The organism is Colwellia sp. MEBiC06753 (genome assembly GCF_053470325.1).
Genome location: NZ_JBQMTM010000001.1, coordinates 115,344 through 173,014 on the forward strand (window position 1 = coordinate 115,344; position 57,671 = coordinate 173,014).

The following is a 57,671-nucleotide window of genomic DNA, read 5'->3' on the forward strand; positions in this document are numbered from 1 at the left end:
TAGTGGCTTTTTCAGTAACGATGTTAGCAGCTATGCCGGCAAAAGCAGAAACTAATCCTTTTGCTGTAGCCGATGTTGTTAGTGTGTCAGTTGATGCTAAAGGCGATAAGTGTGGCGAAGGAAAAGCCAAGGACAAAGGTAAGTGTGGCGAAGGCAAATGTGGTGAAGGAAAAGCCATGGCCAAAGGCAAGTGCGGCGAAGGTAAATGTGGTGAAGGAAAAGCTAAGGCCAAAGGTAAATGCGGCGAAGGCAAATGTGGTGAAGGAAAAGCCATGGCCAAAGGCAAGTGTGGCGAAGGTAAATGCGGTGAAGGAAAAGCTAAAGCTAAAGGCAAGTGTGGCGAAGGAAAAGCTAAGGCCAAAGGCAAATGCGGCGAAGGAAAGAAAAAATCAGCTGATAAATGTGGCGGCTAAGCTAAAAAATGAGCAAGCTTAAAAAGCTGGGTTTACCCAGCTTTTTGTCTATTTAATCGCTGGTATTCTCATTGATTCTGGCTAATAAAGTTTGATCTAGATCAAAATTTACTGGGCATATCTTACTCAATACTCTATAATGCGCCGCAAATTAATTAGTGTAGGAAGTATAAGATGTCTCACAATGAAAATTTCAAAGATAGCGCGTCAAAGCGTCATTTATTCTTAGCCGCATTGGCACTAGTTGCTATGCCGTTATTACCTATGTTAATGGGTTGGTACACTTACTTAGCGTAAGATAATTATGAATATTTTAGTGGTTGATGATAAGCAAAATGTGCTTTCCCACCTAGCAGAAATTCTTTCGGCAAATGGTGGCAACATCACCGAGGCAACGAATGGTCTTGATGGTTATGAAAAATATCAAAAAGGCACTTTTGATCTGCTTATTATCGACCACCTTATGCCGCTAATGAATGGCATACAATTACTAAAAAATATAAAACAACATGAAAATGACGCAACACCTATCATTTTTATGACGACTCAAGGTAAGTCAACATTACCTGAACTTATCGAACAGTCGCTTTGTGACTGGATTATTGATAAGCCAATTGATGACAATGAGATTATTTCTCTTGTTAATCAACTCCAAAACACAAATAGTCGCTTAGCCTCTCTATAAAATCGAGACAATTTCATTTATTCTTAGGCAATTGTTTTAAGAACTAAGTGTAAATATGACTGACTCAGATATTGCGCTACTAAAAAGCGCTGTTCATACCATCGAAGATTACCCAAAACCTGGCATATTATTTCGTGATGTCACTGGCATATTAGAAAATAATGCAGCGTTTGCGTTAACCATAGAAGCATTAAAGAAAAAATTTAGTAATCAAGGCTTTACCAAAATCGTTGGCACTGAAGCTCGAGGTTTTTTATTTGGTGCACCGTTAGCGTTAGCACTTGGTGTTGGCTTTGTTCCCGTGCGTAAACCTGGGAAGTTACCAAGAGATACTTTTTCACAAGATTACGAGCTTGAGTATGGGACAGATACGTTGGAAATTCACAAAGATGCCTTGGTTTCCGGGGATAAAGTCTTAATTGTTGACGACTTGTTAGCAACTGGCGGTACGATTGAAGCAACGTTAAAGCTGATTGAGCGAGTTGGTGCCGAAGCGACTGATGCTGCGTTTGTTATTTCACTACCCGATTTAGGCGGTGAAGCTAAGCTTAAAGCATTAGGGTTAGCTGTTACTACATTAATTGAATATGAAGGTGAATAACACAGCATGAGTTATCAAGTGTTGGCGCGGAAATGGCGTCCTAAAACATTTAATGAGTTAATGGGGCAGGAACACGTTGTATCTGTGCTTGTTAATGCCATTACGCAGCAACGCTTGCACCATGCTTACTTGTTTACTGGTACTCGCGGTGTAGGTAAAACGACAATTGCGAGAATATTTGCCAAAAGTTTAAATTGTGAGCAAGGGATTAGCGCTGAACCGTGCGGTCAATGTGACGTATGCCAAGATATTGATCAGGGGCGTTTTGTTGATTTATTGGAAATTGACGCAGCATCACGGACTAAAGTGGATGATACTCGAGAAATTCTTGATAATGTGCAGTACGCGCCAACACGTGGGCGATATAAGGTTTATCTAATAGATGAAGTGCATATGCTCTCTAGAAGTAGCTTTAATGCACTGTTAAAAACATTAGAAGAGCCACCAGCTCATGTAAAATTTATTCTGGCAACTACCGATCCTCAAAAGTTACCTATCACTGTACTTTCTCGTTGTCTTCAATTTCATCTTAAAGCGTTATCTGTCGCTCAAATAGCACAGCAATTAACAAAAATTTTAGCTGAAGAAAAAGTTACTTTTGAAGACGAAAGTATCAACATGCTGGCTAAAGCAGCTCGCGGTAGTATGCGAGATTCATTGAGCTTAACAGATCAGGCAATTGCTCAGGGGCAAGGACATATTAGCGTCGCTAACCTACAGCAAATGTTAGGTGGTGTTGATCAACATTGGGCATATAAAATTTTGATCTTACTTTTAAAGCAAGACTCCAATGGTTTAATGGAATTATCCAAAGAAATTGCCTCTTATGCCCCAAGTTATCAGCGTTTGTATGCCGAGCTTATTCAGTTATTACATCACGTTGCCTTATATCAAATTGTCCAAAATCACTTTGATTTGTCGCCTGAACATGCAAAGTTAACCGAAAAGTTTAGCCAAGCTATGTCAGCTGACGAAGTACAACTGTATTATCAATTAGCATTAAATGGCCGTAAGGATTTACCTTATGTCGGTGACGAGCAGGCGGCATTTGATATGACCTTGTTAAGGCTTTTGGCGTTTAAACCTGCTCAAAAGCCAGCTAAACAAGAGGTTGTTAGTTCAACTAGCGAACAATTATTTGAAGTTGACTTTAGTGACATAGCGTTGGCTGACTCACAAGTGACTTCGCCAGAGGTCGCCGAGGTAAAACTTCCACAATCTGAACTCGCTGCAGCGAAAAAAGATTTAACTGCCAGAGAAATTGAAAGTTCTGCGGTCGGTCAGGTTGATGCCGAAATTGACGAAAATACTGCTAACACAGATTGTAAAGGTTTTGAGTCGCAATTAAATGATGAAATGTTAGCGATTGAACAAGCAGCTGCTACCCAGTTCGTTCAGCAATCTACTGATCTAATTGATGAAAGTAGCACTGAAGCGTTAAGTGCTGTTGAACAAGGTGAGGATGTAAAACCAAGCACGGAGTTTCATTCTGATCATTTGGCTGAACAGCCTGCGGAAATGTCAGTTGATAAAAAGCCGAGTATAAGTGCGGCTGAAGATAATAAAAACGCTGCCACAACTGAACCAGACAACACCAATCATTTTGTGCCAAATACCAATATCCTTGATGTCGATGGTACGAGTAGTGAGGCCAGTACTTCAGCAAGTGCTAACGTAATTAGCTCCCCTGTAGAGTCAGCACTTGCGACACGTAATATGCTAAGAAGCCGCAAGAAAAAGCTGGAGAGTGCTGGAAAAAAGTCTAATGACGCAGAAGAGCGTCAACAAGTTAAAGCTGTTCAAGTTATTCCAGACGTACCAGCTATTGAAACCTTGCCTGAGCAAGGATTCTCGCCAGATGCGATTGATCCAGCCGTAATCAAAAAAGCCAATCAGGTTGATAAATGGGCGAATATGATTGATACCATGGCACTGAATGGTCGATTAAGAGTACTCGCGCAACATGCTATTATTGATCAGCAATCAACCGGTGAGCATTTAATTTTATTGCTCAATCAGTCTGCCAAACATTTAAAAACCGAAGTGGCAATGGAGCAGCTGCAAGCTTTTGTTGGCGAGTATTTCAATCAACCTGTGACTGTAGAGGTCAAGATTGTTGAACAAACAGCAGCAGATCCGATAAAAATACAAGGGCAAATTAACGAAAAACGTTATGAATACGCCAAAACAGTATTATCAGAAGATCCTGTAGTACAGTCGCTTCAGCAAATTTTTCAAGCGGAATTAGACGAATCTAGCATAATTGCTCGTTAGAGCACTTGAATTGTCAGTTGATTACGACTATCTTTGCGACAACTAGTTTTTGGAGAGTTATTATGATGAAAGGCGGTATGGGCAACTTAATGAAGCAAGCCCAACAAATGCAAGCAAAAATGCAAAAAGCACAAGAAGAATTAGCCAATATGGAAGTAGTTGGTGAGTCTGGTGCTGGTATGGTGAAAGTAACAATGACAGGCTCTCACAGTGTACGTCGTGTGGAAATTGATGAAAGCTTAATGGAAGACGACAAAGATATGATTGAAGATCTTGTTGCCGCAGCGTTCAATGATGCAGTAAGACGTGTTGAAGAAGCAAACAAAGAAAAAATGGGCGCACTAACAGGCGGTATGCAAATGCCTCCAGGTTTTAAAATGCCGTTTTAAATATTTAACTATTATTTTCCATGAAGTTAGCAGTTATTTTTGACAGTATTTATTAATTGGAAATAATATGGAAATTTTTGAACAAAGCTCAAGTGAATTACTTGAGCTTTTTAATTTGTGGGAAATTTTATATTTAAATCTTTAGTCAGTTGAAGAATATAATTTGGATTTTCGTTTTCAATCCATTTTGCATAAATTTTTTGAATTAACCCCCAGTTTGAGTGCCCCATTTGTTTTGCTAACCAAGCATGATTAGCACCTATCATTAACATTTGAGAAGCATAGGTATGCCTAAGCTGATATGGTGGGCGATATTCAAGCCCTGCTTCTTTTAGCCAACGAAACCATTGTTTAGGAGCCGTAGTTAGTTCTGGTCTTTTATAAGGCTCACCTCCGCGACTTAAAAATACACGACGACGTTTGACCCGTTCTATTTTGTGATTTTTATAAAATACAGTTTCTTCTCTTAATTCATTATTAAATGAATCGTTCATTTGTTCCCTGAAAATACTGATTACCTCAGGAAGTAATTCAACTTTTCTATGACCAGCTTCCGTTTTCGGTGGCTTAAGTTTACCTTGACGGTCAATATTATATTTAATACGCAAGTAACCTTTTTCTAAATTTACATCTTCCCAAGATAGCGCTTTTAATTCACCAGGCCTTAAACCTGTCCATGCTAAAATAAAAATCATTCTTTTCGTTTGGCTGATATGTACAGTATTTAGTAACTTGTTTAATTCCCGTTGCGTGAATGGGAGAATACATTCATCTTCCAAATTGATATCTTTAACAAGCTTTTTTACTTTTAAAAAAGGATCAGAAGTTATGACTTGATCATATAGGGCTTCATAAAAAATTTGCCTAAAAGTTTGAGAATATTCAATTACAGTTGATGCTGATCTAGTTTTTAGTGAATCAGATCTAATTTGATTTAATACTCTGTGGTCTATTGTACGAATGTCCTTATCGTATAATTTATAATGTTTTAACCAGTTATGATATTGGAGAAAAAGAACTGGACACGATGCCTGATTGTGTAGTGCGTCATGTGGTCAACGGCGGCACCTTTAACATCGAACCAAACGGTGTTGGCATGTTTGCCATTGAAAAAGAACTCGATGCTACCTTTGCAAATGGCTCAGTGAGCTTTATTGAATTAAAGCACAGTATTCGTTTTGGTGTGCCTAATGTTAGTGAGCTATTTTTGAGAACGCAGCAAGAGTTTGAGGCAGCGATTACTCAAGATAAATTATGTGTAGTCGATGGTAAGGATTTATAGCCCACACTATCGATTATCCACAAAAGGCAGCTATACCACTAGGTGCCCGTTCAACACGCTAAATGATTGTATCTTTTGGTCAGTACTTGAATCACAGAGGGTGAGGGCGATATGAAACCTTATTGTTATCGTGCATTTGATTTTAGAAATCGTTTTGAGGCGCCTTTTTCAACCGTTTTAGCCGCACTTAACGCTATCTACTCAGATGAAGCTTACCTACCTGAAATAGAAAGTTACATCGTGGCTTATTATGAAGATGGCCGGCAGTTACAGGTACCAGATTCATTTCATATAATTCGAAAACCACGTTTTGCGAACACTGATGAGGCGGCTAAGTGGCTTTTACAACGAAATACGATGATAGATGACAACGCTGAAGTTGATTATCGAGGATTAGCGTTTGGTATTGCGGTAGCCAATTATCAAGATCCGCTGGACAAACAAATTGATGATGCAATGTCATTTTTTGATGCTGAACTTGATAGAGAGACGCCATTAATAGAAATAGCTAAAAGCATCGAAAAATGGTTAACGAATTATTGCACAGTCTTAAAATAGCAACCTGACATCTAAATATAGCGACTAATATTTAGACTTATTTGAATGTTATCCTGCTAACTTTGGTTGTGTTTTCATATGTAGAAAAATCTCGGCTAATTGTTGTTGATTAATGTTTTGATCAATCATTGGATATAATATGTTTTCTTCTTTCATATTATGGCTTGAAAGTAAGGTTTCTAGCTCTAAAATTTCCGGTAAATCCTGAGGTGTAGTGTCGTTAAGTCTATGTTCTATGTCATTTAATAAACGTTTGATAACCATATGTTCGGAGCACATAACATTTGTTGGCCCTTTACTCATAGGGGCTAATTTTTCGATTAGCGGAAATAAAATATTTTCCTCCTGATCAATGTGCTTTATTAGGTCATTTTTAAATACAGTAAAAAATTTACTACTTTGAGCTTTGTCTAAAAGTAGCCATGATTTAAAAGCAGCAAATAGATAGTCGAGGCGCTTATGATCAGTAGAAAAAAATTGATTGATTAATGACATTAACTTTTCCAAATTTTGAACTAAATGTTGATTAAAGGTAACGATTTAGATTTAAGAATTCCATTGTGCTAGTGGGGTAGTTGATAACCCAATAGTGGTACTAACAAATGGGCATTTTAGTTGTTCTTGGCTTTGATAAAATGTCAAAACAATATAGTTATTTAGGTACTAATAATGAGTAAAATTTACAAAGAATTGTTAGATATGGCAAATAATCAGACTGAGCCACAAAGGTTGTTATTTTTATTTGCTCAACCGGAAGGAAATAACCCTAAGAAAAGTAAAAAGCACCAAAAGGGGCATTTAGAACCTGTAATGTGCGTTGATAAATTACCTGCTGAGGTTGAAAGTTTTGAAAAATTAGTAGCTGAAGCGGATAGTATCGAAAAAAACTGGCAGTTTGTATTTATTTCAGGATTAAGTGGTCAAAATAATCAAGCACCAACGCCAGAAGAAGCGGAACCTTATTTAAATAGAATGACAAGCGATTTAATGACAGGACAAAACATAGCGAGATATCTAGTACTAGATAGAGAGGGGAAACCCATTGAAATGATGGTTAATTGATGAAGTTACCGAGTATCGTTGCATCACTTTGGCTTGTTCTTTTAACATTTCCAGTATTAGGAGAACCCTTATCTGTTGCCGTTGCTAGTAATTTTTATGCTAGTGCGGTGAAATTGGCAGATGGATTTGAGCAACAGACTGGTCATCAAATAAAAATTGTTACTGGCTCTAGCGGGGTGTTGTATGCCCAAATAATAAAAGGGGCGCCGTTTGATGTTTTTTTGTCAGCAGATAAGCAAAGACCTGTATTACTATTTGAACAAGACAGAGCGAGTAAAAGTCGAGCTTATGTTCTCGGAAAACTTGCTTTGTGGCTTCCAAATGAGCCGCGCGTTTTCGGCGGTAGTGAGCGCCACTTTAATGGGAATGTTTTACTTAAATATCAAGGCAAGCTTGCTATTGCTAATGCAAAGTTAGCGCCTTATGGCAAAGCAGCAGAGCAGGTGTTAGATGCATTATCACTAAAAGATACATTTGTTGATCGTATCATCACTGGGAATAATGTTAATCAAACCTTTCATTATGTCGACTCAAACAATATTAACGCAGGCTTTGTTCCTGAATCGTTACTTATTTTAGCTGCACAGAAAGCGAGTAACAAAATAGTAAATAAATATCAGAAATTTTGGTCCGTACCTGAGCACTTGCATCAACCGATAGAACAACATGTTGTCGTATTGAAACGTAGCAAGCAACCGATATTAGCTAGGCAATTTGTTGACTTTTTATTGTCAATGCCAACACAAAAAAAATTGATGAACTGGGGGTATTTAAGTCCTATTAATAAGCAACCAAATTTAAAATAGAACCATTCTTACCATTAACTACCTTTAAAAAGTGCAATCACTACAACTAGCATTAACACCCAAGCCCCACAGAGCATTAGCCAAAACCATACCTTATTCTGTTCTTCTTTAGCTTCTGGCACATCCAGTAAAAAAACAGGGTTAGGCTGAGTTAAATCATTTAAAAAGGAATCCAGCGTTAAATAGCGTTTTTCTGGCGATATTTGTACGCCTTTTTCTAATGCTCGATCGAACCAAATAGGAATGACGGGATTGTAGTAACTGGCGCAAATATAACGCAGTCTGTCGTAATCAAATGCCGTTCGGCATTCTTCTACGGCATCTCCGTAGGGCAATTTACCAGTAAACATTTCATAAGTGATGGTGGCAAGTGCGTATAAGTCACCTTGAATGCCAGTATTTTTTCCGAGCAAATATTGAGGATCGGAATAGGTTGCGGTGCCGAGTGCACCATCATGTTCAATGGGATTAAATAGCTCTGCAGTACCGGCAACAAAGGTTGAACCAAAATCGACAATTTTGATGGCTAATTTATCGTTAATCATGATATTAGCGGGTTTTAAATCTTGGTGAATGGTTTCTTTATCATGAAAACCAGCAAGGCCTTGAGCTATTTGTTTAACAATATTAATCGCAACTTTAGGCTGGGGCAGCGCATTGTGTTGCATCCACTTATCAAGACCAATGCCGTCAACATACTCCATCAAATAATATAAGCAAGTGCGCGGCCTTGTTTGCTCAAGTACTTTTACTATTTTATCGTTGTTTAATCGCTTACCAATCCATTCTTCCTGAATAAAGCGATCAATATAATGAATATCGTCAGTAAAATTTAGTGACGGAGTTTTCATAACAACTTGTTCGCCAGAGCTGGCATCGCGCACTAAATAAAGCTGCGAGCGACTACTGGCGAATAGCTCCTTTTCAACAACAAAACCATCAAGCTTCATGCCCGGCTCTAATGGTGGTGGAAAGGGCAGCCGAGTTAGTTTGGTATTAAAGTCATCGAGGCTTTCGTTGGCGATACTATTAATTTGAGCGACTACACACGAGAGGTTGTCGTCACTGCCGTTGTTTAATGCTAGCTCAACGAGTTGCTGGGCTTTTCCCTGTTGTGAGCTTGCGCTTGATAACAAAGCGATTAACGCTTGTTCATCAACAAATTCATGAACACCATCAGAGGTCAGAACAAGTTGATCATTAGGCTCTAAGGCTATTTTTCCATAATCAACGTGCAGGTTGTTGTCCATGCCCAGCGCGCGGGTTAAATAGCTTTTACCTTCAGCGATAAAGGCACAATGATCACGAGTTAACTGCTTTAATTCCCCTTGCCTTAATAAATAGATTCGGCTGTCGCCAATATGGAAAAAATGTGCGGTTTGTGATTTAAATACCAGCCCAACAAACGTACAAAGATAGCCTTTTTGTTCAGAGCTAAATTCATGGCTTTTTTTGTAAAGCGATAGATTAGTGGCCGACAGTACTTTTTCTCCACAATGGGCGACAGACCAAGTGTCAGGCGATAAATAATAGTCTTCAATAAAGCGATCTACCGCAGTTGAGCTAGCTTGTTGACCAGCTTCAGCGGTGCTGACACCATCAGCCAGTGCACAGCAAATGCCTTTGCTCGATTTTTTGGCTGGCTCTAATGGAATATGAACGGCAACGGCATCTTCATTAACCGGTTTAATCCCCGCCAATGTATAACTGCCGATGGTTGCACTTAATTGACTAGAAATATCATTCATCAGTGTCTTTATTACTCTGTATGTATAATTTTTACTGCATTAATTGAAAAGCCCAAAAGCGAGTTAATATGGCGCCAATACTCATTTCAATATTAACTCGCTTATTTTGGGGGTACTTGATATTAACTTACATCAATCATGTGAACAGAGCCATCTTCCATAACTTCAGCTATTTGGCCGCGCGGCTCATCTAAGCACATCGCAAAGAAGAATATTACTAATGCTGAAGCGCCAATCACCATAAAGAACGTGCTGTAATCAACGAACGATAACACGGTTAAATAAGTAACCGCACCAACATTACCATAGGCACCAGCCATACCAGCAATTTGCCCGGTCATTCTGCGCTTAACTAAAGGAACGATGGCAAATACCGCACCTTCACCTGCCTGCACGAAGAAAGAGCAGCACATAGTGGCAATTACCGCTAATGGAATATACCAAGCGCCAGTGATTTGGCTAAGCACAAAGTAGCCAATTGCTAAGCCGCCAATCAATAACATCAGGGTTTTACGGCGGCCAATAGTGTCTGATAAATGGCCACCTGTTGGGCGAGCGACTAAGTTCATAAAGGCAAAACCTGAGGCAAGTAGGCCAGCTTTCACTGGATCGAGCCCTTCAAAAGTTTCCAAGAAAAATAGTGGCAGCATTGAAACTACCGCAAGCTCAGAACCAAAAGTGACAAAGTATGAAATATCTAAGATGGCAACATTTTTAAAGTTGTATTTTTCCAGCTCAGGTACGCCTTTCGTTAAATTTTCTTTATTGACTGACCAAATTTGACTGAACTGAATTAGCATAAGTACCGCAAGTATTACCCAAGCAATGTACATGGTTTGCTCAGAGAATAGGGTGACGCCAGCAGGTGATAGTTTCCAAGCCAATACGCCAAGTGCAAGGTACATAGGTATATTCATTGCTAAGTAGAAAATAAAATCTTTCCAGCTGGTCACTTCCAAGCCACCTGCTTTTTTCGGTTTGAAATAAGTAGAGCCTTTTGGCGTGTTTCGCGCTTGAGAGTAGTAAAAGATACTATAGAGGCCAATTAAAATACCTGTGCTACCAATAGCGTAACGCCAGCCATCTTCACCGCCAAATATTAAGGCTAAGGTTGGTAATGTCATCGCTGCGGCAGCAGAGCCAAAGTTACCCCAGCCACCGTAAATACCTTCAGCAACACCGACTTGTTTGGCTGGAAACCATTCTCCTACCATACGAATGCCAATAACAAAACCGGCTCCGGTAAAACCAAGTAGAAAACGGAATAGTGCTAGGCGCTCATAACTGTCGGCAAAGGCAAAGCCTAAGCAAGTAAATGCCGAAATAAACAATAGGCAACTGTAGGTTATTCGAGGCCCGTATTTATCAACCAGCATGCCGATAACAATTCGCGCCGGAATAGTTAATGCAACATTTAAGATCATTAGGGCTTTTATTTGCGGCGTAGTTAAATCAAAAGCTTCTTTGATAAAAGCCAGCATAGGTGCGTGGCTAAACCACACCACAAAAGTAAGGAAGAATGCAAACCAAGTGATATGCAATGTTTTAATTTTTGGGTCGCCAAAATTTAGCAACCGCATTTTTCCATCAGCTTCAGACATATTACGTCTCCCATAAGTGTTATTTAGCAGTGCCATTTTTTGGCCTGCTGACTTTGTTCTCATGGGGTTATCATTCACTTTTGTACAAAGAAAATATTGACTTAAATCAAGTTTCATCATGGCAACTCTAAAGCGGAAATCACGGGCTACCTACTAGGTGTAAGGAAGAACTTTTCGGGGCTGCCTGAAAAATGGCGGCCAACTACCCAAATGGTGGTAGTACTTAAAAATTAAAGAATACGAGAGGAAACTAAGAGGTATTGCAATTTTATGGTTTGTCTTGAAAGATAGCTTGGTATTACTTGTTATCAATTAATGAAAACTTACGCAATTATGCAAACCCATCACAGTAAAGCCAACATAGCCTTAATTTTAGCCACACTTACGTTTGCGGCTAATTTTTCGGTTTGGGTGTTGTACGCGGTATTAGGTATTCAATTAAAAGCAGAGTTGGCATTATCAGCAACTGAATTTGGTTTGTTACTTGCTGCGCCTATGTTTACCGGCGCTATTCTTCGTTTGCCTGTTGGCTTCTTAGTGGAAAAATACTCGGCTAAAAAAGTATTTTTGTTGCAAATGGGCATTATTATTCCACCGCTTATTCTGCTGAAATCAGCAAGCAGCTATGCAGATTATTTAATTATAGGTGCGTTAATTGGCGTTTCAGGGGTTTCGTTCACTATCGGTATTCGCTATGTGGTTGACTGGTTTGAATCGAAACATCAAGGCACTGCCATGGGCGTGTTCGGCGCCGGTAATGCTGGGGCGGCAATTACTTTAATAATTACGCCTTATATAATTGAACATATCGGTATTGGTATGATCGGCCCGCTGTACGCGGGAGGCATGTTATTTATTATCTTATTGTTTGCCTTTGTTGCCCCAGAAACGCCTAAATATTTAAAAGCCGTTAAACCGATTGACTGGCAAGCACATATCAAACCGCTTACCGAGCTTAAAGTTTGGCTTTTTGGCCTGTATTACTTCTTTGTTTTTGGTTGTTTTTTAGCGTTAACCTTATGGTTACCCCAATACTATGTGGTGGCCTATGATCTGAATTTACAGCAGGCGATGGCACTGACTTTGTTATTTGTTGCTAGTTCAAGTTTAGTTCGAGCCGCAGGCGGTTGGTTTGCTGATCGATACGGCGCGCAAAAGGTAAACTGGGGCGTATTCTGGGTTTGTCTGGTTTGCTTGTTTTTCTTGAGTTATCCGCCAACTACTATGGTTATTCAGGGCGTAGAAAAAAACGTCAATATACATATTGAGATCAATGTTTGGGTATTTACCTTTTTAATTTTTACCATAGGTATTGCCCAAGGGTTTGGCCGTGCCAGCGTTTATAAAGCAATTTATCAACATTACCCTAAACAAATGGGTAGTGTTGGTGGCGCGGTTGCTATGGTTGGTGCTTTTGGCGGTTGTATTTTACCTATTTTATTTGGTCTGTCAGTTGATTTTATTGGCGTTTATACCGCCTGTTTTATGTTGCTATATGGCGTGCTTGCCGCCTGCATGTTATTGACTTATTACGCAAATCAGCAAGAGCAGTACCGTCAGCGTGTCGAACACGCCATTGAGACCAATTTTTTAGAACGCGATTGAGATAGTATTCATGTTAAATATTACTGATGTAGCACAAGAGCAAAAAATCCCAGCATTCTTTCGTTTAGGGTTTCGTCCTTTTTTCCTTTCCGCTGCGATATTTTCGTTGGTGGCCTTACTAACTTGGATTGGCTTTTTAGTGTATCAAGTTGATTTATCACCTTATGGTGGCAGCTATTGGTGGCATGGCCATGAAATGATTTTTGGATTTGTGGTGCCAATTATTGTTGGCTTCTTGTTAACTGCGGTACAAACTTGGACTGGTGTTTCAGGCGTCAGAGGCATAAAGCTAGCCGTGTTATTTGCGATTTGGCTAGCTGCGCGCTTTACATTGTTATTAAATCCTGACTGGTTGCCACAAGTCGTCATTGCTGTTATTGATTGGTTATTTTTACCGGTTTCTGCATTTATGTTGGCATGGCCGATTGTCAAAGTAAGACAGTGGCGTAATTTGTTTTTTGTGCCAGTATTACTGGCATTGGCATTGATGAATTTACTGAGTCATTTAGCCGTTTTATCAGTTATTTCCTATCCAGTTGCTATTCAGCACGCTAACTATGGCGCCATTATGCTAATTACTATGGTAATGATAGTGATGGGCGGGCGAGTGATTCCTTTTTTTACTGCCAATGCTACCAAGATTCCACGAAAACCAGCGCTGGCATGGCTTGAGCTACTGACCTTAGTCAGTGCATGGCTGGTAACGCTGATGTTTATATTAGGGGTAAATTTTATTACCAGCTTAGAACTGTCTGTTGGTTTGCTGGCAATATTCGCCGGTGGTGCAAACTTACTACGCTGCAGCCGTTGGCGCTTTTTCTCGACCTTATCTAATTCCTTGCTTTGGTCGTTACATGTCGCTTACTTATTTATCCCAATTAGCTTTATTTTACTTGGCTTACATCTGGCGTTTGGCTTTTTATCGTTAAGTACAGTGCTACATGGCTTGACGGTTGGCGCAATGGCTAACCTGATTTTAGCTATGATCGCCCGAGTATCCCTTGGTCATACTGGACGCAAGCTTGAAGTAAATCCAGCGATTTCATTGGCCTTTTTGTTAATCGCTATTGGTGCGATAGTTCGCTTGGTTGGTACTGGTTTTTTTGCTCAGTACAGCACCATTATTTGGCAATTTACCGCAGCAATGTGGCTAATTGCGTTTGGTATTTTTTGTTGGGTATACTGGCCAGTGCTAACACAGCCACGTGTGGATGGTAGACCGGGTTAATTAAAGCTGAGTGATTACCCTGACTATAGATATGATTGACTATAAGACATTATAAGGTACTGCACACAGGACATTCATTTAACTTAGGTAATGTAAAAGTTTGAATGTTCATATCAAAGGCATCAATCATTAATAGTTTGCCAGCAAGTGGTTGCCCAATATTAGCCAGTAATTTAATTGCTTCAATTGCTTGCATTGAACCTATCATACCTACTAGCGGTGACAGCACGCCTGCTTCAACACAGCTGAGCGATTGTTCACCAAATTGTTGACTAAAACAGTGGTAGCAAGGGCTTGTCGGCTGCATATCAAATACCGATACTTGTCCTTCCATTCTAATAGCGGCACCGCTAACTAAAGGTATTTGGTGGTCAAAACAGTATTGATTTATCTCATTACGGGTTCGTTTGTTATCACAGCAATCAAGGACTAAATGATGTTGCTTGATTTCTTTCGCAAGCGCTTGGCCTGATAATCGTTGCTCTATGGTATTAATCTTAACTTCACTATTAATCTGGCTAAGGGTATATTTTGCTGATTGACATTTATTGATGCCGATATCTTGTTCACCGTGCAGTACTTGACGTTGAAGATTGGTTCTATCAACAGCATCATCATCAACCAAGGTAAATTCACCAATGCCAGATGCCACTAAATACTGACTGACAGCACAACCTAAACCACCAACGCCAATAATCAACACCTTGCTATTCCACAGCTTTTCTTGTCCATCAATATCCATGCTTTTTAACATAATATGGCGGCTGTAACGCATCAATTGTGATCGGGTTAACTCTTTTGGCTGAGTAGACAACATAATAATCCCATTAATATTCCAGCAAAATGCCACTATAAACTATTTGGTTTAGTCATCAATTTCACATTAGGAATAAGTCTATACTCCTAAGTAGGTAATGCCTTTAAAACTTCGAGGTAGCACTGCAATAAACATGATTTACATCAAGGTTTTCATCGGCTAACCGCGTATTGTATGAGAAATAATATAGTGAGCTTGAAGGGTAATACTAATTGAGCTGACAACATAAATGCTCTAATGGGAGATAACATGAAAACCTCAAAAATTTTAACCGCTAAAGTAAGTTTAATTACAATTGCCACCGTGTTGGCGTTTCCATCTCAGGCTAGTTTTCTAGAAAACGTCGCTACGGCGATAACTGATTCTAAGACTAATGTTAACCTGCGATACCGATTAGAAAGTGTTGATGAAGACAATAAAAGCGAAGATGCCTTAGCTTCAACACTTAAAAGCCGTTTAACTTGGCAAACCGCAACCGTTAATAATGTTACGGTGCAAGTTGAAGTAGATAATGTTACGGCAATCGCTGTTGATGATTACAACTCAACCACCAATGGTAAAACCCAATACCCAGTTGTTGCCGATCCAGAAGGTACCGATCTTAATCAGGTCAATATTAAATACAGCGCTGATAACCTTACCATTATTGGCGGTCGCCAACGTATTAATCATAATAATCAACGTTTTGTTGGTGGTGTTGCATGGCGTCAAAATGAACAAACCTTTGATGCAGCGCGCGTTATTTATAAAGCATCAGATGCTTTTTCATTTGATTACAGTTATGTCGCTAATATTAATCGTATTTTTGGTCCAAATGATGGCGCACAACCAGCGGATTGGCATGGCAACTTTCACTTTGCCAATGCTAAATGGGCGGTGAATAGCGATCACAAATTAGCTGTATTTGGTTATTTGTTAGATAACGATGTTGCTGCTACAACGTCAAGCAATACTTTTGGTGTTGATTATCTTGGCAATTTTGGCCCGATAACCGCTAATTTAAGTTATGCCACGCAAACTGATGCGGGCGACAATCCTAATGATTACAGTGCCGATTATTATAAGGCAGAACTTGCCGGTAAGTTAGGCGCAGTCAAACTGACCGCAGGTTTTGAAGTGCTAGGCGGTGATAATGGCGTTGGTTTTAGCACGCCACTGGCAACCTTACATAAATTCCAAGGTTTTGCGGATAAATTCTTAGGCACGCCAGGTAATGGTATTGAAGATACTTATATCTCGGCTGCAACTACGTTATCTGGTGTCAAACTGATGGCAGCTTATCATAACTTTGATGCTAACGAAGGTAGTGCCAGCTACGGCAGTGAAATTGATTTAGTGGCTGATTATAAATTTAATCAACATATGAGTGGATTATTAAAATTAGCGGCCTACGATGCTGATGATTTGGGCGCAGATACCACAAAACTTTGGGCAATGATGACCTTTGCTTTTTAATGCAAAGACTTTAGAACGGGGCGTCTACCCAATTGGTGGTAGGCGCCTATTCCTTTTGCTAAATAGTTAAATTTCAACCGTTCAGTTAAGCTGATTGAAATTTAAAACTCCTAGCATTGTTGCCTAAGCGCAAGTATGGCGACCATGCCGTAATCAAAATTTGATTACCGGGTGATTAGAGAAATTTAATTGCTTCCCGTATTTGGAAAGGTGTTTTTAGTGAACTAGAACTATTCGTATCCGCGAACATTTCACTCTACACCTGCCAATAAATTATTTGCCACCGAGCAATCAAGGTAGGGCTATGCTAACCGATAATTTTGGTCGTCAATTTCAATACCTCAGGCTGTCGATTACCGACGTTTGCAATTTTAGTTGTAACTACTGTTTGCCTGATGGTTACGACTGCAATCAAGATCGTAATTTTTTAACCCTGAAAGAATTAGAGACCTTAATCGCCGCTTTTGCGCAATTAGGGATGAAAAAAATTCGCTTAACCGGTGGTGAGCCAGGGCTAAGAAAAGATCTCACTGAAATTATCGCGTTATGTCGACAAACAGACGGCATTGAAAAAGTCGCATTAACAACCAATGGTTTTAACCTTGAAGATAAAGCACAAGCGTGGATAAATGCCGGGCTGGATGCAATCAATATTAGCGCCGACAGTATTGACGCACGCTTGTTCTCGGCGATTACTGGCCATAATAAGCTAGCCAAAGTATTACGAGGTATTGAACAGGCAGAGCAATTAGGTATTAACACCATTAAGCTCAATGCCGTGCTACTCAAGCAATTTAACTTACATCAGTTAACCGATTATCTTAATTGGGTTGCAACCCGCAAGGTAACTATTCGCTTTATTGAATTAATGAAAACCGGTGATAACCAAACGTTTTTTCAACAAAATCATGTGTCAGGTGAAGCGATTAAAGCCCAATTGTTGGCCTCTGGCTGGCAACAAAAAATTAAACATAAACTGGATGGCCCAGCACAAGAGTTCTATCACTCAAACTCAATTGGTCGTGTTGGCTTAGTCATGCCTTATAGCAAAGACTTTTGTGACAGTTGCAATCGTCTGCGTATGTCTGCCACTGGCAAACTGCATTTATGCCTATTTGCTGAAGCAGGGCAAGATATTAGGCCTTGGCTGACGGCTGGTGATGTTAATGGCACTAAGCAAGCTATATGTCATGCTTTACAAGATAAAGTAGCAACTCACCAGTTACATCAAGGTTTTGTTGGTGGCACTCAACATTTGGCGATGCTTGGAGGGTAATATGCAATTGCCAGAACATATTAACTTATTGGGAGTGGTGCTAGCTGGCGGTTATTCTAGCCGAATGGGCTTCGACAAGGCACAGTTGTTACTGCAAGGTAAACCAATGTTAGAGCGCACCGCTGATTTACTGAAAAGCGTTGGTGCTGCGCCAGTTATCATTTGTCGTAATGAAAAGGGCTATTTAATGGATAAATACCCTAATTCTGGCCCGGTAGCGGCCATTTATACGGCGCTGGATTATTTACTTTCAAACCCATTGAAATATCTAGCGCCCAACAAGCTCAATGCTATATTGATTCTACCTGTTGACATGCCATTGCTAAATCAATCGACATTGCAAGAGTTGGTGCTGTGCGGCAGTGAAATGCACTGCGCACTGCATTTTAAAGATCAGCCACTGCCATTATTTTTACCAATTAATGACGAAGCTAGGGAATGCGCAAAGCTTATCGCCCACAGCAATAAACGTTCAGTTAAACGCTTTGTTAACAGCATTGGCTGTGCCAGCATTACGACCGACTGCCAAGATATGCTTATCAACACCAATGACCCACTACAATGGCAGCAAGCAATTGAACGATTTAACCATTAGGAACAATTATATGTCACACCATCAATTACCTTTTACCCCATTAAATATTGCAGTGCTTACTGTTTCAGATACCCGAGATGAACAAACCGATACTTCGGGAGCTTATTTTGTCAATGCTGTGATCGAAAGTGAGCATCACATGGTAGCCAAAGAAATTGTCAAAGATGATATCTATCAAATCCGTGCGCTGGTTTCAAAGTGGGTTGCCAGTGATAACGTGCAAGCAGTATTGATCACCGGCGGTACAGGCTTTACTGAAAGAGATTCGACACCAGAGGCAGTTAGCCCGCTATTTGATAAACAAGTTGAAGGTTTTGGTGAGCTGTTTAGACAAGTCTCTTTTAACGAAATCGGCACCTCAACATTGCAATCACGCGCTGTAGCTGGTGTGGCAAATGGTACAGTTATTTTTTGTGTGCCTGGCTCAACAGGGGCGTGTCGAACGGCGTGGCAACATATTATTAAGCAGCAATTAGATGCCAGTCATAAGCCGTGTAATTTTGTGCCACATTTGAAAATGTCTCAGCAGCAGTGTGAAACCAGAGGTTAATAATGCTTACCCATATTAATGAACGCGGTCAGGCCACAATGGTTGATGTTACTGACAAACAACCCACGGTACGAACGGCAACCGCAGAAGGTTATATTTCAATGTTTGCTGATACTTTGCAAGCGGTAAAAAATTGCCAGCACAAAAAAGGTGATGTGATTGCCACCGCTAGAATAGCAGGCATTCAAGCAGCAAAAAAATGTGCGGACTTGATCCCCTTATGTCATCCGTTGGCGTTATCAAAAGTTGATGTAAGCTTTGCGCTAGATGAAAAAAACAACCGTATTAAAGTGACTAGTTTTTGCAAACTTAGCGGTCAAACGGGTGTTGAAATGGAGGCGCTGACAGCGGTGTCAGTGGCGTTGTTAACTTTATTTGATATGTGCAAAGCTATGGATCCGATGATGGAAATTTCGGAAATTAAAGTGCTGGATAAAAGTGGCGGTAAATCGGGGTTTTGGGATCGAGACAGCAACATTAAGGAGAACGAGATATGATCACGGTAAAATTTTTTGGTCAATTAAGAGAGCTATTAAGTTGTCACCAAAGAGTGGTGGAGCTACCTGAAAAACAGCAAGTGGCTGACTTGTTACAAGTGCTGATTCAAGACAGCGATAAATGGCAAGATCATTTACAGTCCGGCAAGGTATTGGTGGCAGTTAATCATACTATGTCGTCAATGGAGCAACAGCTTCATTATGGTGATGAAGTCGCGTTCTTTCCTCCGGTCACTGGAGGCTAATATGATCAGTGTGCAAACTGATGATTTTGATATGGCGAAAGAATATCAGCAATTACGCCAAGATAGCGAAAGCGAAGGCGCGGTTGTTACCTTTACCGGCTTAGTCAGAGATATGAATCAAGGTAGTCAAATAACCCGTTTAACCCTTGAGCATTATCCGGGGATGACGGAAAAATCATTAGCTGACATTGTCATGCGCGCAAAGCAACGTTGGCCGCTAGGGCGGGTTAGGGTGATTCATCGGGTTGGTGAGCTTGCCCTTGCTGATCAAATTGTTTTTGTTGGCGTAACCAGCAAGCATCGCGAAGCGGCGTTTGAAGCTTGCCAGTTTATTATGGATTATTTGAAAAATCAGGCACCATTTTGGAAGAAAGAAACAACCTCAAAAGGTGACACTTGGGTAGCGTTTAATAAAAAAGATCAACTGGCGATAAGTCGTTGGTTGTAAGGCCTTGCTAATTTTGATTGTAAGAATATTACACAAAAGTATGGATGTTAGCTTCGTTTTCTAAAAAATATAACGTCTGCGCATAGGCGCGAGCTTGCGAGCATCCTTATTGACGCGTTTGTTATGACTAAAACTCGAAATCTGCTTCCGGACTTTTCGTAATACTATTTTCTACTGAATGAACAAGATTGCTTGCCATAAATGCCAAAGATCGTATCGACACCTTTGTTAGATCAACCCTGTTTCCATCTTTATCAAGGCCAGCTCGATGTACGCAGTGGTGCCTTATATTAACTGCTTCGAACAGCCAGGTAATATCACCAAAGTCGCAGTTAAGTACCTCTTTAAACATAGGCTTAACTTTTGCGAGATCATGAAAAATTAGATCCCTCAGGTATGAGGCTACTGTGAGCTTTAGGTTTTCATGTTTTTCATATATTTCTTTCAGAGTGAACTTCATTTTGGAAAAAACTGGATCACTCTCCACCAGCTTCCTAATTAAATCTTCAGAATTCGTAACTTTATGGATAAATGTTGAGGCCAAATAAGATTCAACCGCTGCCACAATATGGCCGTGGAGCATAACCAACAGGCTGAATTGACTCTCGTTGCTTGCGTGCATCTCAACTAGCTCTATAACGCTTTGAATTTGGATATCAAACTTCCCAACTTGGGATTGAGTGTATATATACCACTCTAGCTCTTCTTGTTGATACCACTCTTCTTCTTGGCGCCTATGTGCCTCACAGTGATCTTCATATGCCTGAACGGCTTCATCCCATTCCTCTGAGCCTTCTTCTCCAGCATCATCACCGTAGTTTTCTTCAATCCATTCGTACATCGGCTCCAATTCTTGTTGCCGCATCCATTCCTCTTTTGCTCTACCCATAATATTTTCCTTGAGGGGCTCACGGGGCATTTAAGTCATAACAATTTTATATCGCCCCAATGAGCATTTTCCTGACAATAGGAGAAGCTCTATCTGCTTGTGTTTTTATACACTATATTTTCAAAGGGAAAATCAAGAAAACTTTCTTTCCGTTTTTAAATTGTATTGCTGATTTTATGCTAACTACCGACAAGCAATGTCATTGCTCAGTGATATAGGCCGCCTGTTAGCTGTTTGTACTTAGCGGCCTATTATTAACGATCAAAAATTAACTGCAATTCTTAGTTGCTAATAATATGATCAAATAATTGAATATTAACAATTTCTCCGGCATCACAGCCTTGGTGTTCTTCTGCTAACACCAAATAGCAATTGGCTTTACTTATTGACGATAAAATACCTGAGCCTTGATGCGCTAGTGGGGTAACGGTAAGTTGGCCTTGAGCATTGGTTGAGGCAATACCGCGTTGAAAGTCCATACGGCCAGCGCGTTTTTTCACTTTAGCGGTGGTTATTGCCGGAATAAGTATTGGCTCTGAAAAGTCTGTTCCCATCATTTTTTTCAGCGCTTGTACCGCGAGCAAATGAAAGGTTACCGTTGCTGACACTGGGTTGCCCGGCAGGCCAAAGAATACGCTATTAGGTAATTGGCCAAAGGCAAACGGTTTTCCTGGTTTTATCGCGATTTTCCAAAAATCAATATGACCTAATTCTGCTAACACATCCTTGGTGTAATCGGCATCGCCCACGGAAACACCGCCTGAGCTAATTACCGCATCCGCTAAGTCATCAGCTTCAATAAATGTTTGCTTAATTTTATCGTAGTCATCAGCAATAATACCAAAATCAATCACCTCAATGTTCATGCGTTCTAACATGGCAATAATGACATGGCGGTTACTTTCGTAAATATCGCCCAAAGCTAATGGTTGGCCTGCTGATTTAAGTTCGTCTCCGGTTGAAAATACCGCAACTTTTGGGCGACGTTTTACGTCAACTTCTGCTATGCCAAGTGATGCCAACAGCCCGATATCTGCGGCACTAAATAAATGGCCTGACTCAAATACTGTTTGGTCAATGGCGATATCTTCACCGGCATTGCGGATATGGTTTCCTAATGGCAATGCCTGATTAAGGGTAACTTGGGTTTCTGAAACCGTAATATTTTCCTGCATTTCTATGGTATTAGCGCTTTGTGGTACTACAGCTCCAGTCATAATTCTAATGCATTGGCCTAAGGTAAGTTCACCGGTAAACGGCTTGCCCGCCATCGCGGTGCCAACAAGTTCAAATGTTTGGCCAGCAGCTATGCTATCAGTGTGGCTAAAGTCAGCATGAAAGGCATAGCCATCCATCGCGGAATTATTGTGTGCAGGTACATTGATAGGTGAAACAATTTGGCTTGCGTTAACCCGTTGCAGACAAGCGCTAATGGCAATGGGCTCAGTTTCTTGAACAGGGTTAATCTTTTCTAGTAATTTAGCTTTTGCTTGTGCCAGCGGCATTAAGCCGGGCGCACTACAACAGTCGACCATGTTGACTCTCTATTTGTTTGTTGACGATTGACTAAGCTTTGGTTTGGTAATTTACCATCCATACTGCTGCTTCAACGCGTGATTTTAAATTGAGTTTTTTCAGTAAATGTTTTACATGTACTTTAACTGTACCGTCAGAAATATCGAGCTCTCGGGCAATTAATTTATTACTTAAGCCTTTAGCAATGAGTTTAAGAATTTCGTATTCACGGCTGGTTAAGGAGGAAAGTACATTAGAACCGGCTTTTTCCGGTTTACGCAACGCGGTAGCAAGCACTTGGGTGAGCTTTTCGCTGATCACCATTTTACCTAACGTTGCTTCTTTGATTTTTTCAATTAAATCATCCGGTTCCATATCTTTTAACAGGTAGCCGTCGGCACCGCTTCGAATCGCTTCAAGCACATCTTCATCATTGTCAGATACGGTTAACATTAATATACGAGAAGAAACACCTTGTAAGCGCAGGGCGCGTAGTGTTTCTAATCCGTCCATTCCTTGCATATTAAGGTCTAAGGTAATTAAATCAGGATCACAGTCATCAACAATCGCTAAAGCTTCAGCGCCAGAGCTTGCTTCACCGACAATTTCCAGATCATCTTCTAATTCAATCAATTGGCGTAATCCTTTTCTTAGCAACGGATGATCATCAACCATCATAATGGATACTGCTTGTTCTGTGCTCATAAGCCTTCCTCTGTTTGCCGTGCGCTTGTGCATTTATATGTTAATTGGAATGATAAATAGCTTGGCACATCATATATTTGATATACATCAATTTTATCCATTTAGGCGCCGTACTGCACCTGTATCTTAGTTGGTAGTAAAAACTATTACTTTAGTGGTAGTAGCTTGCTTGATGCAATTTCTTTTCAGCCATTATTATTCGCGGTGTTAAGCTAAGTTTTAACTATTTACTCTTGGTTACAATTGGCAAAAATCCTTCGTTTTTCTGCCAATGTATCTACCCATTCTTGCCAATTGTTGTCTAGGTTGACTTATTTCATAGTGGCGTCGTTCATAAATAAAAATTGGAGAGAACCATGGCTGACTTACAGAAATGGGATCCGGAAGACGAGAGCTTTTGGGAGTCTCAAGGTAAGAAAATTGCAAACCGAAATCTTTGGATTTCAATACCTAGTTTGTTATGCGGATTCGCCGTATGGCTTTACTGGGGGATCATTACCGTACAAATGTTAAATTTAGGTTTTCCATTTGCTAAGTCTGAATTGTTCACCTTAATGGCGATATCAGGGTTAACTGGCGCAACCTTGCGAATACCAAGTAGCTTTTTTATTCGCTTATGTGGAGGTAGAAATACGATTTTCTTTACAACGGCATTGCTGATGATCCCTGCATTTGGTGCTGGCGTTGCTCTACAAGATCAAAATACGCCGTTATGGGTGTTTCAAGTGTTAGCATTTTTATCTGGCTTTGGTGGCGGTAATTTTGCGTCATCTATGTCAAATATCAGCTTCTTTTTCCCTAAAAAACAACAAGGCTATGCTTTAGGTATGAATGCCGGTTTAGGGAATTTTGGCGTAACTACCATGCAAATTCTGGTGCCATTGTTTATGACCTTTGGTGTGTTTGGCGGCGATCCAATGACGCTAGTTAATACCAGCGGCACCTTAATAGGTAAAATTCCCGCGGGCTCAGATACTTGGATACACAATGCTGGCTACATTTGGTTAGTGTTTCTAATTCCTTTAGCTTTTGCAGGCTGGTTTGGTATGAACAATATCAAAACATCTGAAGTTTCTCCTGATATTGGCAATCCTATTACCTCTTGGTTTTTAATCACTGTGATGTTGCTAATTGGCTTCTTAACCGCAGGTGTTGGCTTATGGTTATTACTTCCTGAAGCGGCGAATGGTTCAGGTTTTGGTGTGCCCAAAGAGCTCGTTTTAGTATTGGTTATCGTTGCAACGGTATTTTTGCTTAAACAATTACCTGGTCAAATTAAGCACAGCTTAAATCGTCAATATAAAATATTTGATAACAAACATACTTGGGTGATGAGTGTTATTTATACCATGACATTCGGTTCATTTATTGGCTTTGCAGCGTCTTTCCCTCTGTCTATTAAAGTTATTTTCGGTTATCAACACATCTTAGTTGATGGCGTAATGACTCATGATACGATTAATCCAAATGGACCAAGCGCATTAATGTATGCGTGGATGGGACCATTTATTGGCGCCTTGATTCGTCCAGTCGGCGGTTGGATCTCTGACAAAGTGGGGGGGGCATTAGTTACACAAATTTGTGCAGTGGTGATGGTTGCTAGTGCGTTGGGTGTTGCGTACTTTATGCAGGCGGCTTATCAGTCAGCGACACCAGAAGAATTCTTTATTCCATTTTTCATCTTATTTTTAATTTTATTTGCTGCCACAGGTATTGGCAATGGCTCAACATTCCGCACCATTGCTATGGTGTTTCCAAAAGAACAAGCAGGCCCTGTATTAGGTTGGACTTCTGCAGTAGCTGCCTACGGTGCTTTCTATATTCCTAAAGTATTGGGCGAACAAATTAAAGCAACAACACCTGAAGTGGCATTGATAGGATTTGCGATCTTTTACGCGGTTTGTGTCTTCGTGAATTACTGGTTCTACTTACGCAAAAATGGCGAGTTTTATAACCCGTAACGTTAGTGAACTTTCATAACTACATAAGTATGAGTAGTTAAATATGAGTTTTTAAATAGCTGACCAACCCTGCTATTTGCCCGAGTCTCTAGCGACGCTCGGGCTTTTTTATGTACAGGATGTACGGTATGCCGCGGGCGCATGGATGCGCAGGAGCGGCGATGTTCAGGATGAAGGATCGAAAAACCGCGCTACGACATTGCAGGAGCAATTATCGAGGACATCAAAGAGTTACGATAAGCGTTTAAGATGCTTTTGATAATAAATAGCTTGGCCTGAAAATGACTTCAACAACCGCGCCGCCTTCAGCGGCATTTTGAATCGAAACATGGCCTTTTAAGTGCTGGCTGCGCTCTTGCATAATTGCTAAGCCATAATGGTTCAGCTTTGAAGGATCGTCCGGAATCCCCACACCATTGTCTTTAATTTGCAGGTGAATATTTTTTTCATTATCGGCAAATGCGGCGATCGTTACTAACGTACCATTTGAGTGGTGGAGTGCGTTTTGCGTTGCTTCTCGAGCAATTTGCATTAAATGAATTTCTTCGTTTGGTGACAGTGGAATACTTTCAATATGGTAATCAAGCTCAAACGTCATTTTGCCATTAGCTCGTTCATTAAGTGAGTTGACCGTGTCGATAAAGGTTTGCTGTAATCCAGCAACGTCAATTTTCAGCCTAAAGGTCGTGAGTAACTCGCGCAGTTGCATATATGCAGAGCCAAGTCCGGTTTTTAATTCGCCGATTACTTCTTCAATTATTTCTTCAGATGCGTCTTTCTGGCGAAGTTTTTGTAACCGCGTCACTTGGAATTTTAAATAGGACAGGGCTTGTGCCAGTGAGTCATGCAGCTCACGTGCAATCACATTACGTTCTTTTAGTAAGGTGAGGCGGCGACTTTGTTCATTTTGCTGACGAATATGCAAGCCGTTAGCTATTAGCGTGGTGATCGAGGTAAATAATTGATGTTGCCAAGCTTCAAGAGGTTTATTGCTTTCTAAATTACACACTAATACGCCGTAGCTAATATCGCCCTTTTTAATGGGATAACGCATAACCATTTTTTCATTGTCGGTGATACAAGTGCTGTTATCAATGGATAAGCAGCTATGGCAGTCTTTTTCAACACAGTGTTCGGGGAGTGTTTTTTGCTCGGTAATAATATGTTCATAAGGCTCTTGACTGTTGTTGGTGGTTAAACATAAATCAAGATCTGGTTTTTGCGTGACCTTAGCTAACGTCTGAGCGACCGCGCTAAAGTCGATAGTATCGCTGGGCTCGTTGATAAGTTGTGAGGTTTGATAAAGTAATTCCAGCGTTTCATTACTGCGGCTAAGCTCACTGGTTTTTTGTTTAACCCGGCGCTCTAAATCACCATAAGACAGCGACAAGGCGTTTGTCATCTTATTCATGGTTTCAGCCAGTAAACCAAGCTCGTCATTCTGCTTAATATTGGTGTAAGTGGTGTAGTCACCAGCAATTATTTTTTTAGCCGAGGTGGTTAGTTCCGATAAAGGCTTTTCTATCCTGCGGCTAATTTGGAACATAGTAAATGCCGCTAATAAAATGGTGATCATTAACGAAATGCCAAGGATCATTCGAATATGAAAAATCCGTTGTTCCGCACGATGTTGATACAAACGAACCAATCCATCTAATCGCGAGGTAAACTCTTCAATAGTTGCGTTTAGCGCTAATAATTTAGTCTCATTAAGTTGTTCCGGCTGAGCAGATAAGTCAAGCAAGAGCGGTTGTAGTGTACCTTTCCATGATTGGCGAATATTGTTTAACGTTTGCTTTATTGGCGTAATATCGTGTGACGCAGCATTGCCGCCCATAATTGCGGCATTAATGGTTTGATTAAATTTATCAATATCTTGTTGTATTTTTTCTTGTTGCAAGAGCACTGATGAAGACTTGATCTGTGGCAGTAATTCAATGTGGGATAAAATTTTGTAACTTTGTTTTCGCAATGAACCGGCATCGTTAATGATTAAGGCATCGTGATCTGCCATTTCACTGATAAATACTGAACTGAACATACTTAAAATGGAAATGGCACTGATTAAGAACATCATTGATCCAATACGGAATACGATGGAATTAAACAGTCTGTCTAACATGCTATTTTTCATACGTTACCTTGTTCATTAATTACCTTACTCTTAATTGCTTTAGTGGGGATACCTACAAAAACCGATTTTTCGCTGCAAACTCGCATATTTTTGTCTGTGCTACTGGCAACGCCTTATTCTACCGAAAAAGCGCGAATAACCTTTATACCCATAAGGTGGTAGATACGTAATAGTATGAATTTTAGCATTTTTTAAAACTTGACCTAGATCAATTTTCCTTTAGTCGACTGCTCTATGATGACTCCAAACTATAAAATGCTTGGAGAATAATATGAGTCGTTTTTTGGATAGATTACGCTTTTTTAAGCCTAAATCTGAAAGCTTCTCAGGTGACCATGGTGTCACTACAGAAGAAGATCGTGGCTGGGAAGACGGCTATCGCCGTCGTTGGCAGCATGACAAAATTGTTCGTTCAACTCATGGCGTAAACTGTACCGGCTCTTGTAGTTGGAAAATTTACGTTAAAGATGGGTTAGTGACATGGGAAACACAACAAACGGATTATCCACGTACTCGCCCTGATTTACCTAATCATGAGCCTCGTGGTTGCCCTCGTGGGGCGTCATATTCTTGGTATATCTACAGTGCTAACCGCCTTAAATATCCTAAAGTTCGTAAAAAATTAATTAAACTTTGGCGCGAAGCTAAAGCGCAACACAATGATCCTGTTGTCGCATGGCAGTCGATTGTTGAAGATAAAGCAAAAGCCCAGTCCTACAAGCAGCAACGCGGTTTAGGTGGTTTTGTACGTGCAGATTGGCAAGAAGTTAATGAAATTATTGCGGCCGCCAATATCTACACCACCAAAACCTATGGCCCTGATCGTGTTAGCGGTTTCTCACCAATTCCAGCAATGTCTATGGTGTCTTATGCAGCGGGTGCTCGTTACTTATCATTAATTGGTGGTAACTGCTTAAGCTTTTATGACTGGTACTGTGATTTACCGCCAGCATCGCCACAAATTTGGGGTGAGCAAACTGATGTACCTGAGTCTGCTGATTGGTATAATTCAAATTATATTATTGCTTGGGGCTCTAACGTTCCCCAAACTCGTACGCCTGATGCTCACTTCTTAACGGAAGTGCGCTATAAAGGTACAAAAGTTGTTTCTATCACCTCTGATTACTCTGAGCTGTCAAAACTTACTGATCAATGGTTAGCTCCGAAGCAAGGTACTGATGCCGCATTAGCCATGGCATTTGGTCACGTTATTCTCAAGGAATATCACACCACAGGTAAAAGCGAATACTTTAATGAATATGTGCGCTCTACCACCGATTTCCCAATGCTGGTGTTACTTGACGAGAAAGACGGCAAGCTTATTCAAGGGCGTTTCCTACGTGCGTCTGATTTAGCCGATAACTTAGGCCAAGATAATAACCCTGAGTGGAAAACTATTGCCGTAAATGAATCCAATGGTGAACTGATTTCGCCAAACGGTGCGGTGGGTTATCGCTGGGGTGAAGATGGCCGTAAGCGCGGTAAGTGGAATATCGAACAACGTGATGGCAAAACCGGCGATGAAGTCACCTTACAATTAAGTTTGAAACAAGGTCACGATCAAATTGTTGATGTCGCATTCCCATACTTTGCTACCGAAGCGAATGCCCATGAACATAGCTATTTCGATCACACTGAGCACAGCGACATTATTAATCGCAAAGTGCCTGCGAAGAAAATCACTTTAGCCGATGGTACTGAAACATTCGTGACTACAGTGTTTGACTTAACCTTAGCCAACTATGGTGTTGATAACGGTTATGACTGCGAAAATTGCGCAACTTCATACGATCAAGACTTGCCTTATACTCCTAAGTGGCAGGAAAAAATTACTGGTTGTCGCCCAGAAGATGTCATCAAAGTCGCGAAAGAGTTTGCCGATAATGCTGACAAAACGCGTGGCCGCTCTATGGTAATTGTTGGTGCCGCACTAAACCACTGGTACCACATGGATATGAACTATCGTGGTTTGATCAACATGCTAATGATGTGTGGTTGTATCGGTCAATCAGGTGGTGGCTGGGCACATTATGTGGGTCAAGAAAAACTACGTCCACAAACGGGCTGGCAGCCGCTGGCATTTGGCCTTGACTGGCAACGTCCGCCTCGTCATATGAATGGTACTTCGTTCTTCTACAATCACTCTAGCCAATGGCGTTATGAAAAATTGGCGATGGATGAAGTGGTTTCACCATTAGCAGATAAAGCAAAATGGTCGGGCTCGATAATCGACTTTAACGCGCGCGCTGAGCGTATGGGCTGGTTACCTTCAGCACCGCAGTTGGGGATGAACCCGTTGGAATTGTGTAAAGCGGCAGAGGCTGATGGCAAATCGCCGAAAGATTACGCGGTTGAGCAGTTAAAATCTGGCGACTTAAAGTTTGCCTGTGAAGAGCCTGATAATCCTCAAAACTTCCCACGAAATATGTTTATCTGGCGTTCAAACCTATTAGGTTCATCAGGTAAAGGTCATGAGTATATGCTGAGACATTTACTTGGCACCAAACATGGCTTGATGGGCAAAGACTTAGGTGAAGCAGGTGATAAAAAACCTGAAGATGTGAAATTTGAAGACCAAGGCGCCGAAGGCAAAGTTGACTTATTTGTTACCCTTGATTTTCGTATGTCTACCACCTGTATGTATTCGGACATCGTGTTACCAACGGCAACTTGGTACGAAAAAGACGATATGAATACCTCAGATATGCATCCGTTTATTCACCCGTTATCTAAAGCGGTAGATCCGGTGTGGGAAGCACGCAGTGACTGGGATATTTTCAAGGGTATTGCCAAGAAGTTCTCTGAATTAACCACTGGGCCAGATGGCACAAGCCACTTAGGTAAAGAAAAAGACCTAGTAACAGTGCCGATTTTACATGACACGCCAGCTGAAATTGCCCAACCGTTTGGTGTTAAGTCTTGGTGGAAAGGCGAGTGTGATTTAATTCCAGGTAAAACTGCACCAAATATGGTGGAAGTTGAGCGTGATTACCCGAATACCTATGCCCGCTTTACCTCATTGGGGCCATTAATGGATAAATTAGGTAATGGCGGCAAAGGCATTAATTGGGATACACAAGAAGAAGTTGATTTCTTAGGAAAGCTAAACAGGGTGCATCATCAAGGAGCTAATGAAGGCCGACCTAAAATTGATTCAGCTATAGATGCTTGTGAAGTTATTTTATCGCTAGCTCCAGAAACTAACGGTACGGTAGCGGTAAAAGCGTGGGATGCGCTAGGCAAAATTACTGGTCGCGATCACACTCATTTAGCTAAGCCGAAACAAGAAGAGAAAATTCGCTTTAGAGATATTCAAGCGCAGCCGCGTAAGATCATTTCATCGCCTACTTGGTCAGGCTTAGAAGATGAGCATGTCTCTTACAACGCGGGTTATACCAACGTTCATGAACTCATTCCTTGGCGTACCATTACTGGTCGTCAGCAATTCTATCAAGATCATGAATGGATGAGAGACTTTGGTGAAACCATGTGTTTGTACAAGCCACCAATTAACTTAAAAACCGTTCAGCCATTGATGAACAAAAAGCCAAACGGCAATACGGAAATTGCGCTGAACTGGATTACGCCACATCAAAAATGGGGGATTCACTCAACGTACTCAGACAACTTACTGATGCTGACATTATCACGTGGTGGACCAATTGTTTGGATCTCAGAAGTTGACGCCGAAAAAGCAGGCATTGTTGATAACGACTGGATTGAAGTATTCAACGTTAATGGTGCTATTGCTGCACGTGCCGTTGTTTCACAACGGGTACCAGAAGGTATGAGTATGATGTATCACGCACAGGAGCGTATTGTTAACGTGCCTGGCGCTGAAACTACCCAAACTCGTGGTGGTATTCATAACTCAGTAACCCGCGCCGTGATGAAACCTACCCATATGATTGGTGGATATGCCCAACAATCTTACGGCTTTAACTACTACGGCACCGTTGGTTGTAACCGCGACGAGTTCGTCATTGTTCGTAAAATGGCAAAAGTTGATTGGTTAGATGATGAAGCCACTCATGGCGGCAAAGACCAATCTAATGAAGAACTTAACGAGTTTAAGCAGTAGGAGAGCCGAGATGAAAGTAAGAGCGCAAATAGGAATGGTGCTGAACTTAGACAAATGTATCGGTTGTCACACTTGTTCAGTTACTTGTAAAAACGTTTGGACCTCAAGAGAAGGGGTTGAATACGCTTGGTTTAACAATGTTGAATCTAAGCCAGGTGTTGGTTACCCGAAAGAGTGGGAAAACCAAGATAAATGGAATGGTGGTTGGGTGCGTAACTCAGCAGGCAAATTAGAGCCGAAACAAGGTAATAAGCGCCGTATTTTAGCGAATATCTTTGCTAACCCTGATTTACCTGAAATCGATGACTACTATGAACCATTTGACTTTGACTACCAGCATTTACACAAAGCGGGTGAGTCAAAACATCAACCGGTTGCTCGTCCTCGCTCGTTGATTTCGGGTCAACGTATGGAAAAAATTAACTGGGGGCCTAACTGGGAAGAAATTCTGGGTACCGAGTTTAAACACCGTAAAGCCGATAAAAACTTTGATCATGTTCAAGCAGACATGTATGGCGAGTTTGAAAAAACCTTTATGATGTATCTGCCACGTTTATGTGAGCATTGCTTAAACCCAGCATGTGTTGCTAGTTGTCCAAGTGGCGCTATCTACAAGCGTGAAGAAGATGGCATTGTCCTCATTGACCAAGATAAGTGTCGCGGCTGGAGAATGTGTGTTTCTGGCTGTCCTTATAAAAAGATTTACTACAACTGGAAAACTGGAAAATCGGAAAAATGTATTTTCTGTTATCCACGTATTGAATCAGGTCAACCAACGGTATGTTCTGAAACGTGTGTTGGTCGTATTCGTTACCTTGGCGTTATGCTTTATGATGCTGATCGCATTGAAGAAGCAGCGTCAGTTGCTAATGAACAAGACTTGTATCAAGCACAATGTGACATCTTCTTAGATCCTAACGATGAAGCAGTTCAGGCGGCTGCGCGTAAAGAAGGCATTCCGCAGGCCTGGCTTGACGCCGCAGTGCAGTCGCCGGTTTATAAAATGGCGATGGACTGGAAGGTTGCATTACCATTACACCCTGAGTATCGCACTTTACCTATGGTGTGGTATGTGCCGCCATTAAGCCCCGTACAAACCGCGATTGAGTCAGGTCATGTCGGTCAAAACGGCGTGATTCCAGATTTGAAATCACTGCGTATTCCGATGAAGTATTTAGCGAACTTGCTAACCGCTGGTGATGAAAAACCAGTCATCGAGGCACTTGAAAGAATGTTGGCCATGCGCGCGTACAAACGTTCACAGCAGGTTGACAAAGTTGAAGACTTAGCAGTGCTTGAGCAAGTTGGGCTGAATAAGTATCAAGTGGAAGAGATGTACCACACTATGGCTATTGCAAACTATGAAGATAGGTTTGTTATTCCTACCAGTCATAAAGTACACACTGAAAATGCTTACGATGAAAAATCAGGTTGTGGCTTTAGCTTTGGCAATGGTTGTGCAACCGGCTCTACTGGCACCAATTTATTTGGTGGTAAAAATCAAACCGAGCGTCAGGTGATCCCTGTCAGCATCGTAGATCCAAACGAGTAGGAGGCATCATGGAAATTTTAACAATAATTTCACGGTTAATTGATTACCCAACCCAAGAGCTGGTAGCGGCGTCAGAAGATGTTGTCCAAGCGATTGCTAATGACAATCACTTAACCGCAAGTGATAAGCACAAATTAATCAAGTTCTTTGATGATAGATGCGCGATGGATATTTTGGACTGGCAATCAGACTATGATGCGTTATTTGAACGCGGTCGTTCGTTATCTTTGCTGTTATTTGAACATGTGCACGGCGAAAGCCGTGACCGTGGTCAGGCAATGATTGATTTAATTGCTCAGTATAAAGACGCTGGTTTAGAAATTGGTTTGCGAGAGCTGCCTGATTACATTCCGCTGTTTTTAGAGTTCTTATCTACCCAAGGCATGGAAAACGCTCAGGCTTGGTTACAAGATGTTGCCCATATTTTAGCAGTATTAAAAGTACGTTTAGCGCAACGCGACAGTGATTATGAAGACTTATTTGAAGCTTTAGTAAACTTATCGGGCGCTAAGGTTGATTATGACGATTTATGGGATCAGGTCAAAGGTGAAAAACGAGACGATACCAAAGAAGCGATCGACAAAGTCTGGGAAGAAGAGATGGTTAAGTTTGGTCCTGACAGCAGCAATGATGCTTGCGGCAGCGCAACCAATCGCCCATCTCAAAGCCAACGGCGAGATCAACAAGTTCCTATTCAAATGATGGATGCAGTGGTTGCCGAAACATTAGCAAAAGATGCGATGCAAACTTCAACTGTCTCTGGAGGTCACTAATCATGGATTACTTAAATACCTTACTATTTGGTTTATATCCTTATATTGCAATGACTGTGTTTATTGTTGGTTGCATGTTGCGATATGACCGAGAGCAATACACCTGGAAAACAGGTTCAAGCCAAATGTTAGAAAGCAAGGGCATTAAAAAAGGCTCTATGGCGTTTCACATCGGTATTATCGCGGTATTAGCTGGCCACTTTGTTGGTTTGCTAACGCCTCACCAAGTGTGGGATGTGTTAGGTGTAACCCCTGCAACTAAACAACTCATCGCAATGGGCGCGGGTGGCTTCTTTGGCCTAGTGTGTTTATACGGCATTGTTATTTTACTTAACCGCCGATTAAACAACCCACGTGTGCGTGCGACAAGTACAACTATGGACATCCTGATTCTGGTGCTTATTTTTGTGCAGCTGGTGTTAGGTTTAATCAGTATCTTCTTTTCACTGGGTCATTTAGATGGTAGTGAAATGCTGAAAATGATGAGCTGGGCGCAAAATATTGTCACCTTTGACATGACGCAGGCTGCGGCATCACTTAGCACGGTTGGACTTATTTACAAACTGCATATCTTTCTGGGGATGACCTTGTTTGTATTATTTCCATTTAGTCGCTTAGTGCATATTTGGAGCGTGCCAGTGAAATATTTCACTCGTAACTATCAGGTAGTTCGCGCGAAATAATCTTCGAACTCGAACTTTACGCGGCATTGCTGTCGAGTTTTAGCCCAATCACATATTTTAATATGCTCATGGTCTAAAACTCTCTGCAGCTTTGCCTAAAGTCCGATTTCTGTGATTAAAGAGGGAAAGGAAAGCAATTGACGAATAACCTATCGCTATCTTACTCAATGTTAATTTTTACCTAGTGATTTATTCACCTGTTGATGTGTTGGAAAAAAGCCATCAAGTCGCTAATTAAAAGTTAATACCAACGCCTCACAGCAGGCTAAGGAAGAACCATGGAAATTATCAATGCCGCTCCTATTGCTGAGCATCAACACCATCATGCTTGTGACGGTCATCACGGTGAAATTGACAATCCGGCGATTAATCATGGCGATTTTTCTGAAGTAGAAGATGAATTACAAGCAGCCAAACGGGTCAACGATATTCCGTCAGAAGTACCGGAAATCACCGTTAATGGCAAGCTAATTACTGAACAAAGTGTATTGGCGGAAATGCAATATCACCCAGCGTCATCCAAACGCCAAAGCATGGTTAAAGCGGCGGAATATTTAATTATTGGCGAACTAATTAAACAAAAAGCACAGGAACTTAATGTGCCATTTAATGAAATCGCATTAGATACACAATCAGAATATGAGTTGATTAACCAGCTTATCGAGCTTGAATATGCCTCACCGGTTGCGTCAACCGCCGAATGTGAACGTTTTTATCAGCAAAATAAGCAAAAGTTTACCACGTCTCCTTTGCTGGAAGTACGCCATATCTTATTAGCAGCTGCGCCTGATGATACTAACGAGCGTATGCGATTAAAAGATGTCGCCGATGATATGATTCAAACGTTAACGAATTCACCTACGAGCTTTAATGAATTAGTGGCTAGCCATTCCGCTTGCCCGTCAAAAGCCATGAACGGTAATCTTGGTCAAATTAGCCAAGGACAAACCGTGCCCGAGTTTGAGCGTCAACTATTTAAAGCTGAGCAGGGGCTTATTCAATATCCTATTGAATCTCGCTACGGCTTTCATATTGTGATTATCGATCGAAAAGTGGCAGGCGTGCCCTTACCGTTTGAGTATGTGAAAGACAAAGTCATGACTTACTTAAATGACAAAGTGCAGCGTAAAAATATTGCGCAATATATTCAACAATTGATTCAAGACGCCGACATCTCTGGTTTCAATTTTGATTATGACGGTTCTCCGTTAGTGCAATAGGAGCGTTATTAGCGCAGCAGTAGATAAAAAGTAACTAAGTAATAAGTAACTAAGTCAAAAGTAACAAAGCAAAAGAGAAGTCACTAACGATGTGTGATGTAACGCAGTTATTAACCAATAATATTCAATGGGCGAAATCTTGCAAAGACAGCGATGGCGAATTTTTTCATCGCCTAGCCGCACAGCAACACCCGGAATATTTATGGATAGGTTGCTCAGATTCTCGGGTGCCAGCCAATGAAATTGTTGGCTTGGCTCCCGGTGAATTATTTGTCCACCGTAATATTGCTAATGCGGTTCAACTTACTGATTTTAATTGCCTTTCGGTAATTCAATATGCTGTGGAAGTGTTGAAAGTGAAACATATTATTGTTTGTGGTCATTACGGGTGTGGTGGTGTACAAGCAGCAATGGGCAATGAGGAGCACGGCATAGTTGATAACTGGCTAGGGCAAATTAAAGATATTTATGTCAAGCATCTTGAAGAAATTGATTTACTGCGTTTTCGCGAGCAAAAAATTAATCGGTTATGCGAGCTTAATGTTATAGAGCAGGTGAAAAATTTAGCCCGAACTAAAGTGGTTCAACATGCGTGGCAACGGCAGCAGCCGCTATCAATTCATGGTTGGATATATTCAATTTGCGATGGTCAAATTAAGAACTTGGACGTTTCCGCAGAGGATATGTCATATATCGAAAGTCCTTACCATTTAACCCCAACAAATAGTGACGCTCGGCCAAAAATTGAAACCAACTCGCGGTGTGAAATTTAACAGATAGTAGCGTATGGCTGACAATCCATTTACAGCCAAGTGGTCAGCACAAGGACATACATTGTGTTTAGGCCATTGGCAAATAACGTATCAAGGTTTGCCTATTGTGCTTCCGCAAAAATATGCCGATAACGATATGGGTACTTATGGCAATTTCAGTTATTGCTTTCCTGACGATGATGATTTTATCGAAGGTGAGCCATTTGAACTTTGGATAACATCAAATGCCGAGTGGCTGCTTGATGTCTTTGAGCAACACCAAATACCAACTGAACCACAATATTTTGAATGGTTTTATCAGGCGGTTAATGCTAAAGATTGGCGTTGTAGTAGCTGTGGCGGCTGCATGTAGCTCACTTGATGTATGCAAGCGCCAGGCTGCAAAAACAGGCAAATAAAAACTTATTGTAAAGCACGGATAAAGGAGTGCAAATGAACACCATCCACCACCAAATCACACATGTAATCGATGTTACTTTGCGAAGTCTTGGCTTTAAAACACTAAGTGCGCAGTTTGCTTTTTCCTATGCCTTGATTTTTGTTTTTGCGTTAACAGGTTCTATTACTATGTTTTTATCATTGGGTAACTCGGCTGAAACTATTAACTTAGCGGGTAAGCAACGAATGTTGAGCCAAAAACTAGGTAAAGAAACCTTGCTAGTTAAGCAAGGAGCGCTCTCTGAACAAAGTATGCGAGAAACTGTAGGCTTATTTGAATCAGCATTGCAAAAGTTAGTTAATGGTGACGAAGCACTAGGAATTGAACAAGTTACTGAGCCTGAAATTGTTAACCAGCTTAATAAAGTTAATCATTCTTGGCAGTTATATAAAACGGCAATTGATAACTATATTGCTCAGGAAAATAGCGCATTAACAGATTTAAATAATTTGTCAGTAACAGTATTGCAAGAAATGAATATTGCTGTGGGTATGATGGCTGACAGCGCCAATGCTCAAATTAAAGACATTCAGTACATTACATTTTTTACTACGGTGATGATACTGGTGCTGGTGGTGCTAGGCCGGATCTTTGGCTTATCTGAATTAATGGATAATTTAAAACTCATTCAGCTTAGTTTGATTGATGTGAGTAATGGTGATTTTTCCCATAAAATAGCGCAAGACTCGTCGTTAAAAGACAACGAAATTGGCGATATTATCAATGCATATAACCAGATGCTGGATCAAGTAGGTGAAATAATTGTTAGTGTTAATGGGGCTTACGATAAAACTAATAACTGCGCTGAAAGGGTAAAGCGTTCATCAGAAAAAACTAGCGCTGGCGTACAAAAACAGCATTTGGATATAGATCAGTTAGCGGCGGCAATGAACGAAATGGCCGTTACCGTAAACGGTGTCGCAGAAAATGCCGTTGATGCTTCAGCGGCTGCCGATAACGCCGAAGATAAAGTAAGAGTAGGCTACGATACGGTTTCTGCCGCAGAAAAAGGTATTCATACCATGGCAGCGCAAGTCACTAGCGCTGTAGAAGTGATTACAAATTTAGCCGATGACAGTAAAGAAGTCAGTAAAGTATTGGAAGTTATTACCGCAATTGCGGAGCAAACCAATTTACTAGCCCTTAACGCGGCAATTGAAGCGGCTCGCGCTGGTGAACAAGGGCGAGGTTTTGCAGTGGTTGCCGACGAAGTAAGAACGTTAGCAGGGCGCACGCAAGAGTCAGCGAAAGAAATTAGCACTATTATTCAGCGTTTACAGGGGCAATCAACAGCTGCGGTAACTGCAATTAGTGAAAGTCAGGAACAAGCTAAACAAAGCGTAATACAAACGGAAAATGTTAATGCCGCACTAACGGATATTGTTTCGGCAGTGACTATTATTCGTGATATGAATGTGCAGATTGCTTCTGCTGCAGAGCAACAATCATGTGTTGCAAAAGAAATTGATCAAAATATAACTGATATTGCCGCACAGGCCAGTGAAACTATTGTCTCGTCAGATCAAATGTTAGCATCAACCAATGAAATTGTTGCAGAAATGGATGGGTTAAAAGCCATTATTGATCGCTTTAAAATTAGTGGATAATTTATTGCTGAGGCGAATCTACGCTGACTTAGTCATGATAACGCACATATGTTGTCGCTAATGAAGCGGTAAACCGAATCATCACTCCTTGATATCGCTTTTTATTCATCGATTCAATACTTATCTAGAGGTATATCTCAAAACACGCAAACACAATATATTGTGATCAAAATAAAGTTAATGGCTATATGTTGTGTTTAATGCTTTTTCACCAACCATAGTATTTCAAGAAGTGCCGGATGAAATTAGTCTGGCGTTTACCATTAGTGGCTGTCCGTTACGATGTTCAGGCTGTCATAGTGCTGATACCTGGGATAGCCGCCGCGGCACGCCATTAACTAATCAACACTTTAGTGAAACATTACAGCACTACCAAGGGCTCATTACCTGTGTGTTGTTTTTTGGTGGCGAATGGCGCAGCCAAGCGCTGATTGATAAGTTGATTATTGCTCACCAATACCAACTAAAAACTTGTCTTTATACTGGCCTTGAACGCCTACCAAAACACATTTTAACTCATCTTGATTACGTAAAGCTTGGTCCTTGGCGAAAGGACTGTGGCGGCCTGTCGGATATAAACACCAACCAACGATTTTACGATCTGAATAATCAGCGGTGTTTAAACCATCGCTTCCAAACACCTTAACCACCTAATAATAAGAGAAATATTATGCAACGCTTAAACGACGAACAACTTAAAGAAAAACAACTGTTTATTGATGAGTACCTAAATGCAGCCAATGCTGCTGACGGCTCAAAAATGGATGCCAATGCCAATGTTACTCATAAAAATATCGCCACACTTGAGGCCGAATTAATGAAAGACTACTTTATTCAGGTGAATCGAGCGCAGGTTAGTCAAAGAATTGCTGAGCTGTTTTCACCTGAACTTGCTGATGAATACTTAAGGCAAATCGCTGATCATGAAATTTATGTCCATGATGAAACCAGTTTAAAGCCATATTGTGCGTCAATTTCGCTTTACCCGTTTTTACTTGATGGTTTAACTAAGCTTGGAGGGGAATCAAAGGCACCTAAGCATTTAGCATCGTTTTGCGGCAGTTTTATTAATTTAGTCTTTGCCATTAGTGCGCAGTTTGCTGGCGCCATTGCCACCGTTGAGTTTCTTACTTATTTTGACTATTTCGCCCGTAATGAATTTGGTGATAATTACTTAGCATCCCATGCTGATGAAATAGATAACCATTTACAGCATGTGGTGTATGCGTTAAATCAACCAGCGGCAGCACGTGGTTATCAAAGCGTTTTCTGGAATATTTCGATTTACGATCAGTATTACTTTGAATCGTTATTTCAAGAGTTTGTTTTTCCTGATTTTACTAGGCCTAATTGGCAAAGTGTTGCCCAACTGCAAGCGTATTTTATGCGCTGGTTTAACGCAGAAAGGGAAAAGTCATTGTTAACCTTTCCTGTGGTTACCGCTGCGATGTTAACCGAGCATGAGTTAGTCAAAGATACTGAATTTGCTCAAATGTGTGCGCAGCAAATGAGTGAAGGCAATTCGTTTTTCGTTTATCAATCGGAAAGTGCTGATTCTCTGGCATCGTGCTGCCGCCTGCGTAATGAAATTAGCGATAATACTTTTTCTTATACATTGGGCGCTGGTGGTGTCTCCACAGGCTCGGTTAATGTGATCACCTTGAATATGAATCGATTAATACAAGATGGCCGAGATTTATTAACTGAAGTTGAAAAAATTCATCGTTACCAAGTGGCTTATCGCAGCATTATGGATGAATATTTAGCCCATGGTATGTTGCCAGTTTACGATGCGGGGTTTATTCATCTAGATAAACAGTTCTTAACTTTGGGTATTAATGGCTTGGTCGAAGCAGCGGAATTTAAGGGCATAAAAGTGGGGAATAATCAGGCCTACCAAACATTTGTTGATCAGCAGTTGGCGATAATTTATCAGGCCAATCGTCAGGCAAAACAGCGCTATGGATTTCAGTTTAATACTGAGTTTGTGCCGGCTGAAAACTTAGGAGTTAAAAACGCTTATTGGGATAACAAAGATGGCTATCAGGTGACTCGTGATTGCTATAACTCATATTTCTATGTAGTTGAAGATAGCGATATTAATCATTTAGATAAGTTTATTTTGCATGGCAAAAATTATAGTCGTTATCTTGATGGCGGCTCAGCACTACACCTTAATTTAGAAGAAACGTTATCACCAACTAATGCTTTGAACTTATTAAACATTGCCGCCAAAACAGGATGTAATTACTTTTGTATTAACGTCAAAATTACCTTGTGTAATCAATGCCAGCATATTGATAAGCGCACGCTGCCATCGTGCTCAGAGTGTCATTCAACCGACATTGATTATGGCACTCGTGTTATTGGTTACCTTAAGCGGGTATCGGCATTTAGCAAAGGGCGTAGGGATGAACATGAGCGACGCCATTATCATATTCAATAATATCTGATGGTGTCTGGTACTTTATGATGAAGAGCTTATTGTGAACCAATAAGCTTTTTATCCTCACTTAAAATATGGTGAATAAACCAGTCGGTAAGAAAAAATAGGATCTTAGTGGCATGTTTTTGTTTAATGGTGCTGACTTTTAGTCGATGAAGTTCTTCGGCAAAATGACTGTGCTGTAATCGGTGTAAAGTTCTGTCGTCTTTTGAGAGCTGGAAAAAATATTTTTCTTCACTGGCAAAGTGGAGCATAGTGTAATCGATTAACTCATCAAAAATAGCGCAAATAACTTCACCCGTTTGTTGCATCTCAATATAGTCGATTATCCGGTTAATCAGCTTAAGTAAGTGCTGATGTTGCAGGTCAATTTCTTCAATGCCGATACAATAGCTTGGCTGCCAACACAACTTTTCCACTGTTATCTCTCACTATTTATTCGCGACATTAATCAGCGATTGAAACTTAGTTGTTATTCGTTGCACAGGCACGGGTAATTGCTGATAAAGCTCAAAATCATCTAAAAAATTTTTAATGGCTAAACCAAGCTCAGTTTGTCCGGTAACTAGCAGTTTTCGTTGGAAAAATAAGGTATCGGGATCCACTTGTTTATTGGCTAATTGCAATAAACTTAATGCATCGCCAGAAAATTCAACATCGGCCTGTGTTTGGCTAGCAGGTAACTCACGGCTCACGATAAGTTTGAGTTCATTCTTTTGATTAGTCGTTTGATTATTTGTTTGCGTGTACTCCGCAGTAATAAAACAATAAAACTGGCTGTCACTTACGTTGAGTTGTAACCAATTATCGACTAAAAAATCTAATTCTTGCTGTGCCAATGCCTGTTTAAATAACCGATTAATAGCTGCGATCATTAATTGTTCACTTAAGCCTTTAGGCATCAATACTAACGGCTTAAGTAACTGATTTGGCAACTGTAATGCTAAATGCTTAAATTTACTTGGGATTTTTTCCGGGATCATAGCCATTATTTTACTCCAGCTGGTTGTGGTAAAGAAAAAGTAGCTAAAGGTTTAGTAGAAGAAGATGAACTAGTTAATTCTTGCCACTTTTCAATAGCGCTAGGCACGCCATTTTTAGCTTGAATATATAAATTCAGCATCTTAATTTCATGGCATTGGTATTCTGGTGAGGTGCTGGCAGGAACTTCAATCAGGGTTATGCCTTTATTGTTTTGAACTGCGTTGCTAAAGCTCTGTTGAAATTCGCCAACGGTTTGGCAATGAATGCCAATACCGCCATAGGCCTTCACTAAAGTGAGCGCATTAAATTCTGGGGTTGAGCAATGATATATGTCACCGTCGCCGGATTTGCCTAAATGAAAAATATCATTACGCATATAAATAATAATCACGGCTAATTGTTCACGCTGAAAATGAATCAGTTCATTAAGTTGAAAATTAAAGCCGCCATCACCGGTAATCACTACGGCAATATCATTAGAGTGTAGGGCTTTTAGCTGTTTAGCAACGGCACGGGCGTAAGGTAAGCTGGTGCCCATAGCCGCATACCAAGGGTTGGTTAACCAACTTCGGCCGATTGAAGATTGTTTAGTGAGTAAATCATAAGAGGCAAAATAGGAATTACCAACTTCGGGTAAATAAACAAGTGCCTGATCAAGGCTTTGTTGAATATGGTTAAGTACGGTGGTGAGATTATGAAAATCGAGCTTTTCTGTTAAACAGGGTATTGGCGGTATTGTTTTTTTAACTGGCGCTGAAAACTGACTAATATCTGCTGATAGTAAATAGCTAAAAATATTAATCACCCCTTGCTGATTTTGTACCGTACCTTTAACAACGGTTTTGTTGTGAAAATCATGCACAATATGGGTGCCAGTATTAAATGCCGCATTAGTATCTTGATAATAAATACTGGTATCTACCTCTAAAATATAATCAACATGGTGTTCAATATATTGCCGATTTGGTTCCCGACTAAACACGCCATTGTAGCAACCAAGAGATAATGGCTCTGATTCATCAAATACCCCTTTAGCTAGCCAAGTGGTGGCAAATGGAATATTGAACTTATGGCTGAACTTAAGTAATAAATCTTTTAGTTTTTTATTTAATCGGACATTCTCGCCAATGTAGATCAGCGGATTATTGGCATTTTGCAGCTTTTGAATAATCTGCTTAGCAATTAACTGCTCACCTTGAAGTACATAATTTTCACCATGCAAATGCTCAGGGCTTGCTGGCAGTTGAATTGCCTGTGTCGGAGCAAAAATTAAATCTCTCGGAATTTCAATAAACACTGGCTGTTTATTTAAGTATGCGTGACAAACTAATTGGAAAAATCGTTCCGCCGCCATATTAGGCTGGTGTTGATTACGGGCGCCTTGTAATCGTTCCGCGGTCATACCAAGTGCGCGAAATGCATCTAAGGCGCAATCATATTCTGCCCGCCATGAAGATGCTGAGGCAATGGTGTGGTGTATGGTGTGAGGTACAGTATGGTGGGAGATTTCACTTTCGCCCGGTGCACCAGAAATAAAAACTACCGGCAACTTTTCAGTAATTGCTAATGCGGCAGCACTGGTGCAGGGCAGGCTGCCAACCGTATAAGTAGTTAAAGTTGCACCAATACCGTTAAATTCCGCATGCCCGCAAGCGTTAAACCCCGCGTGCATTTCATTACTTGATGGTGATAACTCAATCTTACCTTGTAAAGCTGCAATAAGGTTCGCGGCAAAATCGCCACCAACACCATAAATTTGATGACAACCAAACCAGTTTAAAATATCGGCAATAGCGTGGCCGAGTAGTGGTAATGATTGTGAATATGCTTGTCCAAAATTTTCAGAATAACTTTGTAAGTTTTTTTCTGAGCCATTTGTTGAATATTGCTGACTTAACGCTGTCATGTTGATTATCTATTGCTATTAACTAAAGTCTTGCTGGATATTTGCAAAATTAACGCGAACAGTTTTTGCGTTGGATCAATAAATAAAACAAAGGGTACAGGGCATTAGGAGTACCTCTTTTGGGGCATTGTTGATAAGCCAAATATAGTGACAATGTAAACAAACATAAGCACAAGTTTGGAGATTGGCACATGGAATTATTGTGTCCTGCAGGTAATTTATCTTCACTTAAAACCGCGGTTGATAATGGTGCCGATGCCGTTTATATCGGTTTGAAAAATGATACCAACGCCAGACATTTTGCTGGTCTGAACTTTACTGATAATAAGCTTGAGCAGGCGGTGCAGTATGTGCGTGATCATCAGCGCAAACTTCATATCGCCATTAATACCTTTGCCAATAGCAGTCACTGGCATACTTGGCAAAAGTCGGTTGATTTAGCGGCAGCGCTTGGTGTTGATGCACTAATTGTTGCGGATATTTCTGTACTTGAATATGCAGCAAGCAACTATCCAGATCTCACCCTTCATTTATCTGTGCAAGCCTCAGCAACCAATGCCGAGGCTATTCGTTATTATCAGCAGCACTTTAATGTACAGCGCGTTGTACTGCCTAGAGTATTGTCAATTCACCAAGTAAAACAATTGGCAAGAGCGACCAATGTTGAGCTTGAAGTATTTGCTTACGGCAGTTTGTGCATTATGGCTGAAGGGCGCTGTCATTTGTCTTCATATTTAACCGGCGAATCACCGAATATGAATGGTGTATGCTCGCCCGCTAAATTTGTTAACTGGCAAGAAACTGATAGCGGTTTAGAGTCACGTCTTAACAATATTTTAATTGATAAATACGCCCCACAAGAAGCGGCTGGTTATCCAACTTTATGTAAAGGGCGCTTTGATGTTGATGGCTCTCGTTATCATGCACTTGAAGAGCCAACCAGCTTAAATTCAATGGAACTATTACCTGAGCTAATCAATATCGGCATAGCGTCGATCAAAATTGAAGGCCGCCAGCGCAGTAGTGCCTACGTTAAAACGGTAACTCGCACCTGGCGTCAGGCAATTGATGCTTGCGCTAGCCAAAAAGAATTTACTATTTCGCCCAATTGGCAACAAAGTTTGGCTGAAGTTTCCGAGGGCAGTCAAACAACGCTTGGCGCTTATCATAAACCTTGGCAGTAATTGGCTGTAAAAGATAATAGTTGGTAGTAGAGGAATGCATGAAATATTCATTAGGCAATATCTTATATTTCTGGCCGAAAGCTGAGGTTGAAGCGTTTTATCAGCAGGCTAAGGCTAGTGACGCCGATATTATTTATTTAGGCGAATCGGTTTGTAGTAAACGCAGAGAATTAAAGCGTAAAGATTATTTAGCACTTGCCAAAGAGTTAACCTTAGCGGGCAAGCAAGTGGTGCTATCGACTATGGTATTGCTTGAAGCCCCATCTGAACTTAACGAGTTAAAACGATATTGTGATAACGGCGATTATCTTGTTGAAGCCAATGATATGTCTGCGGTGCAATTGTTGTCTGAGCGTAGCTTACCATTTGTTGCTGGTAGTGCATTAAACCTATACAACCATCACTCGTTAAACTTATTACATAAGCAGGGCATGATCAGGTGGTGTATTCCGGTTGAATTATCTCAAGACAGGTTATGGCAAATAGTTGAAAAATGCCAAATAAGCGGCATACGTGAACAGTTCGACATTGAAGTCACTAGCTATGGTCATTTGCCGCTGGCATATTCTGCTCGTTGTTTTACGGCTCGCTCTGAAAACAGGGCAAAAGATGACTGTCAACTTTGCTGTATTGATTACCCCAATGGGCGTCTGACTAAAAGCCAAGAAGGGGATTCATTATTTGTGCTAAATGGCATTCAAACCATGTCGGGAGATTGTTACAACCTGAGTAATGAACAGCAAAATATGAATGGCTTGGTTGATATTATGCGGGTTAACCCTGAGGGCGACTTTGCATTTCAAGTAATTTCCGCGCTTAAGGCTGAATGTAAAATTCCACTAAATAACAAGCACACCAATGGCTATTGGCATCAAATAGCCGGTATGCACCTGAAATAATTATATGAAACAGTTAAATAACAACCGTTAATTATCGGGAGGTTAGAATGCTGCCAATTGAATGGGAGGCAAGTTATAACATTGGTGTTGTCGAAATCGACCGCCAACATCAACAACTGGTGACCATCATCAATAAGTTATCTAACGGCATATTAAATCAGTCCAATGAAGATGCACTTAAGGCAATTTTTAATCAACTTATTGATTACACAGATTATCACTTTAAAAGTGAAGAAAAGTACATCAAACGCTTAACGCGAAAAGACAAACGCTTGCATATTCTACAACATCAAAATTTTATTGAAGAACTGAATCGTATTCAGCAGCGAGGCATTAATTATGAAACGGCTGAGCAAGTTTGGTATTTTCTTTCCGATTGGTTGATTAGCCATATTTTATGTGAAGATATTAAGCTGTTTAAGAGCAACCCTTAAATTATGATGAAGATATAGACAATTAATAATAAAGTTAGCGTTCAAAACAAACTCTCTAGAAAAGACAAAGAACTATATGTTGAATTTTGAAATAACTGCTCTTTGGCTAACACTGAAACTAGCCAGTTTAACAACAATAATATTACTTATAGTAGGAGCACCATTCGCCTGGTGGTTAGCAAGATATCAGGGTAAATTTAAAGCAGTTATAGAAACTTTAGTAGCTTTGCCGTTAGTATTGCCGCCAACAGTTTTAGGCTTTTACTTACTTATCGCTTTTGCTCCAGATACTTGGCTTGGTAATACTTGGTTTTGGCTGAGTGGCAATCAGCTCGCTTTTAGCTTTTCAGGTATTTTGTTTGCGTCATTAATTTACTCATTGCCTTTTGTTATTCAGCCGTTATTAGCTAGTTTTAGTCAGTTTGGCCTGCAATATGACAGGATTGCTGCTGGCTTAGGTCTATCGCCGTTAAAGCGCTTAGTGCTGGTTAGCATTCCGATTACAAAACCAGCAATTATAAGTGCAACTACTTTAGGGTTTGCCCATACTTTAGGTGAATTTGGATTAGTATTGATGATAGGTGGAAATATTCCTGGGGAAACCCAGGTGTTATCAATAGCATTGTATAACCATGTAGAAGCAATGGAATATCAGCAGGCGCACTCATTATCGGCAATACTTATTGCATTGTCTTTTGTTTGTCTATTTTTACTTTATCGCTTTAATCAACCAATATTGCTACAAGACTATAATATTAAGAGTTAATTATGTTGTCGTTTTCTTTAACTCCTCCTTCAATTAAACAAGCAAGCTCACTTGAGTTAGATATCAGCCAATATGTTATTGGTGTATTTGGCAATTCTGGTGCGGGTAAGTCCTGTTTGCTTAAAGGGGTTGCGGGGCTTCAGGAAGGCATTGTTGAAAATGTTTGTTACAACAAGCAAAACTTATCTGGAAAACCAATTAACCAGTCGCCAATATATTACCTTGATCAACAAGCGACATTATTTCCTCATTTAACTGTTAGACAAAACTTAGAGTTGGCAGTAACCCATGGTAGCTTCGCAAAATATGCATCGTTTAATTTTGAAAACGTGGTTGATTGGTGTCAATTAGATTCGATCTTGGATAAAAGACCTATGTTATTGTCAGGTGGACAAGCTCAAAAAGCGGCTTTTGCTCAAAGTATACTTTCAGGTAAGCCCATTATAATGTTAGATGAGCCTTTTTCAGCTTTAGATTGGCAATCGCGAGAGTATTTTTGCCAGTTAATTCAATTTCTTCATCAAAAATATCAGCGCCGATTTATATTGGTTAGTCATTCACTTAAAGAGTTGGCATTAAGCGCTAATTATATTTTTTATATCAAAGAGTTTGATATTGCTAAGCATGGTGGTAGCCAGCAAATGGTTACATACTTAAGCAACAAAAATGGGAATAATCAACTGTCTCAGTTAACAGGTAATATTATAGAAATTAATACTCGGCATAAGCTAGTTAAACTACAACTTTCTGCTCCAAGCAATCAATTTATTTATATAAAATCCCCTAAATTGTTATCTGATAGCTTAAATATACAAGTAGAAGCGAAAAAGGTGAGTTTATCTAAAACTAAACCAAGCTTATCGACAATAGTAAACTGTTTAGAATGTGTAGTTATTAATTTGAAAGTATGTGAATCCGAAGTAATTGTTGAGTTGGATGTTGATGGACAAACTTTATTCGCTGATATATCCCAGATGTCTCAAGAAAAGCTCCATTTTAATTCTGGGGATAAAGTTTACGCTCAGTTTAAAGCGCTTTAATTTTTATCAATCATCTTATTGCGCCGAATTAAATATAACTCACAGGCTAGACAGCATACATATTCAAATATGGTATCGTTGTAGACCAACTTTGAATTAGTTGCTTAAATTGTCTATGAGGCGATCATACCAGCCTCTAATTAGGCGGCCAAATTCGTTATATCACTACATAGTTTTATTGGAAATTATATGGAAACTTTTAAGATTGCACTTAATTAAATTTAATAATGTACATAGCTTTCGTACTCGTCGGCGCAGAGCATAAATAACAGATGAATACATCTGAAAGTTAAGTAATCATTTGGCATTCAAAATGCCGTTTTAAGCCTACTGCAGCATTTAAATTTTATAAGAAGCCCAAACAATTGTTTGGGCTTTTTTACTTTATCCCCTGTCCCGTCCTGAAATACATTACTTACAGTTAATAATGCTAAATAATTTTTGAATCTTAAGTTTATCTTAAGTTTCCGTTTGTAGACTTACATCATAAAGTGAGAAAGAGGTCTTTATGGTGGAACAAGTATCTCAACAGAATGTAAGTCAAAATGAACTTGGTTTGTCGAAACAAGCTGATTTTTCTGAGCAATTGGTTGTGAAAAATAATGCCTGTATTAGACAAAATGCGCCAAGTGAGTTAGCTACTGATATTTTTTCACGTGATCATGAAAATCGCATCAATGTTGAAAACTTTATTAAGCAGGGTTTCTCCAAGCCTACCAAGCAGAAGTTTCAATTACCATGCCTTGGTTGTTAGCGGTATCTGATGGTCGCTATCGTTCGGCGTTAGGTATTCGCACTGCGCTGCAACCTTTGTTTATAGAACAATATTTATCGACCTCAGTTGAGCAAGCATTATCTTCAGTGGTTGGTCAGGTCACACGCAGCGAAATTGCTGAAATTGGTCACTTATACAGTAATGCCAAACGTTTTACTCTGCCGTTACTTTTGGTCGCCGCCGTATCTCTATTTTGCAATGACTATAAATACATGGTGTTTTCAGGTACTGATCATGTCTTGTCTTTATTGGCAAAAACTGGTGTTGACTGTCACTTTATTGCTCATGCTGATCAAGCTAAATTGACGCCATCTACAGATAACTGGGGTAGCTATTATCAGACTAATCCCAAAGTAGTGTTTGTTGAGCTAAGCCAAGTTATCCATTTGCTGAATACCAATCCTCGCTATTTTGCTATGTTTGAATCATTAAATGAAAAGATCGCTAGCGCTGCGACTTTGTTAAAAGAGGGCTGTTAATGACTTTACTTTCAGACCTAACAAAGTTTCAACATTCATCGGCAATTGCTATTGAATCTGCTGAACAATCTATAACTTATCAGCAACTGTTTGAGCAGGTAAATGCGTTAACTGATTACTTAGAAGTAACGGGTGTTGAATCGGTGGCGATTTATGCAGAAAATTCACTGCAATGGATTGTCATTGATTTAGCCTGCCAACAAGCCGGTGTTATTTTTACGCCAATCCCACTTTTTTTTAGTCAAGAACAAGTAATTAACTTAATCGATTCGGTCAAACCAGAATTAATATTCAGTGATCGTTTGTTGCCAATCAAATCCGTAAACAAAGACATAAGCCAAGTCACAAACGATTGTGTTGAATTTGGCTTATCGATTTATCAGTTGCCACAAACAACAAAGATTGACGCGCCAAAAGCCTGTACAAAAGTAACGTATACATCTTGTTCGACTGGTTCACCTAAAGGCGTGTGTTTAACTACCGAACAGCAATTAAATGTCGCCAATGCCTTAGTTCAGCGCATTGCAATTGAACAAGCGCGCCACCTTTGTTTATTACCTCTACCCACGTTACTGGAAAATATTGCCGGTGTGTATAGTCCATTATTATCGGGTGGCACTGTGGTTATCGCTAGAGATGCTGAGCGTGGTTTTGAAGGGAGTCGCTTAATCGATGCCAAGCAACTCGTCACATGTATCAGCAAGGTGCAGCCAAATTCATTAATTTTGGTGCCAGAATTGTTATTGGTGTTAGTTGGCGCAGTTAAACAAGGCTGGCAACCACCAACATCATTAAAATTTATTGCCGTTGGTGGCAGTAAAGTAGCTAGTGCTTTATTAACCGAAGCGCGCGCGCTTAGCTTACCTGTGTACCAAGGTTACGGCTTATCAGAATGTGCATCAGTGGTCAGTTTATCAACCTCAGACAATGATGATATTAACTGCGCTGGCAGCATACTTCCTCATGTTAACGCAAGTATTCGAGAGAACCAGCTAGTGGTTACTGGCAATACATTTTTAGGTTACTTGGAAGATAAAAGTTCTTGGTACCCAACAGAAGTGTTAACCGGTGATATTGCCGAGCTAAATAACGAGCAGCTATTTATTACCGGCCGAGCCAAAAATATGATGATCAATTCATTTGGCCGCAATATTTCACCAGAGTGGCTTGAAGCTGAAATTATCGGTACAGGGCTGTTTGTTCAAGCAGTCGTGATCGGCGATGCCAAGCCTTATTGTATTGCCTTACTGGTGCCAGCTTCAGCTCAAATTACCCAACAGCATGTTGACCAAGTATTGTCGCTACTTAATGCAAAACTACCTGATTATGCGCGTATAAAAGCCAATGTTTTACTAAGCGCCCCGATGCGTTTTGAAGAGGGTTTATATACCGCCAACGGTCGTCCGAAAAGAGACGCTATCGAAACTAAATTTCAATCTATTATTGAGCAACAATACCAAAGCGCATTGTATGCCTAGGAGTATAATGATGAATCTATATCAACGTTTATTAACCGAAACAACTGCTGAACGCGATTACTTATTATCATCACCTATTATTAGCCGCTGTTTTGTTGGCGATGTAGAAGTTGCCGATTACGCAGCATTTTTAACGCAAGCCTATCATCATGTTAAACATACCGTGCCGCTACTTATGGCGGTTGGCGCTAAATTGCCAGAGCAAAAAGAGTGGTTAAGAGAAGCGGTAGCAGAATACATTGAAGAAGAATTAGGTCACCAAGAGTGGGTATTAAATGACATTGGTCAGTGTGGTTTTGATAAAGAAGCAGCGCGCCATAGCCAGCCAAATTTTGCCACAGAATTAATGGTGTCATATGCCTATGACATGGTAAACCGAATAAATCCGCTTGGCTTTTTTGGCATGGTACATGTTTTAGAAGGCACTAGCATAGCGATGGCAGATAACGCTGCGGAAAAAATTCAATCGACATTAAATTTACCTAATAAAGCCTTTAGCTATCTAAAATCGCATGGTTCGCTTGATATTGAACATGTGAAGTTTTTTGAAGGTTTAATGGAAAAAATTACCGACAAAGCAGAGCAAGACCTTATTGTTCGCAGCGCTAGAAGCTTTTACAAGTTGTACGGCGATATCTTTAGAACCCTTGAAGTGTCTGAAGCTAAGCATCAGGCGGCGTAATCGGAGGTAAATGCTATGCCAAGTCAATTGTGTTTACTTACTGGGGCGTCAGGCGGTATTGGTGCCGCGCTGGCTAAAGCGTTATCTGATGATGGCTATACCTTAATATTACAAGGGCGCAACTTAGAAAAACTTGAACAGGTAAAACGCTCATTATCTCGACCTGCTCATATCCTAGTTGGCGATTTAGCTATTCCAGAGCAAAGAGCGCAGGTTTTAGCTCAAGCCTTTGATTTTGGAGCTATTGAACTGCTGATTAATAGTGCCGGAACTTCAGCATTTGGCGGATTTGATACTCAGACGGCAGATGATATTAGTCAGATGATTAATATCAACTTGGTTGTACCTATGTTGTTCACCCAAGCTTTCATTAGTCATTGCCAGCCTTACTTGGCTAAGCAATCATTTAAAATTATCAATGTTGGTTCGGCGTTTGGACATATTGGCTCCCCTGGGTTTACCAGCTATTGCGCGAGTAAATTTGGTCTGCGCGGGTTTACTGAAGCACTAGCAAGGGAATATCAAGGTACAGGTATCTCGGTGTCATTATTTTCGCCAAGAGCGACACAAACCGAAATCAATTCACCGCAAGTTGATGCACTTAATCAAGCACTCGGTAATTCAGTGGATAGCCCTGAATGGGTTGCTGAACAATTTATTCAGTTTTTACACAAAAAACAGAAACGAAAAGTACTTGGTTGGCCAGAGAAGCTATTCGCCAAAATTAATGCTTTGTGCCCGACAATTGTCGACAAAGCCATTGCTGGCCAATTAAAAACAATTAAACAATTTTTTCAACCACACGCTGAAAAGCAGTCATCTGTGTCAGCATTAAATACAGTAAGTTTAAAAGAGGTTCACCATGAAAAACTTTAAATTAGTATTGTTGCTTATTAGCACATTAGGCTGTTCGTCATCGGTTTTTGCACAAGAAACGTTAGCCCAAGAAATGTCAGCACAAGACATGTCAGCACAAGAAGTAACCGATTTTGACCAGCAGCTTTTGAATATTCAGCATCAATGGGCGAAAGTTAATTATAGCTTATCGGGTAAGGAGCAAGAGCAAGCCTATGAAACGTTAATTGCTGATGTAGAGCAATTTACTCAAGCTAATGCTGAGCGCGCAGAAGCTTGGATTTGGCAAGGTATTATTCAATCAAGCTTTGCTGGCGCTAAAGGCGGATTAGGGGCATTATCTTATGCAAAAGCGGCTAAAAAATCGCTTGAAAAGGCGTTAAGCTTAAATGAGCAGGCACTTGATGGCTCGGCATATACCAGTTTAGGTACGCTTTATCATAAAGTGCCGGGTTGGCCAATTGCCTTTGGTGATGATGATGATGCTAAAGTATACTTAGAAAAAGCGATTGCCATTAATCCACAAGGTATTGATCCTAACTACTTTTATGGGGAATTTTTGTATGATGAAGGTGAATATGTCAAAGCTAAGGATCATTTAGTCGCGGCACAACGAGCGCCAGCGCGTTTAGCTAGACCATTGGCTGATGAATCAAGACACCATGAAATTGATCAGCTGTTAGCGAAAGTAGAAAAAAAACTTAAGAAGAAACATAAGAATTAATGCGAATATTACTGGTTGAAGATGACATTCCACTTGCTGAAGGGTTGAAACAGTCACTGCATAATGAAAGTTATGCAGTAGACTGGGTGGATAAAGGGCAAACCGCCATTGACTCAGTGCGAACTGGCGAGGCGGATTTATTGATTTTAGATCTCGGCTTGCCTGATATTGACGGTTTAGAGGTACTAAAAAAAGTCAAACAGCTTAAAAAAGAGCTACCAGTATTAATTTTAACTGCGCGAGACGGCGTCGACAGTAAAGTGTCGGGGCTAGATCTTGGCGCAGAAGATTACTTGGCTAAACCATTTGATATTGCTGAACTATTAGCTCGGCTCAGAGTGATTGAGCGTCGACTTGGTACCAGTCAAAGCGCGATAATCAGCTGTGGTAATGTACAACTTGATAGTAAAGCGCGATTGGTCAGCGTTGACGGTAATGTTGTTGAGATATCACGCCGAGAGTACATGATTGTTAAATCATTAATGGAAAATGCTGGTCGCATTCAATCTAAAACGCAACTTGAAAACAAGCTGTACGAATGGGGCGAAGAAGTTAGCAGTAATACTATTGAAGTGCATGTTCACAATATTAGAAAAAAACTCCCGAAAGACTTTATCAAAACAGTTCGAGGCGTTGGTTATATTGTGGGTAAAAATTAAATGTCGATAAAACGACAGTTAATTATTCTGATCATTTCAACCGTGGCATTGGCCTCTTTTTTTGCCGCCTTACATGGTTACCGCAACAGTGTTGAGCAACTGGATGAATTGTTCGATCGCGAACTATCATCTATGGCGAGCTTTATCTTAAGTATTAGCCAATCTAATCAAGTTTTTCCAAAGCGCATTGATGGCGAGTTTGCTTATCAAATACTTCATCATCAGCAGATGATTAGCCAAAGTAAGCACTTTACCAACCACAACCCAAACCATAATCAATTGCAGCAAAGCACTGGCTATAGCGAAAACACTTTTTATGGCAAGCGCTGGCGGATCTTCACTTTAGTTGACGGTGATTATCAGGTGATGGTTGCCCAACCATTGAATGAAAGAATCAACTCGGCAGAGTCTGTACTCTTGGTCACCATTACCCCGATTTTATTATCAATTCCGATTATTGCTTTTATCGTCTTTTATTTAGTGCGCAAGAGCTTAAAGCCACTGACCACCTTATCGAACGAACTCAAAAATAAAAGTACGGATGATTTAACGATCATTGCTATTGATCAGCCCGCGGTTGAGCTTGAACCCGTGATTAGCCGGCTAAACCATTTGTTTCATCGGGTAGGAGAGTCATTCGAACGGGAAAAACAGCTCACTGCTAATGTCGCTCATGAACTTAGAACACCTGTTAGCGTTTTAGCGTTAAATGCCCACAATATTAATCAAGACTTTAGTCATAATAAGTTGTCACAATCATCGGTACTGGAATTGCAAGAAAATGTGAAACGTATGGCTCATGTTATCGAGCAAGTCATTGCCCTTTACCGATTTTCGCCGGAAAACTTTAATAGCCAGAAAAAACCAATAAACTTGGAAGCGATTTTACAAGAAGTTATCAGTAGTAATTATGATGATCTTAGCGCTCAGTACCAAACGATTAGTTTGGACTCTAGCTTAGGTGCTAATGAGTCGATGATTATGGGAGAGCATTTTGCGCTATACACCATGTTTGACAATATTATTAAAAACGCTATTAAGTACTGCGGCAAGCACACGGAAATTCAAGTGTGCCTGTATCAGCAAGGTGGTCAAATAACGGTAACTTTTGATGACTCTGGCGTTGGTATTGCCGATGAAGACTTACCGTTTATATTTGATCGCTTTTACCGTGCTAAACAGCAAAAAACGCGAGTTAAAGGCTCAGGCGTAGGGCTGTCTATTGTTCGCCATATTGTTGATATTCATCACGGACAAATTAGTTGTCAGCGCTCACGATTAGGCGGCCTATCAATAACCATCAACTTTCCAACGTTAAATGAAGAGGAAGCGTAATGAAAAGTGCGCTTCAACATTATTCATTTGTCATTGTTTTACTGTGTTTGGTGTTGCCTAGCGTGGTAAAAGCGAAAACCAAAGAATTTAAACTGACCATTGAAAACCATGTTTTTACCCCATCAAGCCTCACTATTCCGGCGAATGAAAAAGTTAAAATCATTATTGAAAATAAAGATGATGTCGCTGAAGAGTTCGATAGTTTCGACTTAAACCGTGAAAAAGTTATTTTTGCTAAAAAACAAGCGACGATATATGTCGGTCCTTTATCTCCCGGTGTTTACGAGTATTTTGGTGAATTTCACCCTAACTCTGCTAAAGGGCAAATTATTGTAGAGGAGGCGAAGCAATGATCATTAACACGGTTATTCTTTTCCTTCGCGACTTATTACCTGTGTTTATTTTGCTGTGTTATTTAAAGGTAATTTTTAATCAACAGACGCTTTCTAGACAATTTTGGCTAGTGGCAATTGGTCTGGGGCTAGTTGGCGATTTATTATTCTTTAATGCTGCTGAAGTGTTAAGTGACTGGTTTGAAGGCGCAGGCATGGAAGTGCTGCGAGCAATATTGTTGATTGTGACTTATGTCTGTTTATTGATTAGCGTCAGTATGCAGTCGAGTAATCGTCACCCAACAAGCGTGTTTACCATCGTCGCCACCACAGGAATTGCTGCGTTTATTACCTTGAAATGCAGTGGTTTTTTAATATTTTTTGACGTCTATATTCAGCAAAAAGATAACATGCTAAACGTTATTATCGGCTGCCTAATTGGCGCTGGAATTTGCATCAGTTTCAGTGCGTTGTTTGTCTATTTCTTATCTGAGCTCAAACATAACCGCCAGTTAACATGGGTACTGGTGCTCTGGTACTTATTTATTGCTGGTCAAGTAAGTGAGCTTGTTGTTTATCTGTCACAAGTTGATTTGATCGTTATCGGCGCACCCGTTTTTCAAATGGGTGACATTATTAAAGACAGTTCAGAATATGGACATATCCTCAACGCGCTAGTTGGTTATGAAGAGTCACCTTCTAAAGCATTATTAGTGGTTTATGTTATCGCTTTTATGATACCGCTGTTAGTGAGGTATTTTGTCAGCAAAAAAGCGGTTCATCATCATAAGGCATTAGCTCATGAATAAATTGATAGTTTTATTACTTGCAGCCATTAACTTTCAGTGTTTTGCTGATGGTGTCGTCGTTGACCGGGTTTATCACCCCTATGTGCTAGCAAATGAACGTAAAGTGGAATGGCGTTTTATGTCGAGCCAAACTGATAAACGTAATTTACTGGCTCAACGATTAGGTTTTGGTCAAGCAATTGCAGAAAATGTACTAGTAGAAGCCTATGCAATTGCTGAGCGTGATGAAACAGGGAATTTTGACGTTCAAGCTTATGAACTTGAAGGGCGGTGGATGATCACGGAGCAAGGCCAATACTGGGCTGATTGGGGAGCGCTGGTTGAATTTGAAAAACACAATGGCGAAGATAACTTTGAAGCGACTTTAGGGTTATTGATGGAAAAAGAATTTGATCAAAACAGCTTAACCTTAAACTTATTTGCTATTCGCGAGTGGGGCAGCTCTATTCCTAGCGAATGGGAAAGTGAATTTAGGTTACAGTATCGTTATCGTTATTTACCTGAAGTGCAGCCAGCGGTAGAGTTATATGCAGGAGAAGATTTTGTGGGTATAGGTCCTGCGATTATGGGCATTCACCGCTTTGTTGGTCAAAAGCAACTGAAATGGGAAGCTGGCTTTATAACTGAGGTTGCTCATTCTGGTAAAAACCATACCTTAAGAATCGCGATTGAATATGAGTTTTAATGGTGTAAACCATAAAACAAGTTATTCGATAGCAACTGTTTAAATACTCCTAACGAGCTTTGTTGATTGATTTAATCAAACAATAGTGCTGAACACAAAAAGCAGCAGACGAATTCAATATGAATAAAACCATGACCTTAGGGCAATATGTAAGAAAAAGAACGGGCTTAGCACTAGGCGCAAAAGGCTCTTTGGAGAATATGCTAACTCGCTCACTTGGTGCAGGCAGCTTTGCTGGCTTTTGGCATTATTGGAACCCCATTTGGAGCTATTATCTTGCTCGCTATATCATGAAACCAAGTAATAAGTTATTGCCGACCAAGCTAGCTGTAATTGTCACTTTTCTGGTCAGCGGGGCATTGCACGATCTTGCTGTTATGCTGATTAAATGGAAGCCATTATGCTTTTTTACACCTTGGTTTGGCTTAATGGGACTCTTGGTGGTAATTTCTGCTTGGCTTAATATAAATTACTCTCGCCTACCTTTTTGGGGGCGGGCAGCGTTGAATATAGGCCTTATTATGCTTAGTTTTCAGAGCGTCAATTTATTACAGCGCTTTGCAACTACCAGCATATAAGCAGTTCTAATTCTGGCTTTGCTCAACCTTACTTCTTTCATTCTCGCTTTTATTGTTTTTCCTCTTTAATTTAGCCCCCATTATTCTGGATCTCATGTGTTATGAGTTTTAGACTTTCTTTAGCCTCTTGTGAACTGCTGTTTGTCCATATGGT

General features: G+C 40.4%; 59 protein-coding genes and 1 riboswitch (1 of these 60 only partly in view). Of the genes, 47 read left to right on the forward strand and 12 right to left on the reverse strand.

The window, feature by feature from the left end:
• The 6 genes from ACOB82_RS00530 to ACOB82_RS00555 all read left to right on the forward strand — a co-directional run.
• On the forward strand, positions 1-413 hold the 3' portion of the coding sequence (locus ACOB82_RS00530) for an HvfA family oxazolone/thioamide-modified RiPP metallophore (protein ID WP_448210951.1). It extends 37 nt beyond the left edge of the window; the window shows 413 of its 450 coding nt (coding positions 38-450); its start codon lies beyond the left edge, outside the window; the stop codon is at positions 411-413.
• 174 nt (positions 414-587) lie between these two features.
• A complete protein-coding gene (locus ACOB82_RS00535) occupies positions 588-710 on the forward strand; it encodes a hypothetical protein (RefSeq protein WP_448210952.1) in 123 nt (40 codons plus the stop codon).
• Between the two features lie 7 nt (positions 711-717).
• On the forward strand, positions 718-1,098 hold the full coding sequence (locus tag ACOB82_RS00540) for a response regulator (protein ID WP_448210953.1): 381 nt from the start codon (positions 718-720) through the stop codon (positions 1,096-1,098).
• Between the two features lie 55 nt (positions 1,099-1,153).
• On the forward strand, positions 1,154-1,699 hold the full coding sequence (gene apt, locus ACOB82_RS00545; protein WP_448210954.1) for an adenine phosphoribosyltransferase: 546 nt from the start codon (positions 1,154-1,156) through the stop codon (positions 1,697-1,699).
• Positions 1,700-1,705: 6 nt separating this feature from the next.
• On the forward strand, positions 1,706-3,973 hold the full coding sequence (gene dnaX / locus ACOB82_RS00550; RefSeq protein WP_448210955.1) for a DNA polymerase III subunit gamma/tau: 2,268 nt from the start codon (positions 1,706-1,708) through the stop codon (positions 3,971-3,973).
• A gap of 59 nt (positions 3,974-4,032) precedes the next feature.
• Positions 4,033-4,362 (forward strand): YbaB/EbfC family nucleoid-associated protein, encoded by a 330-nt coding sequence (locus ACOB82_RS00555; protein ID WP_448211236.1) that lies wholly within the window; start codon positions 4,033-4,035, stop codon positions 4,360-4,362.
• A gap of 110 nt (positions 4,363-4,472) precedes the next feature.
• On the opposite strand, the gene ACOB82_RS00560 is transcribed toward ACOB82_RS00555, so the two are convergent.
• Positions 4,473-5,141: a site-specific integrase gene (locus ACOB82_RS00560; RefSeq protein WP_448210956.1), complete on the reverse strand. Its 669-nt coding sequence runs from the start codon at positions 5,139-5,141 to the stop codon at positions 4,473-4,475.
• A gap of 248 nt (positions 5,142-5,389) precedes the next feature.
• Here ACOB82_RS00560 and ACOB82_RS00565 point away from each other — a divergent pair, with 248 nt between their 5' ends.
• Entirely contained in the window at positions 5,390-5,644 is a 255-nt protein-coding gene (locus tag ACOB82_RS00565; protein ID WP_448210957.1) for a hypothetical protein, read from the forward strand.
• Between the two features lie 111 nt (positions 5,645-5,755).
• Positions 5,756-6,202 carry a hypothetical protein gene (locus tag ACOB82_RS00570; protein ID WP_448210958.1) on the forward strand — a complete coding sequence of 149 codons (447 nt, stop codon included), beginning with the start codon at positions 5,756-5,758 and terminating at the stop codon, positions 6,200-6,202.
• 48 nt (positions 6,203-6,250) lie between these two features.
• On the opposite strand, the gene ACOB82_RS00575 is transcribed toward ACOB82_RS00570, so the two are convergent.
• Complete coding sequence (locus tag ACOB82_RS00575; RefSeq protein ID WP_448210959.1) at positions 6,251-6,697, reverse strand: hemerythrin domain-containing protein; 447 nt, start codon at positions 6,695-6,697, stop codon at positions 6,251-6,253.
• A 174-nt stretch (positions 6,698-6,871) separates the two neighbouring features.
• On the opposite strand from ACOB82_RS00575, the gene ACOB82_RS00580 reads away from it, so the two are divergent.
• Positions 6,872-7,264 carry a ribonucleotide reductase subunit alpha gene (locus tag ACOB82_RS00580; RefSeq protein ID WP_448210960.1) on the forward strand — a complete coding sequence of 131 codons (393 nt, stop codon included), beginning with the start codon at positions 6,872-6,874 and terminating at the stop codon, positions 7,262-7,264.
• Positions 7,264-8,070 carry a molybdate ABC transporter substrate-binding protein gene (modA, locus tag ACOB82_RS00585; protein ID WP_448210961.1) on the forward strand — a complete coding sequence of 269 codons (807 nt, stop codon included), beginning with the start codon at positions 7,264-7,266 and terminating at the stop codon, positions 8,068-8,070. The genes ACOB82_RS00580 and modA overlap by 1 nt, the downstream gene beginning before the upstream one ends.
• Before the next feature lie 14 nt (positions 8,071-8,084).
• Here modA and ACOB82_RS00590 read toward each other — a convergent pair whose 3' ends face one another.
• Positions 8,085-9,818: a protein kinase domain-containing protein gene (locus tag ACOB82_RS00590; protein WP_448210962.1), complete on the reverse strand. Its 1,734-nt coding sequence runs from the start codon at positions 9,816-9,818 to the stop codon at positions 8,085-8,087.
• Positions 9,819-9,940: 122 nt separating this feature from the next.
• Complete coding sequence (locus tag ACOB82_RS00595) at positions 9,941-11,419, reverse strand: NarK family nitrate/nitrite MFS transporter (protein WP_448210963.1); 1,479 nt, start codon at positions 11,417-11,419, stop codon at positions 9,941-9,943.
• Positions 11,420-11,734: 315 nt separating this feature from the next.
• Between ACOB82_RS00595 and ACOB82_RS00600 the strand changes: the two genes are divergently transcribed.
• The gene (locus tag ACOB82_RS00600; RefSeq protein WP_448210964.1) at positions 11,735-13,024 is read left to right on the forward strand and encodes an MFS transporter; all 1,290 of its coding nucleotides are present in this window, start codon (positions 11,735-11,737) and stop codon (positions 13,022-13,024) included.
• A gap of 10 nt (positions 13,025-13,034) precedes the next feature.
• A complete protein-coding gene (locus tag ACOB82_RS00605; RefSeq protein WP_448210965.1) occupies positions 13,035-14,252 on the forward strand; it encodes an NnrS family protein in 1,218 nt (405 codons plus the stop codon).
• A gap of 49 nt (positions 14,253-14,301) precedes the next feature.
• On the opposite strand, the gene ACOB82_RS00610 is transcribed toward ACOB82_RS00605, so the two are convergent.
• Positions 14,302-15,069 carry a molybdopterin-synthase adenylyltransferase MoeB gene (locus ACOB82_RS00610; RefSeq protein ID WP_448210966.1) on the reverse strand — a complete coding sequence of 256 codons (768 nt, stop codon included), beginning with the start codon at positions 15,067-15,069 and terminating at the stop codon, positions 14,302-14,304.
• Between the two features lie 249 nt (positions 15,070-15,318).
• Between ACOB82_RS00610 and ACOB82_RS00615 the strand changes: the two genes are divergently transcribed.
• From ACOB82_RS00615 to moaE, 7 genes are all read left to right on the forward strand, one after another.
• Positions 15,319-16,524: an alginate export family protein gene (locus tag ACOB82_RS00615; RefSeq protein ID WP_448210967.1), complete on the forward strand. Its 1,206-nt coding sequence runs from the start codon at positions 15,319-15,321 to the stop codon at positions 16,522-16,524.
• 95 nt (positions 16,525-16,619) lie between these two features.
• Positions 16,620-16,753: riboswitch (molybdenum cofactor riboswitch) on the forward strand.
• A gap of 75 nt (positions 16,754-16,828) precedes the next feature.
• The gene (moaA, locus tag ACOB82_RS00620) at positions 16,829-17,800 is read left to right on the forward strand and encodes a GTP 3',8-cyclase MoaA (RefSeq protein WP_448210968.1); all 972 of its coding nucleotides are present in this window, start codon (positions 16,829-16,831) and stop codon (positions 17,798-17,800) included.
• A gap of 1 nt (position 17,801) precedes the next feature.
• Complete coding sequence (gene mobA, locus ACOB82_RS00625; RefSeq protein WP_448210969.1) at positions 17,802-18,395, forward strand: molybdenum cofactor guanylyltransferase; 594 nt, start codon at positions 17,802-17,804, stop codon at positions 18,393-18,395.
• Between the two features lie 10 nt (positions 18,396-18,405).
• On the forward strand, positions 18,406-18,945 hold the full coding sequence (gene moaB / locus ACOB82_RS00630; RefSeq protein ID WP_448210970.1) for a molybdenum cofactor biosynthesis protein B: 540 nt from the start codon (positions 18,406-18,408) through the stop codon (positions 18,943-18,945).
• 2 nt (positions 18,946-18,947) lie between these two features.
• Complete coding sequence (moaC, locus tag ACOB82_RS00635) at positions 18,948-19,442, forward strand: cyclic pyranopterin monophosphate synthase MoaC (RefSeq protein ID WP_448210971.1); 495 nt, start codon at positions 18,948-18,950, stop codon at positions 19,440-19,442.
• Positions 19,439-19,687 (forward strand): MoaD/ThiS family protein, encoded by a 249-nt coding sequence (locus ACOB82_RS00640; protein WP_448210972.1) that lies wholly within the window; start codon positions 19,439-19,441, stop codon positions 19,685-19,687. Before moaC ends, ACOB82_RS00640 begins: the two co-directional genes overlap by 4 nt.
• Position 19,688: 1 nt before the next feature.
• Positions 19,689-20,135, forward strand: a complete 447-nt coding sequence (moaE, locus tag ACOB82_RS00645; protein ID WP_448210973.1) for a molybdopterin synthase catalytic subunit MoaE — start codon at positions 19,689-19,691, stop codon at positions 20,133-20,135.
• Positions 20,136-20,262: 127 nt separating this feature from the next.
• Here moaE and ACOB82_RS00650 read toward each other — a convergent pair whose 3' ends face one another.
• From ACOB82_RS00650 to narL, 3 genes are all read right to left on the reverse strand, one after another.
• A complete protein-coding gene (locus ACOB82_RS00650; RefSeq protein ID WP_448210974.1) occupies positions 20,263-21,024 on the reverse strand; it encodes a hypothetical protein in 762 nt (253 codons plus the stop codon).
• A 281-nt stretch (positions 21,025-21,305) separates the two neighbouring features.
• Positions 21,306-22,559 (reverse strand): molybdopterin molybdotransferase MoeA, encoded by a 1,254-nt coding sequence (gene moeA / locus ACOB82_RS00655; RefSeq protein WP_448210975.1) that lies wholly within the window; start codon positions 22,557-22,559, stop codon positions 21,306-21,308.
• A 31-nt stretch (positions 22,560-22,590) separates the two neighbouring features.
• A complete protein-coding gene (gene narL, locus ACOB82_RS00660) occupies positions 22,591-23,244 on the reverse strand; it encodes a two-component system response regulator NarL (protein WP_448210976.1) in 654 nt (217 codons plus the stop codon).
• Between the two features lie 356 nt (positions 23,245-23,600).
• Between narL and ACOB82_RS00665 the strand changes: the two genes are divergently transcribed.
• Positions 23,601-25,205 (forward strand): MFS transporter, encoded by a 1,605-nt coding sequence (locus ACOB82_RS00665; RefSeq protein ID WP_448210977.1) that lies wholly within the window; start codon positions 23,601-23,603, stop codon positions 25,203-25,205.
• Positions 25,206-25,449: 244 nt separating this feature from the next.
• On the opposite strand, the gene ACOB82_RS00670 is transcribed toward ACOB82_RS00665, so the two are convergent.
• Positions 25,450-27,339: a histidine kinase gene (locus tag ACOB82_RS00670; RefSeq protein ID WP_448210978.1), complete on the reverse strand. Its 1,890-nt coding sequence runs from the start codon at positions 27,337-27,339 to the stop codon at positions 25,450-25,452.
• Positions 27,340-27,610: 271 nt separating this feature from the next.
• Here ACOB82_RS00670 and ACOB82_RS00675 point away from each other — a divergent pair, with 271 nt between their 5' ends.
• The 10 genes from ACOB82_RS00675 (at position 27,611) to nrdD (ending at position 40,913) form a co-directional block, all read left to right on the forward strand.
• Positions 27,611-31,420 carry a nitrate reductase subunit alpha gene (locus ACOB82_RS00675; protein ID WP_448210979.1) on the forward strand — a complete coding sequence of 1,270 codons (3,810 nt, stop codon included), beginning with the start codon at positions 27,611-27,613 and terminating at the stop codon, positions 31,418-31,420.
• Positions 31,421-31,430: 10 nt separating this feature from the next.
• Positions 31,431-32,972, forward strand: a complete 1,542-nt coding sequence (gene narH / locus ACOB82_RS00680; protein WP_448210980.1) for a nitrate reductase subunit beta — start codon at positions 31,431-31,433, stop codon at positions 32,970-32,972.
• Positions 32,973-32,980: 8 nt separating this feature from the next.
• A complete protein-coding gene (narJ, locus tag ACOB82_RS00685) occupies positions 32,981-33,745 on the forward strand; it encodes a nitrate reductase molybdenum cofactor assembly chaperone (protein ID WP_448210981.1) in 765 nt (254 codons plus the stop codon).
• Positions 33,746-33,747: 2 nt separating this feature from the next.
• Positions 33,748-34,428, forward strand: a complete 681-nt coding sequence (narI, locus tag ACOB82_RS00690) for a respiratory nitrate reductase subunit gamma (RefSeq protein ID WP_448210982.1) — start codon at positions 33,748-33,750, stop codon at positions 34,426-34,428.
• 278 nt (positions 34,429-34,706) lie between these two features.
• A complete protein-coding gene (locus tag ACOB82_RS00695; protein WP_448210983.1) occupies positions 34,707-35,648 on the forward strand; it encodes a peptidylprolyl isomerase in 942 nt (313 codons plus the stop codon).
• An 89-nt stretch (positions 35,649-35,737) separates the two neighbouring features.
• On the forward strand, positions 35,738-36,421 hold the full coding sequence (gene can, locus ACOB82_RS00700; RefSeq protein WP_448210984.1) for a carbonate dehydratase: 684 nt from the start codon (positions 35,738-35,740) through the stop codon (positions 36,419-36,421).
• Between the two features lie 13 nt (positions 36,422-36,434).
• Positions 36,435-36,773 (forward strand): hypothetical protein, encoded by a 339-nt coding sequence (locus ACOB82_RS00705; protein ID WP_448210985.1) that lies wholly within the window; start codon positions 36,435-36,437, stop codon positions 36,771-36,773.
• Between the two features lie 80 nt (positions 36,774-36,853).
• Positions 36,854-38,467 carry a methyl-accepting chemotaxis protein gene (locus ACOB82_RS00710; RefSeq protein WP_448210986.1) on the forward strand — a complete coding sequence of 538 codons (1,614 nt, stop codon included), beginning with the start codon at positions 36,854-36,856 and terminating at the stop codon, positions 38,465-38,467.
• A 193-nt stretch (positions 38,468-38,660) separates the two neighbouring features.
• Positions 38,661-39,113 carry an anaerobic ribonucleoside-triphosphate reductase activating protein gene (gene nrdG, locus ACOB82_RS00715; protein ID WP_448210987.1) on the forward strand — a complete coding sequence of 151 codons (453 nt, stop codon included), beginning with the start codon at positions 38,661-38,663 and terminating at the stop codon, positions 39,111-39,113.
• A 24-nt stretch (positions 39,114-39,137) separates the two neighbouring features.
• The gene (gene nrdD, locus ACOB82_RS00720) at positions 39,138-40,913 is read left to right on the forward strand and encodes an anaerobic ribonucleoside-triphosphate reductase (protein ID WP_448210988.1); all 1,776 of its coding nucleotides are present in this window, start codon (positions 39,138-39,140) and stop codon (positions 40,911-40,913) included.
• 35 nt (positions 40,914-40,948) lie between these two features.
• Here the strand turns inward: nrdD and ACOB82_RS00725 are convergent, their stop codons facing one another.
• Genes ACOB82_RS00725 through ACOB82_RS00735 form a run of 3 tightly spaced genes read right to left on the reverse strand, consistent with a single transcriptional unit; the run spans position 40,949 to position 43,803 of the window.
• On the reverse strand, positions 40,949-41,332 hold the full coding sequence (locus ACOB82_RS00725) for a bacteriohemerythrin (protein WP_448210989.1): 384 nt from the start codon (positions 41,330-41,332) through the stop codon (positions 40,949-40,951).
• 12 nt (positions 41,333-41,344) lie between these two features.
• Positions 41,345-41,902 (reverse strand): ubiquinone anaerobic biosynthesis accessory factor UbiT, encoded by a 558-nt coding sequence (gene ubiT, locus ACOB82_RS00730; RefSeq protein WP_448210990.1) that lies wholly within the window; start codon positions 41,900-41,902, stop codon positions 41,345-41,347.
• Positions 41,902-43,803 carry a thiamine pyrophosphate-dependent enzyme gene (locus tag ACOB82_RS00735; protein ID WP_448210991.1) on the reverse strand — a complete coding sequence of 634 codons (1,902 nt, stop codon included), beginning with the start codon at positions 43,801-43,803 and terminating at the stop codon, positions 41,902-41,904. Before ACOB82_RS00735 ends, ubiT begins: the two co-directional genes overlap by 1 nt.
• Before the next feature lie 191 nt (positions 43,804-43,994).
• Here ACOB82_RS00735 and ubiU point away from each other — a divergent pair, with 191 nt between their 5' ends.
• The 17 genes from ubiU to ACOB82_RS00820 all read left to right on the forward strand — a co-directional run bounded on the left by ubiU (position 43,995) and on the right by ACOB82_RS00820 (position 57,517).
• Entirely contained in the window at positions 43,995-44,987 is a 993-nt protein-coding gene (gene ubiU / locus ACOB82_RS00740) for a ubiquinone anaerobic biosynthesis protein UbiU (RefSeq protein ID WP_448210992.1), read from the forward strand.
• 38 nt (positions 44,988-45,025) lie between these two features.
• Positions 45,026-45,886, forward strand: a complete 861-nt coding sequence (locus tag ACOB82_RS00745) for a U32 family peptidase (RefSeq protein ID WP_448210993.1) — start codon at positions 45,026-45,028, stop codon at positions 45,884-45,886.
• A 47-nt stretch (positions 45,887-45,933) separates the two neighbouring features.
• Positions 45,934-46,320, forward strand: a complete 387-nt coding sequence (locus ACOB82_RS00750) for a bacteriohemerythrin (protein WP_448210994.1) — start codon at positions 45,934-45,936, stop codon at positions 46,318-46,320.
• A 76-nt stretch (positions 46,321-46,396) separates the two neighbouring features.
• The gene (modB, locus tag ACOB82_RS00755) at positions 46,397-47,086 is read left to right on the forward strand and encodes a molybdate ABC transporter permease subunit (protein WP_448210995.1); all 690 of its coding nucleotides are present in this window, start codon (positions 46,397-46,399) and stop codon (positions 47,084-47,086) included.
• Positions 47,087-47,088: 2 nt separating this feature from the next.
• Complete coding sequence (locus ACOB82_RS00760) at positions 47,089-48,126, forward strand: ATP-binding cassette domain-containing protein (protein WP_448210996.1); 1,038 nt, start codon at positions 47,089-47,091, stop codon at positions 48,124-48,126.
• Between the two features lie 508 nt (positions 48,127-48,634).
• The gene (locus tag ACOB82_RS00765) at positions 48,635-48,880 is read left to right on the forward strand and encodes a hypothetical protein (RefSeq protein ID WP_448210997.1); all 246 of its coding nucleotides are present in this window, start codon (positions 48,635-48,637) and stop codon (positions 48,878-48,880) included.
• Complete coding sequence (locus ACOB82_RS00770; RefSeq protein ID WP_448210998.1) at positions 48,865-49,380, forward strand: thermostable hemolysin; 516 nt, start codon at positions 48,865-48,867, stop codon at positions 49,378-49,380. Before ACOB82_RS00765 ends, ACOB82_RS00770 begins: the two co-directional genes overlap by 16 nt.
• Positions 49,380-50,858: an AMP-binding protein gene (locus ACOB82_RS00775; protein WP_448210999.1), complete on the forward strand. Its 1,479-nt coding sequence runs from the start codon at positions 49,380-49,382 to the stop codon at positions 50,856-50,858. Before ACOB82_RS00770 ends, ACOB82_RS00775 begins: the two co-directional genes overlap by 1 nt.
• 7 nt (positions 50,859-50,865) lie before the next feature.
• Positions 50,866-51,540 carry a TenA family transcriptional regulator gene (locus ACOB82_RS00780; protein ID WP_448211000.1) on the forward strand — a complete coding sequence of 225 codons (675 nt, stop codon included), beginning with the start codon at positions 50,866-50,868 and terminating at the stop codon, positions 51,538-51,540.
• Between the two features lie 15 nt (positions 51,541-51,555).
• Positions 51,556-52,416 (forward strand): SDR family oxidoreductase, encoded by an 861-nt coding sequence (locus ACOB82_RS00785; protein WP_448211001.1) that lies wholly within the window; start codon positions 51,556-51,558, stop codon positions 52,414-52,416.
• Positions 52,403-53,119, forward strand: a complete 717-nt coding sequence (locus ACOB82_RS00790) for a tetratricopeptide repeat protein (protein WP_448211002.1) — start codon at positions 52,403-52,405, stop codon at positions 53,117-53,119. Before ACOB82_RS00785 ends, ACOB82_RS00790 begins: the two co-directional genes overlap by 14 nt.
• Positions 53,119-53,778 (forward strand): response regulator, encoded by a 660-nt coding sequence (locus ACOB82_RS00795; protein WP_448211003.1) that lies wholly within the window; start codon positions 53,119-53,121, stop codon positions 53,776-53,778. Before ACOB82_RS00790 ends, ACOB82_RS00795 begins: the two co-directional genes overlap by 1 nt.
• Positions 53,779-55,113, forward strand: coding sequence for a sensor histidine kinase (locus ACOB82_RS00800; RefSeq protein WP_448211004.1), 1,335 nt, complete (start codon positions 53,779-53,781; stop codon positions 55,111-55,113).
• Positions 55,113-55,466 (forward strand): cupredoxin domain-containing protein, encoded by a 354-nt coding sequence (locus ACOB82_RS00805; RefSeq protein WP_448211005.1) that lies wholly within the window; start codon positions 55,113-55,115, stop codon positions 55,464-55,466. The genes ACOB82_RS00800 and ACOB82_RS00805 overlap by 1 nt, the downstream gene beginning before the upstream one ends.
• Positions 55,463-56,254 (forward strand): hypothetical protein, encoded by a 792-nt coding sequence (locus tag ACOB82_RS00810; protein ID WP_448211006.1) that lies wholly within the window; start codon positions 55,463-55,465, stop codon positions 56,252-56,254. The genes ACOB82_RS00805 and ACOB82_RS00810 overlap by 4 nt, the downstream gene beginning before the upstream one ends.
• Complete coding sequence (locus ACOB82_RS00815; protein ID WP_448211007.1) at positions 56,247-56,939, forward strand: hypothetical protein; 693 nt, start codon at positions 56,247-56,249, stop codon at positions 56,937-56,939. Before ACOB82_RS00810 ends, ACOB82_RS00815 begins: the two co-directional genes overlap by 8 nt.
• A 119-nt stretch (positions 56,940-57,058) precedes the next feature.
• Positions 57,059-57,517, forward strand: a complete 459-nt coding sequence (locus ACOB82_RS00820; protein WP_448211008.1) for an MBOAT family O-acyltransferase — start codon at positions 57,059-57,061, stop codon at positions 57,515-57,517.
• Positions 57,518-57,671 lie beyond the last annotated feature (154 nt).

Bases quoted from the DNA above. Each gene is read 5' to 3' on its own strand.
- dnaX (WP_448210955.1), top strand. From the start codon at position 1,706: ATGAGTTATCAAGTGTTGGCGCGGAAATGGCGTCCTAAAACATTTAAT.
- ACOB82_RS00675 (WP_448210979.1), top strand. From the start codon at position 27,611: ATGAGTCGTTTTTTGGATAGATTACGCTTTTTTAAGCCTAAATCTGAA.
- ACOB82_RS00595 (WP_448210963.1), bottom strand. From the start codon at position 11,419: ATGTCTGAAGCTGATGGAAAAATGCGGTTGCTAAATTTTGGCGACCCA.
- moaB (WP_448210970.1), top strand. From the start codon at position 18,406: ATGTCACACCATCAATTACCTTTTACCCCATTAAATATTGCAGTGCTT.
- ACOB82_RS00600 (WP_448210964.1), top strand. From the start codon at position 11,735: ATGAAAACTTACGCAATTATGCAAACCCATCACAGTAAAGCCAACATA.
- ACOB82_RS00760 (WP_448210996.1), top strand. From the start codon at position 47,089: ATGTTGTCGTTTTCTTTAACTCCTCCTTCAATTAAACAAGCAAGCTCA.
- can (WP_448210984.1), top strand. From the start codon at position 35,738: ATGTGTGATGTAACGCAGTTATTAACCAATAATATTCAATGGGCGAAA.
- ACOB82_RS00610 (WP_448210966.1), bottom strand. From the start codon at position 15,069: ATGTTGTCTACTCAGCCAAAAGAGTTAACCCGATCACAATTGATGCGT.
- ACOB82_RS00565 (WP_448210957.1), top strand. From the start codon at position 5,390: ATGCCTGATTGTGTAGTGCGTCATGTGGTCAACGGCGGCACCTTTAAC.
- ACOB82_RS00570 (WP_448210958.1), top strand. From the start codon at position 5,756: ATGAAACCTTATTGTTATCGTGCATTTGATTTTAGAAATCGTTTTGAG.
- ACOB82_RS00735 (WP_448210991.1), bottom strand. From the start codon at position 43,803: ATGACAGCGTTAAGTCAGCAATATTCAACAAATGGCTCAGAAAAAAAC.
- ACOB82_RS00650 (WP_448210974.1), bottom strand. From the start codon at position 21,024: ATGGGTAGAGCAAAAGAGGAATGGATGCGGCAACAAGAATTGGAGCCG.
- modB (WP_448210995.1), top strand. From the start codon at position 46,397: ATGTTGAATTTTGAAATAACTGCTCTTTGGCTAACACTGAAACTAGCC.
- ACOB82_RS00815 (WP_448211007.1), top strand. From the start codon at position 56,247: ATGAATAAATTGATAGTTTTATTACTTGCAGCCATTAACTTTCAGTGT.
- mobA (WP_448210969.1), top strand. From the start codon at position 17,802: ATGCAATTGCCAGAACATATTAACTTATTGGGAGTGGTGCTAGCTGGC.
- ACOB82_RS00750 (WP_448210994.1), top strand. From the start codon at position 45,934: ATGCTGCCAATTGAATGGGAGGCAAGTTATAACATTGGTGTTGTCGAA.
- ACOB82_RS00770 (WP_448210998.1), top strand. From the start codon at position 48,865: ATGCCTTGGTTGTTAGCGGTATCTGATGGTCGCTATCGTTCGGCGTTA.
- ACOB82_RS00590 (WP_448210962.1), bottom strand. From the start codon at position 9,818: ATGAATGATATTTCTAGTCAATTAAGTGCAACCATCGGCAGTTATACA.
- narI (WP_448210982.1), top strand. From the start codon at position 33,748: ATGGATTACTTAAATACCTTACTATTTGGTTTATATCCTTATATTGCA.
- ACOB82_RS00785 (WP_448211001.1), top strand. From the start codon at position 51,556: ATGCCAAGTCAATTGTGTTTACTTACTGGGGCGTCAGGCGGTATTGGT.
- ACOB82_RS00640 (WP_448210972.1), top strand. From the start codon at position 19,439: ATGATCACGGTAAAATTTTTTGGTCAATTAAGAGAGCTATTAAGTTGT.
- ACOB82_RS00540 (WP_448210953.1), top strand. From the start codon at position 718: ATGAATATTTTAGTGGTTGATGATAAGCAAAATGTGCTTTCCCACCTA.
- ACOB82_RS00575 (WP_448210959.1), bottom strand. From the start codon at position 6,697: ATGTCATTAATCAATCAATTTTTTTCTACTGATCATAAGCGCCTCGAC.
- narL (WP_448210976.1), bottom strand. From the start codon at position 23,244: ATGAGCACAGAACAAGCAGTATCCATTATGATGGTTGATGATCATCCG.
- ACOB82_RS00580 (WP_448210960.1), top strand. From the start codon at position 6,872: ATGAGTAAAATTTACAAAGAATTGTTAGATATGGCAAATAATCAGACT.
- moeA (WP_448210975.1), bottom strand. From the start codon at position 22,559: ATGGTCGACTGTTGTAGTGCGCCCGGCTTAATGCCGCTGGCACAAGCA.
- ACOB82_RS00535 (WP_448210952.1), top strand. From the start codon at position 588: ATGTCTCACAATGAAAATTTCAAAGATAGCGCGTCAAAGCGTCATTTA.
- moaA (WP_448210968.1), top strand. From the start codon at position 16,829: ATGCTAACCGATAATTTTGGTCGTCAATTTCAATACCTCAGGCTGTCG.
- ACOB82_RS00605 (WP_448210965.1), top strand. From the start codon at position 13,035: ATGTTAAATATTACTGATGTAGCACAAGAGCAAAAAATCCCAGCATTC.
- modA (WP_448210961.1), top strand. From the start codon at position 7,264: ATGAAGTTACCGAGTATCGTTGCATCACTTTGGCTTGTTCTTTTAACA.
- ACOB82_RS00795 (WP_448211003.1), top strand. From the start codon at position 53,119: ATGCGAATATTACTGGTTGAAGATGACATTCCACTTGCTGAAGGGTTG.
- nrdD (WP_448210988.1), top strand. From the start codon at position 39,138: ATGCAACGCTTAAACGACGAACAACTTAAAGAAAAACAACTGTTTATT.
- ACOB82_RS00615 (WP_448210967.1), top strand. From the start codon at position 15,319: ATGAAAACCTCAAAAATTTTAACCGCTAAAGTAAGTTTAATTACAATT.
- narJ (WP_448210981.1), top strand. From the start codon at position 32,981: ATGGAAATTTTAACAATAATTTCACGGTTAATTGATTACCCAACCCAA.
- ACOB82_RS00705 (WP_448210985.1), top strand. From the start codon at position 36,435: ATGGCTGACAATCCATTTACAGCCAAGTGGTCAGCACAAGGACATACA.
- ACOB82_RS00695 (WP_448210983.1), top strand. From the start codon at position 34,707: ATGGAAATTATCAATGCCGCTCCTATTGCTGAGCATCAACACCATCAT.
- ubiT (WP_448210990.1), bottom strand. From the start codon at position 41,902: ATGGCTATGATCCCGGAAAAAATCCCAAGTAAATTTAAGCATTTAGCA.
- ACOB82_RS00790 (WP_448211002.1), top strand. From the start codon at position 52,403: ATGAAAAACTTTAAATTAGTATTGTTGCTTATTAGCACATTAGGCTGT.
- moaE (WP_448210973.1), top strand. From the start codon at position 19,689: ATGATCAGTGTGCAAACTGATGATTTTGATATGGCGAAAGAATATCAG.
- ACOB82_RS00710 (WP_448210986.1), top strand. From the start codon at position 36,854: ATGAACACCATCCACCACCAAATCACACATGTAATCGATGTTACTTTG.
- apt (WP_448210954.1), top strand. From the start codon at position 1,154: ATGACTGACTCAGATATTGCGCTACTAAAAAGCGCTGTTCATACCATC.
- ACOB82_RS00805 (WP_448211005.1), top strand. From the start codon at position 55,113: ATGAAAAGTGCGCTTCAACATTATTCATTTGTCATTGTTTTACTGTGT.
- moaC (WP_448210971.1), top strand. From the start codon at position 18,948: ATGCTTACCCATATTAATGAACGCGGTCAGGCCACAATGGTTGATGTT.
- ACOB82_RS00665 (WP_448210977.1), top strand. From the start codon at position 23,601: ATGGCTGACTTACAGAAATGGGATCCGGAAGACGAGAGCTTTTGGGAG.
- ACOB82_RS00820 (WP_448211008.1), top strand. From the start codon at position 57,059: ATGAATAAAACCATGACCTTAGGGCAATATGTAAGAAAAAGAACGGGC.
- ACOB82_RS00745 (WP_448210993.1), top strand. From the start codon at position 45,026: ATGAAATATTCATTAGGCAATATCTTATATTTCTGGCCGAAAGCTGAG.
- ubiU (WP_448210992.1), top strand. From the start codon at position 43,995: ATGGAATTATTGTGTCCTGCAGGTAATTTATCTTCACTTAAAACCGCG.
- narH (WP_448210980.1), top strand. From the start codon at position 31,431: ATGAAAGTAAGAGCGCAAATAGGAATGGTGCTGAACTTAGACAAATGT.
- ACOB82_RS00765 (WP_448210997.1), top strand. From the start codon at position 48,635: ATGGTGGAACAAGTATCTCAACAGAATGTAAGTCAAAATGAACTTGGT.
- ACOB82_RS00780 (WP_448211000.1), top strand. From the start codon at position 50,866: ATGATGAATCTATATCAACGTTTATTAACCGAAACAACTGCTGAACGC.
- ACOB82_RS00800 (WP_448211004.1), top strand. From the start codon at position 53,779: ATGTCGATAAAACGACAGTTAATTATTCTGATCATTTCAACCGTGGCA.
- ACOB82_RS00775 (WP_448210999.1), top strand. From the start codon at position 49,380: ATGACTTTACTTTCAGACCTAACAAAGTTTCAACATTCATCGGCAATT.
- ACOB82_RS00810 (WP_448211006.1), top strand. From the start codon at position 55,463: ATGATCATTAACACGGTTATTCTTTTCCTTCGCGACTTATTACCTGTG.
- ACOB82_RS00670 (WP_448210978.1), bottom strand. From the start codon at position 27,339: ATGAAAAATAGCATGTTAGACAGACTGTTTAATTCCATCGTATTCCGT.